The following is a 54,722-nucleotide window of genomic DNA, read 5'->3' on the forward strand; positions in this document are numbered from 1 at the left end:
AATGCTATCTTCAAACACCAATCTCAAAAAGATCGTCCGGTTTTCCCGGGGGATGATGCCAGGGAGTTTTGGGTGAGAGCCGAGGACAGGACAAGGGATACTGCGCAGCGCTATGACAGGTTGGGACTCGCCGAGTACGAAGCCATGGAAGCATTTAAACGTTATAAGTTTTAAAAAAAAGTATTGAGTGGTGAGTTTTAAGTTATGAGTTTTGGAGAGATATCTTTTTATACTTATTATGACTAATGCAGGACTTTAAGAAACTCAAGGTTTGGCAAAAATCGTTTGATCTTGTATCGGCAATATATAAGTATACGGCAACGTATCCGTCAGAAGAAAAATATGCCTTAACAAGCCAAACGAGGCGTGCGGTTGTATCTATTTCAAATAATATTGCCGAAGGTTGCGGTAGATTTACTCAAAATGACTTTTGCAAATGTCTTTTGTTCATTTTTTGCAAATGTCTTTAGGCTCTACTAACGAAGTGGAAAACTGTCTCCTCATTGCCAACTCTTTGAGATTTTTAAGTGACGAGGCGTTTGGTGAACTTAATAATCGCAATACTGAAATTAGGAGAATGATGCTTTCATTAATCGAAAAAATAAGAAAAGGAAACTAATATATGCCCAAGGACGATCGTACTCAAAACTCATCACTCAAAACTCAAAACCCGAGGCTCCTTTCGCTCGATGTTTTTAGAGGCGCGACCATCGCGGCCATGATACTGGTTAATGATCCCGGCGATTGGGGCCACATTTATGCACCGTTGGAGCATTCCAAATGGAATGGCTGTACGCCTACCGACCTGATGTTTCCGTTTTTCCTGTTTATGGTGGGGGTGTCGGTCATTTATGCCATGGAAAGCAAAAAGGTGACGTTATCGCACTCGAAACTTATCCTGAAAGCACTACAGCGAACTGCCATACTAATCGCCATTCCTTGGATAACGCAATTAATATTCCATCCCGACCGTGGGTTTGCTCATCTGAGGTTTCCGGGGGTATTGCCACGCATTGCCCTGGTTTATTTTATATGTACCGTACTATATTTAAAAACATCTCAAAAAACACGTGACTGGATCTTTGTCGGGGCACTTATTGGATATTTTATTATCATGACTTTTATTCCTGTGCCTGGCGTTGGCTATGCTAATCTGGAGCCCGAGACTAATATAGGGGCATGGATAGATCGTCTGGTATTTACCACAAATCACCTCTGGAGCGAATCGCATACCTGGGACCCCGAAGGTTTATTGGGCACTTTACCTGCGGTAGCAACCGGTTTGTTTGGCATAAGGGTTGGCACCTGGTTAAAACGTAAGGACCGCGATGACAATGTAAAAGTGAGCTGGATGTTTACCTACGGCGCAATGGCTGTAGTAGCCGGTTTGCTTTGGGATTTGTTCTTCCCCATTAATAAGGCTTTGTGGACAAGCTCTTTTGTGCTTTATACCGGCGGACTGGCTACCATTGCCCTGGCGCTTAGCTATTGGCTTATTGATGTGCAGGGTTATAAAAAGTTCACCTATCCCTTTGTTGTATTTGGGGCAAATGCCATTACGGCATATGTATTATCCGGCTTTATTCCGCATTATATGGGTATGATAAAAATAGGGGGCAGTTCAATTTATCAAACTTTTTTCGCACCACATTTTTCGCCGGTAAATGCTTCTTTGGCAAGTGCCATAGTTACAGTCATTATTTTATGGCTGGTAATGTGGATATTGTATCTTAGGAAAATATTTATCAAAATATAACACATGAAATTTAATCTAACCCTTATCGCTTTAACATCGGCATTGTTGTTTAGTGTAGCAAGCGTAAATGCACAAACCACTTCAACTACCTTCACTGCGTCGCACCTGAAATCGGCCGAGTTATTTTTGATTGCTACCGGAATAAACACTCAATTTACCGGTATTGTTGAAACTATGATTGGTACATCAAGCGCTCAAATTCCAGAAGCACAAAGGTCTACATTTATAAATGTAATGAAGCAGTTCATGGGCAAGTATTATTCCTGGGATGTTTTGAAAGATGATTTGGCAAAAATATATTCTGCAGAATTCACGGAAGACGAACTCGATCAATTAACTACTTTTTATAATTCGCCGCTTGGGAAAAAAGTTAGTTCCAAAACCCCCTTGCTACTACAAAAGGGGGTGGCGTTAGGTCAGCAAATTATAGCAAACCATCGGCCCGAGTTGGAACAAATGATGCAGGATGCATTTAAAAAAACCGAAAGTCCGGCTAAACAATAATTAGCATTCAATAATTTGTAACTAATAGTTTCGTTTAGCATCTTAGTAAAAAAATAGCCTCTAATAATATATGAATTTAAACAAACAGCTTTCTGTATTGGCTTTAGCGTTGCTAATAGCCTCAGGAAGCGCCGTTGCGCAAGTAAAAAAGAAGCCGGCCGTATCGCCCAAAAGCAAACCTGTAGCAGGTCAGCTATTGATAAAAGCCGATGTTTTGCCTGTTGATAAACAGGTGATCATTGGTAAATTACCCAACGGGCTAACCTACTATATCAGGCAAAATGTGGAGCCTAAAAACAAGGCCGAACTTTACCTGGTAAATAAAGCAGGATCGGTTTTAGAAACGGACGATCAGCAGGGCCTTGCCCACTTCACCGAACACATGGCTTTTAACGGTACCCGCGATTTTCCGAAAAACCAAATGGTTGATTACCTGCAAAAATCGGGTGTTAAATTCGGGGCCGATTTAAACGCGTACACTTCGTTTAACGAAACCGTTTACCAGTTACCTATCCCTACCGATACAGCCGCTATATTTAACAATGGCTTTAAAATATTGGCTAACTGGGCTGGCTACGTGAGTTTTGATCCTACCGAAATTGATAAAGAACGCGGTGTTGTTTTAGAGGAAGAACGCTTGCGCGGCAAAAATGCCCAGGAGCGTTTGCAGCACCAGATTTTACCTGTGTTGCTTAACAACTCGCGTTATGCTTTGCGTTTACCTATTGGTAAAGAAGATATCCTGAAAAACTTTAAGCCAGAAACCATCAAAAGTTTTTACCATGACTGGTACCGCCCGGATTTGCAGGCGGTAATTGCCGTTGGTGACTTTGACCCTAAACAGGTTGAGGCACTCATCAAACAAAACTTTTCGGGCCTTACCAACCCTGCCGGCGAAAAGCCGCGTGCAAAATACACTGTGCCGGCTACACCAGGCACCGTGGTTAAAATTGCTACCGATGCGGAGTTTCCTTATACCCTGGCCGAAATTGTTGTTAAACACCCGGGGACAATCGTGAAAAACACGGTTGATTATATGCAAAGTGTGCGGGTGCAGTTGTTTAATCAAATGCTGAATTCCCGTTTAGGCGAACTGTTGCAAAAGCCTAATCCTCCGTTTTTATTCGGCCGCGCAAGTTATGGCGGCTTTTTGGGCGAGCAGGACGCGTTTACCACCATAGTAGTTGCCAAAACGCCTGCCGAATTGGAAAGCGCCGTTAAGGCTGTTGTTGCCGAAACAGAAAGGGCGCACAAGTTTGGCTTTACCCTAACCGAGTTAGAGCGAGCCAAACAGGACGCTCTTGTACAAATGGGGAATGCCTACAAAGAAAAAGACAAGACCCTGTCGGTAAATTTTGTGCGCGAGTACCAGCAGCACTTTTTAGAAGGCGAAGCCATCCCGGGTATCGATTATGAGTACAATTTTTATGTAAATAACATCAGCAAGATAACCGTAGACCAAATGAATGCCTTAGCCGGCAAATTCATCAGCGATCAAAACAGGGTTGTAATTATTGAAGCGCCCGAAAAAGACAAAGCCACTTTGCCAACCGAAGCTACTTTATTGCAATGGATAGGCAGCGCCGGCCAGGGCATATCGGCCTATGTTGATAATGTGTCATCAGATCCATTGATCAGTAAATTACCGGAGGGCACCAAAACAGTTAGCCAGGTAGCAGATTCGCTTATCGGCACAACTACTTTAACTTTTGGTAACGGTCTTAAAGTAATATTAAAACCAACTGAGTACAGAAACAACCAGATACTGATCAATGGTTACGCGTTTGGTGGTTCATCGCTGGCAAGCGATGATGATTTTACATCGGCTAATTTAGCAGCTTCTATCATTGCCAGCAGCGGTATATCCCAGTTTAACCAGGGCATGCTGGATAAAAAACTGGCCGGTAAAAATCTTAGCATTACGCCATATATCAGCGAAACCGCGCAGGGCATCAGCGGTAATTCATCCCCTGCCGATTTTGAAACCGCCCTGCAATTGATATATCTGTACTTTACCCAGCCGCGCAAGGATAACGATATCTGGCAATCAACCATCGCCCAAACAAAATCGGTTTTGGCCAACAGGGGGCTCGACCCGCCAAGTGTGTTCCAGGATACGGTATCAGCTACTTTAAGTAACCACAACTTCAGGAGTATGGTTACCACGCCCGAAAGGTTGAGCAAAGCTACCCTTGATAAAGCCTTTGAGTTTTACAAAGCCCGTTTTGCCGATGCCAGCAACTTTACCTTTACCGTAGTTGGCAATTTTGATATAGAAACCATTAAGCCATACCTTGAACATTATTTAGGCGGCCTGCCATCAACCAATAGCAAGGAGACTTACAAAAACCTTAAAATACAACCGCCTGCAGGCGAGATCACCAAAATAGTAAACAAGGGTGTTGCCGAAAAAAGCAGTGTTCAGCTGGTATTTAGCGGCGATTATGATTATAACGACGCCAACAACATCCAAATGGATGCGCTGGAGGAAGTGTTGAACATCAAACTGATTGAGCGCCTACGTGAGCAGGAAAGTGGCGTTTACGCGCCAGGTGTAAGAGCCAGCTATCGCAAAGTTCCGGGTGGCAGGTACAGCATTACTGTATATTTTGGATGTGCTCCTGAAAATGTGGATAAGCTGATTGCGGCAACATTAGAGGAAATTGGAAAGGTCAAAACAAATGGAGCCCAGCCTACCGATATCCAGAAATTTGTTGCCGAAGAAGCCCGCACAACCCGCGAGCAGATGAAGGAAAACATTTTTTGGGCAGGTTACCTTGGTGCCAGTTCACAAAATGGCGAAAACCCCGATCAGATCTTGCAGCACGTTGGCAACCTTGAGCAGGTAACTGTACAAAGTACCAAAGACGCTGCCAATAAATACCTGAGCGGTAAAAACTTTATCAAACTAATTCTGATGCCCGAAAAGAAATAGTTTTTAACCCTTAAAACATATTTAACGCCCTGCCCGGAATTTTCCCGGCAGGGCGTTTTGTTTATATACTTTAATAACCGCATGCCTTGTTTTTTAATGTTCATAGCCCGGCTTCTCAATGGGGCAAAAAAAGGTTTTAGGATATGAGGAAAATGCACTGATATTGTGTCGCGCCAGAGAAGTAGCCGCCGGCGTACTGGAGTATCTATGGGTTCAAGAATGAGTGCGCAATTGACAGACGGTACCGCCTATGAAAGTCTATCTCCAATTCCTGAGTAGCAGATTGATTTTTTACTTTTATGATGACAATCATCATTACAGCGATAAGATGATGACAAACCAGCCTCGACATAGGCAAGCAGAAAACAGATCCATTTTTAACAATAAAAGCGGTGCATTTGCACCGCTTTTATTGTTAAAAATATGTTGTTAGTAATTATACCAATTGATCTGGAGTGATACCACCTTGTTGAAGTTCGTGGTCTTTTTTAAGAAATGGAGAACCTACAGTAAAGATGCCCATCAGGAAAAGCGCGCCGCCAAATAAAACCTGCGGGATCCAGATTTTTGAATGAAAATCATAAACCCATGGTGAGCACATCAGGAACGAGCCCATAATTACATCGTTTACATTATGCATAACCATTGGGAATACTTTTAAAAAGCCCAATTCGTTTTTTGCAAAAATAGCCATGATTAATTGCAGCCATCCTATTAATAAAGGCAAAAATAAAGCCGCGCCGCCAATATGGATGGTATCAAACGTCCATAAGGTTGAAATTAGCAAAAGAGCAATTGCATAGTTTAAAACTGCATAAACTGAGGTTGGAAGAAAGCTTTTCATTTTTGTAGCTATTGTTGTATTATACCTGTATTAATATCTGTGTATCAAAAATTATGTCAAAGTTAAGGCTTTTGATATTAAAAATTGCCTTGCACGCCTATTATTAATTAAAAGAAGTACCTTTAAATAATTGCAGCATTCATGCGCCAAAGATAGGCGTTTTAAAAATTATTGCAATTCATTTATTCCTAAAAGTCGGGCAACAACAAATCAAGCCAGGCAGCCCCTTATCATTATTAAAGAAAACAGGTTGTACATCCTGATAAATTAACATCTAAAACTATAAAACCATGAGCAAGGACAGACAAGCCGTAAAAGAAAAAAAGAAACCTGCCGCCGAAGGTGGCAAAAAAGCACCATCGGATTATCAATCGGGCAAAGCCAATGTTGTAAAACCTATTGGTGTTGATAAGAAAAAGTAGTCTTTGGGACTATTGGATTATGGGACTATAGGATTTTAAGACGAATGACAAAATTCAATAGCGAGGCTTGATGGCTTCGCTATTTTTATTTAAAAACAGTGCAATTTGCCACCAGGCTCCATCAACAAACCAAGGCAAACGCATCTAATTGGGTTAACATAACTTAACATATTTCAGATAAAATTCATTATAATTATCTAATAATCAATATTTTATATTTTAACAAGGTTAACACTAAACTGATGTATCGCGCAATTTTGGAGCATCCAAATAGTTGTGCCTGTTGTTGGCCAATACAAGTCCATTTGATACCTGGATCATTTAACCAGCACCAGGCAATAAAAACAAGGTATCGTTTGATGCTTATATCTTTCAGACGCCATAAACTTATCCCCGTTAACTATTTACATGCCTTTGCCATGATCAATAACCAAATGATATGCTGAACAACAAACTAAAAACTTAACTTTGTGCTCCCATGTATCTGCAGCAATTATCAGTCATTAATTTCAAAAATTACGAGGAAGCCGAACTGCTTTTTAGCGAGGGGGTTAACGCCTTTACGGGTAATAATGGCGCGGGTAAAACCAATTTGCTTGATGCAATTCATTACCTGGGCTTGTGCAAAAGTTATTTTAACCCTATTGATAGCCAGCAGATAAAACAGGGTACAGAATTTTTTATTGTTACCGGTGTTTTTAATAGAAATAACCAACCCGAAGCGGTAGCCTGCTCGGTGAAACGAAATCAAAAGAAGCAGTTTAAACGCAATAAAAAAGACTACCAGCGCCTGGCAGATCATATTGGTTTGTTGCCATTGGTGATGATATCGCCCTATGATACCAGTATTATTACCGAAGGAAGTGAAGAGCGCCGTAAGTTTATTGATAATGTAATATCACAAACAGATAACCATTACCTTGATGAGCTCATTACCTATAACAAGGTATTGGCTAACCGTAATGCTTTGCTAAAATTGATTGCCGATACCGGCCGTTACGATCCCAGTTTGCTTGAAGTGCTTGATGAGCAGCTGGTATTATCAGGCAGCAGGATATTTGAACGGCGTAAAGCTTTTATGGAAGGCTTTACCCACATATTCAATAAACATTACAGCTTTTTGAGCGACGATGCCGAACTGGTTGAATTGGTATATGAATCGCAATTATTGCAGGACGATTTTGCAAGCCTGCTAAAGAAAACGGTTGAGCGGGATAAGGTGTTGGAACGTACCACAGCGGGGATTCATAAAGACGATTTGCAATTTGGTATTCATGGTATGGCCATGAAAAAATTCGGATCGCAGGGGCAGCAAAAATCATTTTTAATTGCCCTTAAGCTGGCCCAGTATACCTTTCTTTATCAGCAAAAAGGGTTTAAACCATTGCTGCTGCTTGATGATATTTTTGATAAGCTTGATGATGAACGGGTAACCAAGCTCATGAAAATGGTATCGAACAATGATTTTGGACAGGTATTTATAACCGATACAAGCATTACCCGCGTTGCAAACATCTTTGATAAGATAAACGTGGCAGTTAAAATTTTTAATGTAACCAGGGGGACCATAGATGCGCAAGACTAACGATAAATCATTAAAAGAAGCCATTGAGCAAATGCTTAATGTGTACAAAATTAAACGGCGCTATGACGAAACTGCCGTAGTTGCATCCTGGCCAGATTTGGTAGGCAAATCTGTAGCCAACCGTACCAAGGAGTTGTTTATACGCGATAAGAAACTGTTTTTACGAATAGAATCGTCGGTGATTAAAAACGAGCTAATGATGATTCGCAGCCAGATCATCCAAAAAATCAATGACGAGGCCAAGAGTAATTTAGTAGAAGAGGTTGTATTCCTGTAGATGGCGCATAATAATTTATACGGGAGATAATAAAAAAGGGATAGTGATTAGCCAAGGTTATTCTTTATCCCTGAACATCCGGAGCTGACGGGAGCGTATGGCCTGCCTTACACCAAGATCATCGCTGATAATAGAATATGCCAAAATAAAGATCCCCGGTATAATAAAGGCAAGCTGCACCTCGGGATGGGCTTTATAAAGCAATAACGAAGCTGTAAACAAACATACTACGATAAGGGCGTATATAATGGTTTTTAAAAACAGTTTCATAATCAGTTACTTTATAAGGAGTGTACTTTTGATATATAGGATCCAGGTTAACAGTTAATTAAAGTTAACTGCGTTTTGTAAATATACAAAACTTAATCCCTAATTAAAAAAGTACCTCAAAAATATGGGTGTAATATTTTATGATATCACACCCATACTAATATATTATATCGGCTATTAGAATTTCTCGAAAGCAGAGAAAAAGAAGTTACCTTCAATTTGTGCATTTTCGTCAGAGTCTGAACCGTGAACAGCATTCGCGTCAATTGATTTAGCAAACAGGTTACGAATAGTTCCTTCTTCTGCTTTAGCCGGATCAGTTGCGCCAATAAGCTTACGAAAATCTTCAATAGCATTATCTTTTTCTAAGATGGCGGCTACAATTGGGCCTGATGACATAAATTCAACAAGGGCATTATAAAAAGGGCGGCCCTTGTGTACTTCATAAAATTGTCCTGCTTTTTCTGCTGATAACGAAGTGTATTTAAGAGCGATGATCTTGAAACCGCTTTTGGTTATTTTATCTACAATAGCACCAATATGGCCGTTTGCTACCGCATCGGGCTTAATCATGGTAAAAGTTCTGTTGGTTGTCATTTATTTTTAATTGTTACTTTATGAATAATTATAAGCGCGGATAGTTTGGGGAGCGCTTATGCTGTTTGATCAACTAATTTCAAATTGGCGCAAAAGTAGCGTTTTGCATCTGTAAGATAAAGCTTTTTGTATCAAAATAGATGGTTTGTATTTAATTTATTTATTTAGCTTTGCAACTCTTTTTTGAAATTGATGTTAAATTTAGCCGCGCTTACAGAACTTTTAGCAAGCCCCAAAAAGATAGTGATCACTACCCATCATAAACCTGATGGTGATGCTATGGGCTCGTCTTTAGGTTTATATAATTATTTGATACAGCAGGGCCATCATACAACAGTTATTACCCCTACCGATTATCCCGATTTTTTAGCCTGGCTACCTGGTAATGAAGATGTTATCATCTATACCGAGCAGTTAGAAAAATCGGCCGAACTTATTGCCGCTGCCGAGCTTATTTTTTGCCTTGATTTTAACGCGTTAAGCCGCATCAATGAAATGGGCGTGTTGGTTGGCGATAGCAGCGCCTATAAGATCATGATAGATCATCACCTGGAGCCAGCCGATTTTGACGATTACAGGCATTGGGATATTAATGCTTGCGCGGCTGCACAACTGGTATATGATTTTATTGTAAACCAGTTATACCATCCCGAACTGATCAATAAAGATGTAGCCACCTGCCTTTATACAGGCATCATGACAGACTCGGGATCTTTCCGCTTGCCTAACACGTCATCCACGGTGCACCGCATAGTGGCCGATTTGATTGACGCAGGCGCGGTAAACTACCGCATTCATGAACTGGTATACAATAGCGCATCAGAAAACCGTTTACGATTTTTAGGACATTGCCTGGCCAATTGCCTGGAAGTATTGCCCGAATACAATACCGCCATTATTGCCGTTAATAATACCGACCTTAAAAAGTTTGATGTTAATACCGGCGATACTGAAGGCGTGGTAAACTATGCCTTATCAATGAGCAGTATTAAACTGGCGGCATTTATAGTTGAGCGCAGCGATAGGGTAAAACTTTCGTTACGATCAAAAGGTGAGTTTCCGGCAAATGAAATTTGTAAAAAGTATTTTGATGGCGGCGGTCACCGTAATGCGGCCGGCGGTCATTCAGAAGGAACGCTTGAACATGTAGTAGAGAAATTTAAATCCATATTACCCGAATATAAAAAACTATTAAAACAATAAAATGAAAAGAAAATTAATGTTCTTGGCCATTGCTGCAACGGCGTTTGCAAGTTGCAACGGAGGCTTTAAAAAAGGCGACGCAGGTTTGCTTTACAACATCCACACATCAAAAGGCGCACCTCACATTAAAGAAGGCGACTACGTAAGCCTTAATATGGTGATTAAAACCGATGGCGATTCTGTTTTATCAAACAGCTATGATGCAGGCCATCCTATTTTAATCCCGATGCAAAAATTACAGTCAAAAGGTGATATCATGGCTGGTATTGAAATGTTGGGCGAAGGCGATAGTGCCACCTTCAAAATCTCTACCGATTCGATATTTAAAGGTGGCGTACAACGTCCGCCAAATTTGAAAGGTAAATATTTAGTATTCCAGGTAGCTGTAGCCAAAGTAATTGCCAAAGGCGCATTAACTGAGCAGGTTTTCCGTGATAGGGTTCAGGCGTACATCAAAACCTTAACCGACGGCATGAAAGCAGCGGAGCCAGCTAAGATCAAAAAATACATTGCCGATCATAACCTTAAAGTAACTACTACGCCATCTGGCCTAAATTATGTAATTACCCAGCCAGGTACGGGACCAACACTTGCCGCACATGATACTGCGGTAGTAAATTACACAGGTAGACTTCCAAGCGGTAAAATATTTGAAACCAGCGTTAAAGAGGTTGCCATTAAAGAAAAACAACCTATGGAACCAGGCCGCCAGTATGCTCCTATCCGTATCCCGGTTGGCGAAGGCCGTGTAATACCAGGATGGGACGAAGGTTTGCAGTTAATGAATAAAGGATCAAAAATAACATTGGTTATCCCTTCTGATATTGCGTATAAAGATCAGGGTGCCGGCAATTTAATTGGCCCATACACCCCAATTATTTTTGAAATGGAATTGATTGACATTGTTAAGCCAAATCCAAACGCGCCTAAACCGGCGGTTATGCCACAAATGGCACCGCCAACGGCACCAACAACAAAATAATTAAAATAGCTTTTATAGCCTTCCCAACTGCTGTTGGGAAGGCTTTTTTATTACTACTATGAAGAAAACATTCTATTTCTTAGCATCCTTACTTGGTATGCTTAATTTAGGTGCGCATGCGCAGAATGGTATGCAAACCAGGCCAAATGGCGCGCAATACCAGATTTTTACACACAACACCGGCGAAAAAGTAAAACAGAATGATGTTATTACTTTTAACTATATCCAGATGACCGACAAGGACTCTGTATTATTTAGTTCTTACGTGGCGGGCCATACTGTGCAGGCACAAATACACCCATCACAAAGCGTAGCCGATTTGATGGATATATTTCCCTTGCTTACGCTTAATGATAGTGCAAAAGTAAAAGTACCTACAGATTCTATCTTTAAAGGTCACGAGGAGGCTCGTCCACCGTTTTTCCCTAAAGGGAGCAACCTTACCTTTATTATTAAAATAACTAAGGTACAAAGCCTGCAGGAGGCCATGGACGAGCGGAATGCAGCTATTGCAAAGCAAAAGCAACAGGAGTCTGTTGATGCCAATAACTACATTACAGCAAATAAGCTAACTCCTGTAACTACAGCATCAGGTTTAAAATATATTGTTACCAAACCCTCTGCATTGCGTAAGCCATTGCCGGGCGATACCGTGCTGGTAAATTATGTGGGTAGCTTAACAAACGGAACGGTATTTGACTCCAGCATCGAAAAAGTTGCGAAAGCCGCCGGTCTTGACCAGCCCGGTCGCCCATATGAGCCCATAAGCGTGGTGTTGGGCGAAGGACGGGTTATCCCCGGCTGGGAAGAGGGTTTAGCACTTTTACATGAAGGTTCAACAGCTAAATTTATTGTTCCTTCAAGCCTTGGTTATGGCGAAAAAGGTGGTGGCGCAGTGATCCCCCCTTATGCAACTCTTGTGTTCGACCTGGAGATTGTAAAAATAAAACCAACCAAACACGCCGCGGTGGCTGCAAAACCAGGTGTTAAGCACCCGGCTAAAAAAGGCACCGCCAAAAAAACAGGTGTAAGTAAAAAGAAAAATTAACCTTAAAGCCTTCTGCCAAAAACAGGGGGCTTTTTTATTTTTGCAGCATGGTATTAACCGACACGCATACCCATCTTTATTACGAAACCGCTGCGGATAAACGCGCGGCACTTGTACAGCGCTGCCTTGATAACGATATCAGCCGTTTGTTTTTGCCCTGTGTAGATGCAGCATCGGTGCCACTGATTTACAACCTGGTAAAGGCGTATCCTCATTTATGCTATCCGATGCTTGGCTTGCATCCCTGCTCGGTAAAACCCGGCTGGGAAACCGAACTGGCAGCTATTAAAGACGCTCATCAGCAAAATAAAATTTATGCCATAGGCGAGATCGGGATAGATCTGTATTGGGATAAAACTTATCTCGATGGGCAGATAGAAGCTTTTCGCACACAAATCAACTGGGCAAAAAGCTTAAAATTACCTATAGTGATCCACTGCCGAGACGCATTTGACGAAGTGTATAGTGTATTACAACAGGAAAATGACGACGATCTTCATGGAATTTTCCATTGCTTTGGCGGCACTGTAAATCAGGCTCAAAAGGTAATAGATCTGGGTTTTTACCTGGGCATAGGCGGCGTAGTTACCTATAAAAACGCCGGGCTGGATAAAGTTGTGGCCGAAATTGACCTTAAACATATAGTTTTAGAAACAGATTCTCCGTACCTTACGCCCGTTCCGTTCAGGGGTAAACCTAATGAAAGTTCGTACTTGATTTACATTGCCCAAAAAGTGGCGGATCTGCACCAAACCAGTGTAGAGGAGGTAGCTTACATTACTACCCAAAACTCAAAACTGGTATTTGGTATATAACTAATTGTAATGAATTTACACTCCATAAACCCTAATTCATGAGTCAGATACTAATCATCTATACCGGTGGTACCATAGGTATGATGAGTGACCCTATAACCAAAGTGCTCAAGCCTATCAATTTTGAGCAGATAATGGATAACGTTCCTGAACTGGAAAAACTTAACTGTAAAATTAAGGTGCACTCTTTTGAGGAGATCATCGATTCATCAAACATGAACCCGGCTATCTGGAGCGAGTTGGCGGGGTTAATTGAAGCTAATTATCATGAGAATGATGGTTTTGTGATTCTTCACGGATCAGATACCATGGCCTATACCGCATCGGCATTGAGCTTTATGCTCGAAAACCTGGGCAAACCCATCATATTTACCGGTTCGCAATTGCCTATTAGCGCTATCCGCACCGATGCGAAGGAAAACCTGATGACGGCCATTGAAATTGCCAAAGCCAAAAAGAATGACCGTGCGCGCGTGCCCGAAGTTTGTATTTACTTTGATTACAAGCTCTTTCGTGGTAACCGAGCCTTTAAATATAATTCATCAAAATTTGAGGCTTTCCGCTCACCAAATTACCCTATCCTGGCCGAGTCGGGCGTGCATCTGCGCTTCAGCGCAAATGATATCAGGCACCCCCAGGACGGTGAAGAACTGATCATCCACAATAACCTCATCAGCGATGTTGCCGTATTGAAACTTTACCCTGGCATTGGCCAAAAAGTTGTTGAAGCTATTTTAAACTCCGATGTACGTGGTGTAGTAATGGAAACATTTGGTGCCGGTAATACCACTACCGACGATTGGTTTTTAAACTTGCTTGAAAAAGCTATTAAAGATGGTAAAGTGATTGTTGATATTTCCCAGTGTAAAGTTGGGACTGTTGAGCTTGGCCGCTATGAAACCAGCAAACAACTGAAAGACATGGGTATAGCCAGCGGTTACGACATGACTTTTGAATCGGCAGTAACCAAAATGATGTACCTCCTTGGCGAGTTTGATGACCCGGCCCTGGTAAAGCAATACATGGAGCAGGATTTGAGGGGCGAGATAACGGTGAGTTAGGCGAGGTTATATCCGATAGTTAGTCCTAACGGCCCGCCGCGCGTCATTGCGAGGAGTAAAATCCGCGGACGGTGAAGGTGGAAATGACGTTAATAATAAAAAGAGGGTCATGCTGAGCTTGTCGAAGCACGCGGGCGAAGGCCTCTACGCGCGCCCTTCGACAGGCTCAGGGTGACCGGCCCTCGCTCGCAGAAATCAAATACGTTATGGGTAGGCACGAAGCAATCGCGAACTGCGCAAATCCGCCCTTTAGAGTATGAGATTGCTTCGTGCCTTATAATGACGTCCATGTAAGTTATTGATTATCAAATATGTTTTTTTGTAGAGACGCAATATTTTGCGTCTCTAGCTATACAGAGCGGATTTGCGTGGTGCATTTGCACGCGGGAGACGCAAAATGTTGCGTCTCTACACAAGCGCGTTAACGATGTCATCACTGTTTTTTTCAGGTTACCCTGATGGATACTCGCAATGACATGGTGGACTTGCCATGGGTATGACGCAATCCCAGATAAGTAGATGCGCTTGCCCCTATATAATTCGGGATTGCTTCATCGTTCCTCCTCAATGACGGATTCATATAAAAACACCTATCAGTCAACTATTCCCGCATCCAACTCCTCAAAATAAGAGATGATCAATGATTTCATGAGCATTTCCTGTTCAAGGATGGTATAGGCGGGGATAACTTTTATACGCTTCCAATGCGGCCAGCCGTCCTGGTCAAGGCCTTCCAACTCGTAAAAGCCCATCATACTTAGTAGCTTGCAATTGGCAATATGCATCAGTTCTTCTTTTTGGCGTTTGCTGAATTTGCGTGGCCCCTGGCCCAGTTCCTGTACACCTATCAAAAACAACATCACCTTAAGGTCGGGTTTCTCGTTATCAAAATCCTCGGCAATGCGGTTTTGCAGCGCACTCCACTTTAAATTAATTTCTGCCGGCTTCATATGGGGCAAAGATAAGTTAGTTCATGGTTGATGGTTCATAGATCATGGCAAAATGTTATTTTAGTTCATGGTTGATGGTCATAGATCATTGTAAAGTGTTTTTTGGATGATTTCGATTCAGCCCCAATGTAAAGAAACTAATCGCCGCCAACCGAAGCTGCCATGATCTATGAACCATCAACTATGAACTTATCATTATTGTTACAATGTTGCATTAAAATCATCGTTTTATTGCTTACTTTTGTGATATCCTGTAAAAAAGGGTGTTGACGTGAAGAAAAATAAATTGAATATTATTTATTCGTGGCTGTTATTGGTTTGCTTTGTGGCAGGTCAGTATATGGTCTATTCGCACCAGCACCAGCTTGTAAAAAGCATTTCAAAAACGGCATCGTTAACCAATAACGACCATGCGCCACAAACAACCGTAAAGGAAAAATGCGATATGTGCGATGCCATGCATCATACGTTCGCGGTAATTGATACCCCTTTATATGCTACTCCACAGCAGGCCGTAATACAAGTTTTTAACTCTTGTAATTACGATTTTGTAAGCATGTCGCTTGTGCTGGCCGCCGGCCGCGCCCCTCCTGTAATTTCATAACAATTTCTATCCTGTTATCATTTTTTACAAACAAAGCCGTTCTACAAACGGTGTTTATTGAATTTTCAATTTATTCGTTATGAAATTAAAGCTAATTAGCTTCTTAATATTATCGTTCATAGGTATTTCTTCATTGGCTAACGCCACTACCGTTCCGGTTACTAATATTGATGCCGCCGATGCGATAGGCACCCTAACTGGTACCATTACCGATAAGGCAGATGGCAAACCTATTATAGGCGCCACTATAACTATCCCCGATTTACGTAAAGGCGCCGTTACCGATGCCAATGGTAAATACACATTCAATAATATCCCCAAAGGTATTTACCTGGTGCAGGTAAGCTACCTGGGCTACTCTACCGTTAACCAAAGGGTTGATTTTACAAAAACTACTGTGTTTAACGTGGTGATGCAAACATCATCTGTTGAGGCGGGCGAGGTTATTATTACCGGTGTAAGTAAAGCTACCGAAATAAAACGCAGTCCTGTGCCCATGCTTGCCGTAGGTAAGGCCTATTTAGAGCAGCGTGCCGCATCGGGCAATATCATTGACCAGATAGCTTCCCTGCCGGGCGTTAGCGCCGTTACAACGGGGCCAAACGTATCCAAACCGTTTATCCATGGTTTAGGCTATAACCGTGTAATTACGCTGATGGATGGCATCCGCCAGGAAGGCCAGCAATGGGGCGATGAGCATGGTATTGAGGTTGATCAAAACTCTGTGGACCGTGTGGAAGTAATTAAAGGCCCGGCCAGTTTAACCTATGGTTCTGATGCTATTGGTGGAGTTGTTAACTTAATATCGCCGTCACCCGTTCCCGAAGGTAAAATATTAGGATCGGTACAAGGTATTTATGGCACCAACCAGGACCTTTTAAATGGCTCTTTCAGGTTACAGGGTAACCAAAATGGCCTGGTATGGGGAACGGTAGTATCTGCCAAAGAAGGTAAAGACTATAAAAATGAGCACGACGGCCGTGTATACGGTACCAACTATAAAGAAAAGGATGCCCGTGTAATGGTTGGCTTAAACAAATCATGGGGTACATCTTACCTGCACGCGTCATTATTTGATGACGAGCAGTCGATCCCAGATGGCAGCCGCGATTCTGTTACCCGTAAATTTACCCAGCAAATTACCGAGGACGACGCCTACAGGCCTATTGTCCCCAATTCGGTATTAAACTCATATACTATCCCAACGCTGCACCAGCACGTACAGCTTTATCGTATTTACAACAATAGTAACTTCAGATTGGGCGATGGTAATCTTATTGTGAACTTAGGTTATCAGTACAGCCACAGGCGCGAGTACACCCACCCAGAATATGGCGATATTGCCGGATTAAACCTGCACTTAACAACCTATACTTATGATGTTAAGTACAACTTTAACATCGGTAACGAATATGAAACCACCTTTGGGGTTAACGGTCAGTATCAAAACAATACCATTGGTGATGCTACTGATTTCCCTATCCCGGCATATCACCAGTTTGATATAGGTCCCTTTTTTGTTGTCAAAAAAAGCTATGGCAAGTTAGATCTTTCCCTGGGTGCACGTTATGATACCCGCTCATTTAACAACAGTGCCGCTTATGTAGATACCATTGGCGGTCCGCATGGTTTTCCTCAATTGTATACTGGCAGCAACCCAACCACTACAGCAAACGTCATCAATCAATTTGAAGCCTTCAGCAAAAGATTCAGTGGTTATTCTGGCAGCTTTGGTGCAACTTATAACATTTCAGATGCTTTCCTGATAAAGGGTAACATTTCAAGAGGTTTCCGCGCGCCGAGTATTGCAGAGATCTCGGCCAATGGTCCAGATCCAGGCTCACAGATCTATCACGTTGGCGACAAGAGTTTTAAACCAGAGTTTAGCTTACAGGAAGATTTGGGTGCTTTTTTAACCCTGCCTAATATATCGGCAAGTGTGGAGGCTTTTAACAACAACCTATCAAACTACATTTACCAACAACAAGAACTACACGATGACGGCAGCCCGGTAATTACCCAGGGCTACAACACGTTTACCTATGTACAAAGCAAAGCCCGCATTTATGGCGGCGAAGTTAATGTTGATTTGCACCCCATACCATGGTTGCACTTTGAAAACGCGCTGAGCCTCACTTATGGTGAAAATAAAGGTAATGGTGGTCCGGTTGCCGATAGTTTAAAGCACCTGCCGTTCATCCCGCCATTGCATACGCATACAGAACTGCGCGGCACCTTTAATGGTGGCTTTGGCAGCTTTAAAAGCCTTTATGCCTTTGTTGGCTTTGACCATTACAGTGCGCAGGATCGCTTCTTTGCGGCTTACGGAACCGAGACCTATACCGCAGGCTATAACCTGTTGAGCGCCGGTTTTGGCGGTAACATTGTAAACAAAGCAGGCGAGCCCGTTTTAAAGATCTTTGTAGAAGGTACCAACCTGGCCAATGTTAACTATCAATCAAACATGAGCCGCTTAAAATACTTTGATAACGCGGTAACCGCACCAGGTGTACAGCGCGGTATTTTTAACATGGGCCGCAACATCAGCTTTAAAGTGGTGGTTCCTTTCGGGTTTAATACCGGCAAAAAATCGTAAACGCAAACACAACTAAATTGAAACGCCATTGCCTCAAAAAGCAATGGCGTTTTTGTTGCAAAATCTATTCTTCACCTTGCGCCCTTAACCTTTTCAGGAAAATCGCTTTTAACATTTTATTTTCTTACAAGCTGAGAGATTTGAGTAAACACGAATTTAACTGCCCGGAGGATAGATTACAGCGAATTTCACGAATTTTTTGACTTCATATTTTAATTTGTGCAATCAATCAATTCCAAATTCGTGAAATTCGATTAAATTGTAACCGAGGCGGCTGGCATTCGTGTCTTAACCTTTTTACCTTTCGCCTAAAATTTCCGCTCAAAGTATTATCTTTGCAGCTCATTTAACACTGTTTGCAGCAGTATCAATGGATTATGGCAATATATAATACACTACTGTACTATTGTTATTCAACAATAGAAGATGCGGAGCAATTTGCTGCCGATCATTTAAAATTTTGCAAAAGCTTAGGGCTTACCGGTCGCATTATTGTGGCCCATGAGGGATTAAACGGTACTGTATCCGGCACCGTAGAGGCTTGTAAAACTTATATGGACACCGTACACGCCGACGCGCGTTTTGCTGGTATCGATTTTAAGGTTGACGAAGTGCCCGAGCCATCATTTGTAAAAATGCATGTGCGCCACAAGGCCGAGATCGTATACTCGGGCCTGCGCGATCCGGAAATGATCGACCCAAAGCAAAAAACAGGCAAACACCTGGAGCCAAAAGAGTTTATGGCGATGAAGGACCGCGATGATGTGGTGGTGCTGGATGTACGCTCAAACTACGAGCATTCCTTAGGTAAATTCAAAAACGCGGTTACTTTAGATATCGAAAATTTTCGCGATTTCCCGGCCATGATCAACGAGTTGGCCAAATACAAGGACAAAAAGATCCTTACCTACTGTACCGGTGGCATCAAATGCGAAAAAGCATCAGCCCTGTTACTGCACGAGGGTTTCCCCGAAGTATACCAGTTGCATGGCGGCATTATTAAATATGGCAAAGAAGCAGGTGGCGAAGATTTTGAAGGTAAATGTTATGTATTTGATAACCGCCTTTCGGTTGATGTAAACAGCGTAAACCCGGTGGTGATCTCTACCTGCCGTAACTGCGGTAAAACCACACCTAAGATGATCAATTGTGCCAATCCCGAGTGTAATGAGCATTTTACCCAATGCGATGAATGTGGTACCAAAATGGAAGGCTGCTGCAGCGATGCCTGCCAAAGTCACCCGCGCAAAAGGGTATATGATGGCACCGGCTACTATGTAAAAGTACCACAGCCGGTAAATATCAACAAAAGAGAAAAAATACAACTGGCATAACCCAAACACAGGGCTGATTTTATCGTTATATTGCGGTAAGCATTCAGGATGAAATCAGCTGCCTTGTGTATCTTCATTATAATTACCTTAAATGCATCGGCGCAAACCAATTGCGATCCCCGGGCATTTAAAAAGCTGATTTCCTTTTCAAAAAAACATTCCCTTTCTGATAAACAATTTACAAGCGCTTTACTCATTGTAAAAAAGCTGGAGCTTGGCAACTGTTCATACTATGAGGTAAAAACTAAGGGCATCAATTACCAGCTTGCCAGCCTCACCGAGCTTTTAGGCAATATCTGTATTAAAACCAACACCCCCACAGCAGTTAACGAGTATGTGCTTTATATGAAAAGGCACAGCACATCGGCCGAAGAACAGATGGCTTTTTCTTTTGAGCAGATTTTTGTAAAACAGCCTGCTTACGTATTAGCTGCTGTTGGGCAAAACACGGCCCTGTTAGATCAGCTGGAATGGGGCGTTGTGAACAATCAGCCTAATATCAAACTCAATAATTATAAAACCGCCTTTTACAGCGCCTACCCCGCATTGAAACAGCTTTACCCTAAATACAAAAAGCAGGTTGATTATTTGCTTAACGCGATAGCTGCCGAGCTTAAAGGGTAGGTTAAAACTAACCAAGGTACGACTCACCCCGACGAGGCTACGCCCGTCTTCCCCTCTCTCCGACTGCGTCGCATAGAGGGGCGGGAAGTTTTTATTTGTTTTTGACCCTCTTTGCGGCCTGCCGGAGAGAGGGCAGGTCCAGCGAAGCGTAGACCGGGTGAGTCGTAGCCGCTTTGCAGAGCCAGTTGCAAAGGCAACAACATCGCCATATCCCTCTATACAACAACCAAATTCCAATCATTTCCCACCTTTTTCCAAAAAAAATTAAAATAATTTTCACTGCGCAAATACACTGCGCAGTGGCTATGAACCTTTGTATCATCAAAACAAATAAATAATAAAAGGAGGTCACAATGAAATTTAACCTGTTAAGCAAAGCACAAAGTCAGTTAACCAATCATGAGGGTGCAAAAGCGTTTGCGCTATCACCAGAGATGGAACTGTATACCCTGGTAGTTACCTGGAGCTTAAGTGATTCCTTTTACGAAAAAAATGACGACCGTATAGAACGCCTGCGTACCATTATCAATAAATGCAAGCCCGAGTTTGTGGGCAGGCTGGCGGTTTACGCCCGTACCAAAATGTACATGCGTTCGGTGCCATTAATATTGGTTACCGAATTGGCAAAGCTGCACTCGGGCGACGATCTGATTGCCCGGGTTACAGCCGGGGTTGTTAACCGTGCCGATGAGATCACAGAGCTGTTAGCCTGCTACGAAATGCTGAACAAGCGCACCGGTACTAAAAAGCTGAACCGCCTGTCAAAGCAAATGCAAAAAGGCTTACAAACCGCGTTTAACCGCTTTGACGAGTACCAGTTTGCCAAGTACAACCGCGATACCGCTATAAAAATGCGCGATGCCTTGTTCCTGGTTCACCCTAAAGCAAAAGACGATTTGCAACAAGCCCTGTTCAACAAAATAGTAAACGGCAATTTGCAAACCCCATACACCTGGGAAACTGAGCTATCGGCATTGGGTCAGCTGAATTTTGATAGCGCGGAAGCAAAAGCATTAGCCTTCCGTGATAAATGGGAAGAGCTGATATATAGCGGTAAACTGGGTTACATGGCCTTGCTGCGAAACCTGCGTAACATACAGGAAGTGGGTGTAAGCTATGTGCATTTCCAAAAGGTATGCGCAACCCTTGCCGATGGCGAACAAGTAGTAAAGGCCAAACAGTTCCCATTCCGTTACCTGGCGGCTTACCGCGAGTTGTTAAATGCGGGTACGGTTGTCGCGCCATTAAAGGGTTTAACCCAAAAGGTAAGCGCTGCGCTGTTTGGCAACAAAGGTTACACCGGCGAATTGCTTGATGCTTTGGAAAAGGCGGTACAGGCAAGCGCGGCGAACATCAAAGGTTTTGATGAAAACACCCGTGTGTTGCTGGCCTGCGACGTATCTGGCTCCATGCAGACACCTGTATCGGCAAAATCAAAAATCTTGCTGTATGATGTGGGTTTGATGCTGGCCATGTTGCTGCAATCGCGTTGTAAAAATGTGGAGGTGGGTATGTTTGGTAATTTTTGGAAAACCATCATGGTGCCACGCCATAACATATTGAGCAACGTGCAGGAGTTTTACAAGCGCGAAGGCGAGGTTGGTTATGCAACCAATGGCTACCTGGTGATCAAAGATCTGTTGGACCGCAAGGTGCAAAAAGATAAGGTAATGCTTTTTACCGATTGCCAGTTATACAACAGCAACCCATCGGTTAATGGCGAACACATCCATAAATTATGGATCCGTTACAAGGCCACAGTAGCGCCAAAAGCAAAGCTGTACCTGTTTGATTTAAAGGGTTATGGTAATGTACCATTGCAGGTAATGCAAAACGGCGTTTACTTGGTATCCGGCTGGAGCGATAAGGTTTTTGAAGTGCTCGACGCACTAGAAAATGGCCAGACAGCTTTAAGCCATATCAATAGTATAGCCCCCTAACCCCCTAAAGGGGGAATGTAAAAAACTTTCGGCTCCCCCTTTAGGGGGCTGGGGGGCATAAGAATGTCGTTAGATAAGAGTTACTTCGCTCAATTAAGGGGAGGGCATTGTGGCGAAAGTCATGATGGAGGTTCGAGTCCTCACCAGCGGGTCCCCGGACTTTTATCGCGTGTTGCTTCTTATAAAATATAAAGAAGGTGTCGTAAATGAGTGTTACTTCGATTCAAGCCTGGAACGCCGGTTCAATTCCGGCCCCTGTAAAGGGTAGTTGAGTTGGTAAAACACAGGGTAAGCTCACACTTGTTATCTGTTACCCTTCTTTTAAAGAAAATTAAAGATCAAGCTCTTTCGGGTAAACCCGGGGGCTAAAAAGATGTCGTAAATAAGTCTTACTTCGTTTGAGGACGTCAGGGTTGCCGGTTCAAGTCCGGTCTTTGGAGCAATTCAAAGTAGCTCAATTGGTTAGAGCATGATAGACTAATTGCCCGTTACTCTTTTTGGTTCCCCGGTCCGGAGAGCGATTAAAAGGAAATCCTCTGCAAGGGAGGAAAAAGATAAAGAGGATGCCGTTTGCCTGCGTTACATCGCCTGTCACGCAATAACTAACCGCAGGAGGCTTGTTGCTCTTCTTTTAAAGATGCCGTTGCTTAGCGATACTTCACCATATGAACATTAACCGCTAAGCGTTTGTAGCTCTTTTTTAAAATCTTAAAAGGTGCCGTAAATTGGTGATCCATCGGTTAGAGCATCCGCCGCGGGCCTACCGTGTACCCACATCTTGTTAAACCTACTCTTCTAATAAAAACGTTGTCATTTCGACGAACAAGGGGTGGGATTGCGCGCCGTAGGTGAGGAGAAATCTTGTAAAAGCAGGCATTCGGCCATGCAAGGCGTACAAGATTTCTCTTTCGCACCCCGCTCATTCCCCTCCTTCGCTCTATCGAAATGACATTTTCCTTAACAAACAAGATGTGGGTACACGGTAGGCCGTTGGCGGAAGGTCGCAGGTTCAAATCCTGCCTTGGTAGCTCAGTTAATTCACTAATTGTTTATTGCCCTTTTATTGAGAAATTTATACCTAAACCTTTCCCTAAAGGGGAAAAAGCTATCTGATCCCCCTTTAGGGGGCTTGGGGGCTAAAGATGCCGTAGGCGGGTGTTACTTCGTCTGGTTGAAAACATGTAGCGATACATGAATACAGGTTCGAATCCTGGCTACACCTGCCGGTTGTCGCTCTTTAATTTTTTTATCTTTAACCAAACTATTATGCTGCAAACTATCCATCAAAAACTGCTCGAACTGGAGCAGACAGAAAATATAAAAATCCTGTATGCCTGCGAGTCGGGTAGCCGGGCCTGGGGCTTTGCCTCGCCCGATAGTGATTTTGATGTGCGCTTTATATACGTAAAGCCATTAAACTACTATCTGCAGATAACCGATCAAACAGATGTTGCCGGGCTGCCGGTGAATGAGGTTTTGGATATAGGCGGATGGGATTTGCGTAAGGCGTTAAAACTGTTCCTTACCTCAAATAGTACTTTGTATGAGTGGCTGCAATCCCCCATAGTTTATACGGAACAACCTGGCTTTGCCAATGAGCTTCGTGCGCTGATGCCCAGGTATTTTTCGCTCAAGGCTGGTGCGCATCATTATATGTCTATGGCGCATAATACACTCACCCAGGATTTGCAAGCAGATGAAGTAAAACTGAAACGCTATTTTTATGCTTTACGACCGGCATTAGCCTGCCTGTGGATAGTTGAAAAATATTCGGTGCCGCCTATGGAGTTTGAAAAACTAAGGGTATTGATAACCGACGAAAAGATACAGCAGGCCATAAATGATTTGATGGAGCAGAAAAAACTATCGGACGAGAAAACTATGATAGCCCCGGTTTTACCGCTCAACAACTGGTTAACGGATATATTGAATTATTGCAGAAGCCAAACCGCCGCTCTTGAAAGTCACCGGCATTTACCGGATGAGCTAAATGCTGTTTTCAGAAAATATATACCATCATGACCTACCAGCAGCTACATCAACAAAAACAATATCTGCTGCTTGATTGCATTAGCGGCAGCACGGCGTATAACCTTAATGTACCGGGTTCTGATATCGACAAAAAGGGCATTTTTATATTGCCCCAAAAAGAGCTGTACGGGTTTGATTTTACAGACCAGGTTGCCAATGAAAGTAACGACGAGATATATTTTGAGATCAAACGCTTTCTTGAACTGCTTACCAAAAACAATCCTAATATCCTGGAACTTTTAAGTACGCCATCAGAGTTTGTATTGTATAGGCACCCGCTAATGGATTTGATAAGGCCCGAAGATTTTTTATCAAAACTTTGTTTAGACACTTTTGCCGGTTACGCGCAAACGCAAATAAAAAAAGCGAAAGGGCTCAATAAAAAGATCAACAAACCGCCTGATACCGAACCTAAAACCGTTCTCGATTTTTGTTACGTGGCTAATAACAGCGGCACTGTATTGTTAAATGACTGGCTTAAAACCAACAACCTGTTACAACAAGATTGTGGCCTTGTAAAGCTGGACCATTTCCGAGATGCTTACCTGCTTTATCATCAAAGCGGCAGGACTCGTTTTCGGGGAATAGTTTCGGGGCCGGATGCCGATGACGTGCAGGTAAGCCAGGTTCCCAAGGAAATGGAAAACATAGCTGTTATGCACTTTAACAAGGATGCGTACTCGGTTTATTGCCGTGAGTACCGGGAATATAAAGAGTGGGAAGAAAAGCGAAACGAGGCCCGTTTTCAAAGTACGTTATCGCACGGCAAAAACTACGATGCCAAAAACATGATGCATACCTTTCGCCTGCTCAATATGGCAGAAGAGATAGCCCTACATCAAAAAGTAATGGTTTACCGGCACGACAGGGAGTTTTTATTGAAAATCAGGAATGGCAAATTTGAGTTTGAGGAATTGATGCAAATGGTTGAAAGTAAAATGGATCAAATAAAGCAGCTGTATGATACGTCTACCTTACCTGACAAGCCCGACGAACAAATGGCCGGGCAATTACTGATCAGGATACGGGAAGAGTTTTACAAGTGTTGACCGGCCGTGGAGCGTTTATTATGCCATGATCTTTGCAACTACCTGCTCATGTGGATAAATTGGCTGTATATTTATAAACCAATATTAATACTCCATGAAAAGACGTTCATTTGTAAAACAAACCATCATAGGCGGCGCGGTTGCCACCGCGTTACCAACTATAAGCAAAGCTATAACCATGAATACGGCGGCAGCAATGAATGATTTTTATGAGTTACGGGTTTACACCCTCAAAAATGAAACCCAGCAAAAACTGGTAGAGGATTACTTGCAAAAGGCCTATATCCCCGCGGTTAAAAGTCATGGTATTGACCATGTTGGTGTATTTACCGAGCTTAAACCCGATGGGCAAACCAAAATATTTGTGCTTACACAATACAGCACGCTTGATAAAATAGACAGCCTGCAAACCGTGCTTGACGGCGACAAGACATACCAGAACCTTGGTGCAGCCTATTTGAACGCGCCTGCCAGCGCCCCCGCTTATGAGCGTATTGAAAGTTCATTAATGAAGGCCTTTAAAAATATGCCTCACCTGGTGGCGCCTGCAAAAACGAGTCGTATTTTTGAGCTTAGGCAATACCAAAGCGCAAGTGAAGCGGCCGGTAAAAAGAAAATTGAAATGTTTAACGACCAGGGCGAAATAGACATTTTTAAACGCTTGGGCTTTAAGCCTGTTTTTTGGGGCGAAACTGTGATTGGGCCGCTTAGGCCTAATCTTACCTACATGATCACCTTTGACGACCTGGCGGCGAAGGATGCCCACTGGAAAGCATTTGTTGCCGACCCTCAGTGGAAAAAAATCAGCAGCGTGCCCGAATATGCTGATGCCTTGCTGGTGAGTAAAATTACATCAACCCTACTGGTACCTACAGCGTATTCGCAGGTGTAGTTGTTTTAGACGCTGTTTAAAAATGGAAAAACAAGTCGTTAATTGCGAGTTTTAGAATCTGTGGACTGTGAAGGGGAAAATGACGTAGCAAACGGCCCTATCCACCTGTCATTCTGATTAATAAAATTTCGCGAAATTCTGAAAGTGGAATGACGATATAAAGCTATGTCATTGCGAGTTGTAAAATTTCGCGAAAATCTGAAGGTGGAATGACAACATAAAGCTATGTCATTGCGAGGAACGAAGCAATCGCGAACTATGCAGATCCGCCCTGTAGAGCATGCGATTGCTTCGTGCCTCGCAATGACATGGTGGACTTGTCATGGATAGGAACGAAGCAATCGCGAATTGTGCAAATCCGCCCTGTATAGCATGCGATTGCTTCGTGCCTCGCAATGACATGGTGTAGATCCCAGACTTACGAAGTTTTTAAAACTTCGTAAGTCTGGCGTTTGTTTACGCGTTGGTCACGTGTTTCTTTAATTCCACTTCCAGATTCTGCAATTCGGTATTCAACGTTTTGCGGTTAGCGGTACCTTCATCATGAATGCGTTTAACCTCGGTAAGCGTTTCAATTAACGATGCGGTGGTACGTTTAAGCGTATCTAATGATACAACGGTCTTTTCATTCTCACGGGCTACGTCAATACTGTTTTGTTTAAGCAACTCGGCGTTCTTTTGCAGAATGGTGTTGGTAGTATCCGAGATCTTTTTCTGCATCTCCACGTTTTCCTTCTGGCGGTTTAGGGCCACAGCTATGGTCAACTGGTTTTTCCAAACCGGGATGGTAGTTGATACTATCGACTGTGCTTTCTCGGCAATGGTGGTATTATTGCTTTGCACTACGCGGATCTGCGCAAGCGACTGCATCATAATGAACCGTACCACTTTCAAATCGGCCAGGCGTTTATCCAGGCGGTTTACAAAATCGCGCAGATCGGCAATTTCATAATCATTATAGGCTGATGGATTTGCATCCATTTGGGCTAACTGCTCGCTCAGCTCGTTGTATTTTAACTGGCCAGAAATGATTAACTCTTCCATTTGGTGGATGTAAGTCACATTGCTATCAAACATGGTTTGCAATGAGCTATTATCTTTTAAGGAATTAACCCTGCCTGCTTTAATCTTATTGGTGATTTTGTCAATGTTGTTAATCACCGTATCATACTTTTGGAAAAGTTTTTTGGCATCAAATACCAGCTTTTTAACAAAAGGGATATGCGATATAAAAGAGGTGAACGCGTTTTGGTTCAACTCATCTACATCGATGTAATTAAGTTCGGTAAGCAGATCATTGATCAGCAGGCCAACCTCCCCCGAGTTGTAGGTGCGTACCGATGTTAAAAAGTTATTGCTATACTTTTCCATGGATGCCTGCACATCGGTACCATAGTTAAGGATGGAATTGACATCCTTAGGGTCGAGCGCTTTGGCTACCTCGCCGTATTTTTGTACATCGGTTGGGGTAATGTTGGTTAAATCAACGTTGCCTTCCTTATCCAGTAATTTTACCGGGGTGGTAGTACCTGGTGCCGGGGTAATATCCAGGTTGATTGGAGTTATATTTATCGGGTTGTTATTAGGTGAACCTTCCATTTTTTTGAGTTTTAAGTGGTGAGTTATGAGTGGTGAGTTTAAGAACCACTTAACATCAGCTGTTAAACATTAAACTTACTATTGAATAGTGACACGATTTTTGAAGTTAACACGAAACAAACACTCAAAACTCATCACTCACTACTCAAAACTTATTATAAATAATTCTGTCCTACGGTACGTACGGTTTCTTCCAGTTTACGGTCGCGGGTTGGTTCGCCAATGGCGTTAAACTTCCACTCGCCGTTCTTTTTGTAAAACACGCCCAACACCATTGATACATGGCCCGCAAACTCCTTGCTGTGTGCAATATCATAGCTTGCAAAAACCTCGTTAACACGTATTGGCGTACCTTCATAAATACGGATAGACGCAAAAGGGATGGACCCAAAATCCTGCCCGCGAAAACTGTTCAGCATAAAAGCAACGTAGCTTACAGCCGGACTTATGGCTGAAAGATCAACCGTGATCACTTCGTTATCCAGGCCGTCGTTACCATCCATATCGCCGGTAAGGTCATCGCCGCTATGGCGTACCGAACCATCTTTTGCACGCAGGTTGCCAAAATAGACTACATCTATCAGGCGTTTGCTTTCGTCAAACAAAGCACAGCTGGCGTCAAGATCAACCGCTTCTTTGGTGGTACCAAAGCCAAACAGGCCTTTCTTTTCAATGGCGCCCCAGTTAATGCCTACACAAACACTTTGTAATTTGCTGCCGTTACTTTTTTCGAGGCTGATGCGCTGCCCCTTTTGAAGATTAATTGCCATAGTTTTATTGGTATTTGTTTAAATAATCCTGCAAGCCGCCTTTCATGCCTACGCCTACAGCTTCAAATTTCCAGTTATTATCTTTTTTGTAGATCCGGCCAAACTCCACGGCTGTCTCTATAGAAAAATCTTCTTCCAGCTCGTATTTCAGGATGTCGGCACCTGTTTCGGCATCAAAAACGCGGATGAAGGAGTTGCGAACCTGGCCAAAATTCTGCCTGCGTGCCTCGGCTTCATGAATGGTTACCACAATGCAGATCTCGGAAACCTTTGAATCAACTTTAGATAGATCAACCTTTACCTGCTCGTCATCACCATCGCCATCACCGGTAAGGTTATCGCCTGTATGCTCAACCGCGCTATCCGGCGATTTTAGGTTATTATAGAAAACAAAATATTCATCGGCTACCAGTCTTTTATTATCACCCAAAATAAAAACAGAAGCATCCAAATCGAACGCGCTGCCTGTTGATGAGCTATTGGTATCCCAGCCCAGCCCAATGGTAAATTTAGGGGCATGGATGCTTTCGCGCTGGCCTTTTTGCAAATTAATTGCCATGTTTAATTAAAGTTTTATTGTTTATAAATAGGTTGTCGGTAATAAAGGTAAGGTTTTGGGCATATGCCTCAATAGTATGGTAGCCGTTGCCTAAAGCCATATCATATAGCAAGTTTACAAAATCTGTTGATTGGTTTTGTATAAAAATACCGAAACATTCGGGATTGTAATTCAATATGTATTTTACTATCCGGGTGTTAATGGTAAAACTGCCGCTTTGAATAATAGGCTCCAGGTCGAAAATAGTTTTCACCTGGTGGTAATTCAAAAAATTCTCAATATTGGGGTGGATGTTTTTATTTACCAGTTCGGCAAAGTAAAGCATATAAATATCGTTATGCAATCCATATTCGTCCACCATTTTCATGATCATCCGCTCATGGCTGCCGGTGATCTTAATATCATCTAAAAAGATCAGTGTCTTATTTGCCAAAAAATCTTTATCAATATGAAACGAATCGTTACCAATCAGGCTCATTCGCTGCTCGGCATTTAGTTCGCCATAATCTTCTTTGTAGGTAATGGTACGGTGTACTTTGGTTTCCTGTACCACGGGGTAGCCATGCTGTGCCAGCCAGCGGTTAAGCCGGTACACAAACCAGGTTTTCATGGCAAAGGTAGCGGTAGGAATAAACGAGTACGGACTTGAAATTACCACAATTTGCTGCGCGATGGGTTGTTTTGATAAAACCTGTTCAATAAAACCCTTGGCAAGGGTGTTGCCAAATTCACGGGCTATGGTTTCATCGCCAAACTTAAACCTGCTGTAGCTATCCGGGCAAAAGCCAAAACCGCTTGCGTTATCAATATGATGTAATGAAAAGGTAGTGTTCATTAGCTTACTAAGCTTAAAATCGATTGGTTGTTTGAGTTAATAAGCAAACTTTTTATACCTGCCGCATTAGCGCCTTCTACATCGGCCCGCGGGTTATCGCCTACATGGATGATATTACTTAAGTCTATATTTCTATTTGTATTGATCTGTTGTAGCATTAAAGCAAACAAAGCCGGGTTTGGTTTTGACATCCCCACTTCGTCTGAGTATAGCTGAAAATCAAAGTATTCACTTAGCTGTAATTCAACCAGCACCTTTCTTAATGTTGCGCCTTTTATAAAGCCAGTGTTACTTAATAAACTAAAGGTAACACCTTCTTTTTGTTTTAGATGCCTCAATGTAGCAATTGTTACAGAGGAGTATACCACCGGCAGGTAGTAGAACAGCAGTTTCTCCATATCCTGGTAAAGCTTACCGGTATCAATATCGGCAAGTGGTAGTTGGTTATCATTGATCAGGCTAATCACCATCAGGTACATTTCATCGGCGTCAATATTTTTGCCGGTGTTTTCATTTACAGCATTGCACATCAAATCAACCTGCCTGAAGGCTTTGGCTACCTCATCTATACTCTTGCCTCCCGGATTAAAATCCCGGTGAAAGATCTTGGTGCGCTCAATTTTAAAATAAGGGTTTGATTTAATTAGCGTAAGCCAAAGATCAAAGGAATAATGGTGGTACATGCAGGGTTTTGATAGAGTCAAGAACCAAGAGTCAAGAATCAAGACAGCTGCACTTTAACGCGGCTTGTGTCTCTGATTCTTCTCTAAGAGCAAAATCAAGAATCAAGGCCTTAAAATCCCTCCGGATAAGCGCAGCTCTCTTGATTCTTGACTCTTAACTCTTGATTCTAAATCTTTAATATTGCTTAAGTAATTCTAAAAAGTTATCAGTAGCAAACGGTTCACCAATAGCGCGGAATTTCCAGGTGCCGTCTTTGCGGTAAACTTCGGCAAATTTCATAGAGCACATGCCGTTGTAAGTTGAATCGCCAGACAGGCTGAATTTAGCTATCTCTTTACCGTGGTTATCAACCGCGCGGATAAAAGCATTCTCCACCATACCAAAGTGCTGGTTGTTGCGCTGCCCCTGGTATATCGCTACGATGAACAGGATACGGTCGAACTTAGGGTCGAGCGAATCCAGCTTTACAATAATCTGCTCATCATCGCCATCGCCGGCACCTGTGCGGTTATCGCCTGTAAGCCAGATGTTGTTTGATGGGTGTTTCATAGAGTTAAAGTAAACCACATCGCCCTCAAATAAGCTTACTTTATTGCCATTGGGTTTAATGGCTGTGCGACCTCTATCGGCCACGCGACCATTTTTATCTAACAGGAAAGCTATCGCATCCAGGTCATATTCTTTTTCTTCGGCCGCGCCGCCAAACAGCTTGCCTAAAAAGCCACCGCTGTGTGTTTGTCTTACATCCCATCCCAGGCCAATGGTTACCGAAGAAAGGTCGAAGCTTTCGCCTTTATCATTTTTACGCAGGTCGATAGTTTGACCTTTTACCAGATTAATTGCCATAGCCGTGCTTATTTAATGATCTGTCCTTTAAAATATTTGCTTAAAAAGAAGGCCAGGTCTTCTTTATAACCCACGCCCGATGCCTCAAATTTCCAGGCACCACCGCGGCGGTAAAGCCTGCCAAACTCAATAGCGGTCTCTATCGAAAAATCTTCGCCTAATTCATACTTACAAACTTCCGATCCGGTAAGTTCATCCACAATGCGGATGTATGAATCGCGCACCTGGCCAAAATTTTGATGGCGGGGCTGTGCTTCGTGAATGGTAACTACAAATAAAATTTCCTGGATCTTGCCGTCAACTTTAGTCAGATCAACATTGATAGATTCATCATCGCCGCCATCGCTGTTGCCGCCTGATGGGTCATCACCGGTATGGTGAACAGCAGAATCGGGCGAATCCACATTATTATAAAACACAAAGAACTCATCCTGTGGTACAAATCGGTTAGCGTCAATCATGATGGCCGATACATCGAGGTCGAAATCATAACCTGTGCCTTCATTTGGGTTCCAGCCCAAACCAACTGTCATCCTTGATAAACCGATATCTATTTTTTGTCCTTTTTGAAGATTAATTGCCATTGTAGTAAATGTTTATTTATAGACATGCAAGCCCCTGTAATGTTACGAAAATGCATGTGATTTTTGCTTGTAATAGGTTTAAACTAACATACCAAGGTATATGTTTTTTTAATATGAAAGATGAAAATAAAATGAAGGACGCAACCGATGGTATGCTTAGTAACTTCGTGTAAAACTGTTGCGTTGCGCAACAAGTGAAACACTCCGCAACACTTCCGGCTATCAGGTGCAACACAGAAAAGTCCATCAAAGTGCATTTTGACTTTGATTATCAGTGGTGGTGGTATTCTGTCACCAGTGTAGGCGGGGGTTTGAAGTAGAAGCAACGTAAAACACCGGATATGCAAATCAAACAAGTGGTGGCCTTGGTCAGGAAATGATATTACTTCGTTTTTGCCTTTTTTTCCCGTTTAACAGGCGACGTCATTTTAAGAATGGTTTTGCCGTGCACAATATCTTTTGGGCTTTTAACTTTTTGTAAGGCGTTATGCCAGGCCTGTTCTATTAACCCGGTTACATACTCCAGCGGGAAATCATCCCGGTTTTCAAAAAAAAGGTATCGGTACTGGTTTCCGTTACCCAACAAAAGTTTTCGCGGATCTTCAAGTTCAGAACCCCAGTAAAAGCCAAAATGAATGCCCTGGCTACTGCGGTATACTGCTATAGAACAAAATGTTTGCCCAAGCTTTTCTGTTACCGACCAGCCCAGGGCCAGCGCATTATAATTATCATAAATGAGCTCGTTGGCTTGCGGGTATAAATCCCACACAAACTCGCGCAGCCAGATCACTTTTTCACGTACATCGGGTTTAAACTCATACAAAAACCTGAGCAGGCTGGCTACTTCTTCTTTAGGCATGACTACCGTTTTAGTTTTTTATAAAACCTTTCCCTTATTGCAATCAATAACTCACAAGCTTTTTATAGATTGTCATTATATGATAAATATACTTTTTTTATTGATCCGTTTTATTTATGATTATCCCCATTAACACCGGCCTGTTGGGAATAAAAAACGGAGAAAAGCCCGCAACAAAACCCCTTAGATTATCTCTAAGAGGCTTTTGTTAATGTGGAAGTTACTGTCCCTGAACCCTATAATATTTAAAATTGCTTGCGCTTAAAGTGTTTAAAACAAATTGTTACTTTGTTGGGACGAGATTGATTGTTAATAAAACAAATTAATTGACTTTCAAATAACTAATATTATAAAACTCTCCATTTTTGAGCATTGTTTTTAATAATTTACGATAAAATTGTAAATATCAATATTCATTCAACATACTTATATATATCAATAAGTTACAAGTTGGTAAGCGCGATTGAGTTTTAATATTTCAAATGGATACATATACTTTCCATATCAATACCTACGACCTGGCTCTTTTGGGTACGATCTTTATCGCGCTCACGTTTATCCTGCTTTTATGGTTCACCAAAAGGACAAACCTGGCTGCAAACCGGCTTTTGGCCCTGGCGATGGTTACGATTGTTTTGTGGATAGTCCGGATATTGGGCATTGACGTCGGCCTGTCAACTTACATTACTAACTGGAGCCTGCTGCCACTGCAATTTTCGCTTGCTTTTGGCCCTCTTATTTTCTTTTACGTGCTTAAAATAACTCGGCCTGATTATAAATTCCAGTCTAAGGATCTGCTGCATTTTAGTCCGTTGCTGCTGGAATTTGGCGGCCAGGCATTGGAAGTGAGGGATAGTATAAATAGCGGTGCAGCTACTTATAAAACGCCGGCCTTTCAGCAACTGAATCCGGTATTGCAATTGCTGGCGTTTGTTTCGGTCACAATTTACCTTTACCTGGCTCACAGGCAGATAGGACACTTTTATCAGCGTTTAAAATTTCATGAGGGCGACCGTTACCGCAACGAGTTACTATGGCTGGATCGTTTCCTTACCGCATTCGGTATGCTATGGTTACTATGGATACCGTTTACAGCGGTTGACTATTTTTATTACCACGATAAATCAGGAGCACAGTATTATTTCCCTTTGTGCCTTCTTTTCATATCCCTGATCATTTGGATTGCTGCAAAGAGCCATTTAAAAGCAGAAACTCCTGAGAAGGCGGATACTACCGTAAAGCTATTATTACCGGCAGATCTGAAGCAAAAAGGATCCTGGTTAAAAATGGAAGTAAAGGAAAAAGGGCACTACCGGGATGCGGAATTAAGCCTGAGCTCTCTTGCTGAAAAACTTGGATTGCATACTCATGAAGTATCCCGAATTATTAATACAGTTTTCAAAAAAAGCTTCAACGATTTTATCAATGAATACCGTGTTCGCGAGGTTGCACTCAAAATGCAGGACCCGTCGCATGATCATATCACACTGCTTGGTCTTGCCTATGAGTCAGGCTTTAATTCGCAAAGCAGCTTTCATCGTATTTTTAAGCAATTTACAGGCAAAACCCCTTTAGAATATAAAAACCACCTTCAAAAAGTTATCCCATCTTATAACTTGAGAGGTTTTACCCAAACTATGCCGCTAATATTGAGCCATGTAAACCCTCCGGGGTGGAGACATGAAAAATTAATCGGCAGTCGTATGTTTAAAACTTATTTTAAAATAGCATTCCGCGGATTTTGGAGGCATAAGCTGTTTACACTGATAAATATTATTGGTTTATCCATCGGCTTAAGCGCTTTCCTGGCTATTTACTTTATTGTACTCCACGATTTTACGTTTGATAAATTTCACAAAGACAGCGACCGGATTTACCGCGTTGTTATGAACATATCATTTCAGGGGCATAAAAACTATTTGAGTGGCGGACCTGGCCCACTGGCGGAGGCGATTAAAAGCCAGGCTACAGGAATAGAGGAAATTACGCCGGTATATTCACTGTCGCCTCATTTTGTCTATATCGACAAAGATAAAAATGCACAAAAACGGTTCAAAGACCCGGACAGGATAACACTTGTTGATCAGCAATATTTCAAAATTTTTAATTATACATGGCTTGCCGGCTCATCGCAACACGTGCTTGATGAGCCCGGCCAGGTAGTGTTAACATCCCAACAAGCCAGGCTTTACTTCCCGGGGGTATCATATCATGAAATGATTGGTAAAGTAGTTATATATGATAGCCTTAAGACAACAGTCAGTGGCATAGTTGAAACGTTTACCGAAAATAGCGACTTTACCTTTCACGATTTTATCTCCTTTAGTACCGCCACAGCTAATAAGCATTTAGCTGATGATCTGTATATAAGGAATTGGGAAAGAATCTCTTCGGCATCACAGGTTTTTGTAAAGTTGGCGCCGGGTACTCAGGCCCCCGGGGTGGTAAAACAGATCAATACCATTTTCAAGAAAAGTAATCCACCGCGTGCCGAACAAAAAATGCCTGCACCCATCGTGGATCTGGCCTTGCAGCCACTGGATGATATTCACTTCAATCCCGACTACAATATTTTTAATTTCTCATGGCCAGCCAGCAAAACAACACTTTACGGATTATTGGCCAGCGCTATCTTTTTGTTGTTGCTGGCATGTATCAATTATGTGAATTTAACTACGGCCCAGGCCGCCCAAAGAGCAAAAGAAATCGGGATACTCAAAACTTTGGGCAGTAGCCGGATACAATTAGTAGCTCAGTTTTTAGGAGAAACATTTTTTATAACATCCTTTGCGGTTTGCATATCGGTATTGCTTGCGCCGGTTATTTTAAAAATGTTTGCCGACGTTATATCCCCCGATATTCATGCAAATATTCTGCAGCCGAATATCATACTCTTCCTGCTGATTTTGATCATTGTGATAACTATTTTGTCGGGTTTTTATCCCGCAATGGTATTATCAGGTTACAAGCCGGTAACGGTGCTAAAAAACCAGGTGCAGGGCAATACCAATAAAACACGAAATGCGTGGCTCCGCAAGTCGCTTACGGTTTCGCAGTTTATTGTAGCCCAATTTTTTATAATGGCTACCATTTTGGTAAGCCAACAAATTTATTACGCCTTACATAAAAACCTCGGGTTTAAAAAAGATGCTATCTTGCTTATTAATACGCCCTGGCAAACCAGTAAGGTCAGCACAAACGAGGTACTGCTGAACGAATTCCGGTTGATGCCGCAGGTTGCCCTTGTGGGTTTAGGTAACGACCCGCCTTCGGCTGATGCATTTAACAGGACGCGCATGACTTATGACGACGGAAAAAAGCAAATTACAACAGAAGAAATAATAGTTAAGTCTGCTGATGAAAACTACATCAAAATATACCAGATAAAATTGCTTGCCGGCAGAAACATAACCCAAGCCGACACTGGGAAAGCCATCATCATTAATAATACTTACGCTAAAATATTAGGCTTTACTATCCCCCGTGAAGCTATCGGAAAGCAATTGAATTGGTTTGATGGCCGAAAAGTTAGTATTATTGGCGTAGTTGCCGATTTTAATCAGCGGTCGCTGCATTCCACCATTTATCCTTCAATCATAACATCGGGTAGTCCAATCCCCCGACCAATGATGACGTTACATGTTAGTTTGAAACCTGAAACCGCAGGCGGTAAGGAGTGGAAAACGGCCATTACAAATATGGGTAAGGCCTGGAAGAAGGCTTATCCCGACGATGATTTTGATTGCCATTTTTACGACGAAACGATAGCGCGGTTTTACGACGAAGAACAACACACCTCAACCCTGCTCGCCTGGGCAACAGGTTTCTCCATATTGATTAGCTGTCTTGGGCTGTTAGGTCTTGCCATTTACACTACCAACCAGCGAACAAAGGAAATTGGCATACGCAAAGTATTTGGTGCCAGTGTTGCGCAAATAGTAATCCTTCTATCAACTGAACTGATATCGCTTATTTTAATTGCTTTTATCATAGTAACGCCAATTGCGTGGTACGTAGTAAATAAATGGATGGAAAACTTTGCTGACCATGTAGCTATTAGCTGGTGGGTATTCGTTATCAGCGGCGCAGGGATGCTGCTTGCAGGATTATTTACCTTAAGTTTCCGAACCATTAGGGCTGGTATGGCCAATCCGGTAAAGAGTTTGCGAAATGAATAAATTGGTAAGATGAGGGTAATCATGCTTACATGTTTTTTTTGAGGATATAATATTTCAAGTCCTAAAGATCAAAACTACCAGATACATACAATTCCTCAAAACCATCCATTATGGTACCGGATTCTCTATAGATCAAAAAACAATATTATTATCTTATTTAAAACACTGTTCATGAAGCAAAATGTAATAACCTTCGTGTTAACGCTATTATTGGTCTATGCCACTATAATTATTGGCTGCAGCAATAATAATCCTAATATTGTTAAGCATAATGGCGAGAAGGATTTGATCTCTTTTAAATCAATAGAAGGAATTAGTTACACTGAGATAAATCGGCGTCTAAAAAATGGCCTCTCATTTAGTGAGTATGGTTACCAGTTAGAACCTCAGTGGAAAGTAAATTTCGTTTCAGATGATTCGGTAAGTATATATAGCCCCAGTAAAAAACGTTTTTTTAATTTTCCGCTCTCACGGGGTTATGACTCTGTTTTTAACACAGCCAGAACCTGGCTAAAAGTACGAAAGATGAGTAAAGACAGCCTCGTGCTGGAAATGCTTAAAGCCCAGGGTGACAGTGTCGACATTAGAGGCGTTGGGATTTATATGACCTTTTACGCTGATAATTATGTAAAAAATGTACTCCGAAGTGATACAACTATACTTAAACGTGCCAGTCGAAAAGATAGTTTGTTTATAAAATCATTGGTAATCAAAGCTAACACCGACATAAAAAAGGCTTTTGCAGCAAGACAACCGGTTGCGTTAATAAGCAAAAGTCCATCAGTAAAAGTAAAAAAATGGAAAGCGGAAGGAGATCTTTTTAATAATTTCGACACTTCTGATGATTACTTTGATCCAACGTTTAATATTACTATCAATAAAGCATACACAAATTTTTATTATTCATTTTCTATATATGTTGATGAGAAGGGACAAATGCACTATGGGGAACCCTTAATTGCTTTTTTTGGTGAATCATTCAGGGAACAGTATGTTCATGAATCACAGGCTGTTATGAATAGTTATCTTAAGTATTATTTGAAGGTAACTCCAGGAAAAACATTAAATATGCCTCACACAAGCCTTATAAATATTCACGTTGAGGGAATTGCTTATCCTTAAATAAAGACTTATTGAAACTCAAATTATCAGCTAATTCAGGCATAAACGAGTTGAATATCGAATTGCAAAAACGGAGCTTGTAAGCCAACCCACCCTAAACTCCACAAAAAAAGCCCCTTAGATTATCTCTAAGAGACTTTTGTTATGTGGGAGTTACTGGGTTCGAACCAGTGGCCCTCCCGATGTAAAATCGGGATGCTCTGAACCGGCTAAGCTAACCTCCAATAATAAATTTTCTATCATCTTACGGCTTTTCCAACCTTTAATTTGCCGTTCCCGTTTGCCAGCCCCCTCCTTAGTTATAAATGATTCCGACCATTTCAAAACCCAATCCCCAGTTTTACCTGTAAATCCTGAATGATTGGTGTTGTGTTTTCGGATGCGTTCGCCAATATCGGCAGTTGATCCGACGTAATACTTGTCTTTTGATGATGAGTAAAGGATGCAGGCGAAAAACATAGTTTCAAAATAAAAAAGCCCCACATTTCTGTGGGGCTTTAAGTGGGAGTTACTGGGTTCGAACCAGTGACCCTCTGCTTGTAAGCATTAAGTCACATCTTCGTTCCTACCACGATAAAGCCTATTTTTAACTATGTATGTACACTTGTGCAAGCTATGTGCAAACAAGGCAACCTTGTAAATAAATTGATGAACTGTTAAGCGAAACTAAGCTATTTCTTATTAGTAGACAATGAGTCTCAGGTCGAGTTTTCCATATAGTTTTTGATTAAGTGATTGGAATGAATTACGGAACCCTCCACGCTTAGAGCAACCAAGTGCAAGAGGCAAAGGAATAAATGGGTGGTGCTGTGGCTTGTGGGTTTATGCCGGAAGCTCTTGCACGCTACAGCAGCGAGAAGCGTAACTTTGCAGAGTAATTCATTCCTTCACCCCATCTACGCCTGTAACCAATAGGGAAGCTTAACAACGATACTATCAATGCGCTCTGAACCAGCTGAGCTATTTAACCATACCTTTGAGATATGACAGTACATACAGAGTACGAAAAGCTACTTAAAGACGAATCATTTTGCTTGGCCGAGATAACGGAAGTTAAAAAGTTGCTGCGTCAGTTGCAATATGATCTTAAAAAGGCAAGGACAGCCTTAGTAAAGTATGAGACGCTCTCTGTTGCTTATATTAGTGACACCTTGGTGGTAACTGATAATTAACGCACTTAGCTTCCCTTCTTAAGCCCATCCAACAAAACAGCAAAAATCCTTATATAAGGGGTAAGTTATTTTCTTGGATTCTAGCCTTGAACGGCAATGAGTTCGTGCTATTCCTATTGTCTTATAAGCTAAAAGTCGCTTGATGAATTAAAAAGAGGTGTCATAATGATTGAGTATAATTTGCAGGAATCCCGTTAGATAATATTTACCAGCGAGCAACTAATGTTGATTAGGAAACAATAGTTACGTTATCGATGTCTTCCTCTCCACCGTATTGGTAAAGCTCCCTATGATTGACAAAGCGTTCAAAAAGATTTACATCAAGTTCTTTAACAAGTCCGAAAAAGTCCTCATAGCTTATGTCGGTTAGAACACTGTTTACTTTTCGCTTACCATTGGGCAAAGGTTGTCTATCAGCTAGCATTAGGTTGAGGTAAAAGCTCTCCTGGTGAAACCCCAAGCTTAAACCAATGGCCTCATACCTTGAGGTGTCAATATTACATTTCTTGGCGACGGTTTCTAAGCCCATGCTTTCGTCTATATCCCAAGATAGTTGAGCCTTACCCTCAAGATCATTGTAGCTGGCGTTTGGGTTAAGCATATTGTCGATATCGTTTTCCATGTTTAATAATTTTAAGTTAGTATGTATCGGGTTCCCTTTCTAAAATGTCTTCGCCACTGAGTGTAGCTTGCGCTGACAGCATATTAAGCACAATTTCAATAAGCATTTCATGCTCTTCGTCCATATCGACATCTTTACAGCCACTATAAACGTGCTTTATGTACTCAACACTGAACTCTCCAAATCCATCCGTATCGATATCTAATGAGCCTTCATCGATTTTAAACGATATTGAAGCTCCACTATGGTACTGTGCTAACATTTTTTCTATAGCTATATGACCATCTAATTCTTCGTATAGGATGTCTAACATATTAACGTCGCCGTCGCGGATTGCCTCTACACAGGCACTGGATAAGGTAATTGTAGCGTTATACTCCATGATTAAAGATAAGAAAAATAGCTAAACGTAAATAGACACAGCTTTACTGCCAAACATTTATTTTACCTCCGAAAGGAAATTCAGCACTCCTTGATACATTATCTTGACTTCAGCCAAAGTATACTCGCCATAATGACCATGTGCTGCACTATTTCTGGTACCAAACCAAGCAGTAACCTGCTTTACTTGTATTGGGCCATATGCTCCGGCCTTTTTTAGATCTTCATTAATAGTAGAGGCCTTTTTAGGAACATTGTCTGTCCCTTTTATAACATGTGTATCAACCCCATAAGTTGCACAAAGCTGCCGAAGGTGTTCTTCTAGCACAGAGCCTATCATCACAGCAGCCGCATCTTTGTAACCCTCATCAAGTAGATGCTCTGCCATTTCCAAGAAGTTAGAAAACACTTCGGCTGTGACCAGTTGCTTAACAGTAGTGAGCCAACCGTTATCGATTTCATGTTTTATTGCAGCGAGAACCTTCATTCCACTTTCTATATTACTAACGTAAGTATTATTTACAGCGCCCATGAATAGTCTGTAATAAGAGTGTTCGGTACCATAAAGGGAATCTATAAAAGAAAGAGCAGCCGCTTTAAACGCGATATAATCGGGTTGGCTGACATAATCTGTCTCTCTAACACTTCCGCCAATGCGATTTGCTATTGCGACTTTTGCTATGTCATATAGATATTCTATCCTATCAGTAAGTTGAGAATCCTTCATATCGTAAATATAGCATTTATCTAAAGTCTGCGAGCCGCTGCGAATAGAGGAGAGGATCTTTGTGGAGACAGCACGAAGTGCGACCACAAAGAATGCTTCACACAAAAAACTGGCGTTGCGTTTGACTTCTTAGGGCTGTAGCTTGGGCTTTTCAAACGCCATGACAGTTGTGAAGTCCTCGACGAGGCGCAGGTGAGCCTAACGATATGAGCGGCTGGCTTTATAAATATTGAGCGTTGCAAGCGTCACCTGGTCGGCAGACCAAGTGTAAGCGCAGCATAAACGAAAGGTATATAAAGACAGAGACAGCGAATGTGATGAACGACTTTGCTACTACAACAGGCATGACAGGCTGCTTTGTGTTGGGTTAAAGGCGTAGTTGGCTATTGGTGTTGGGGCTGTGGTGAAGTGGGCATGAATAGCCAATGTAAGCCTTTAAGAAGTAGGGCAAAAGCAATCGAGCGCGATGTGTGCGTAGCACTTATTAAGCGAGATGAAGCCTGGCAAGTTTGTTGTTTCAGCTTAGGAGAGAAGAACACCTTTCTTCCGAGTGTGTGAGAGGCCTCTGCGACCAGCCATCAAGCATAGCTATCCTTTCCCTCTTAAACAACTTCTTAGGGAAAAGGATAGCTATGCTTGTGGTCATTGTAGTTCTGTTAGCCTTTTGTGGTTAACTTCCTAACCCATTTATAAATGCCGACTACGATGTAGTAGGGTAGCATAATTAGCTCTCGTAAAAGAACAAGTACTATCAACAAATTGAACAGCCATTTCTTACCCTTCGGCTCGGTAGCTTGTTCCCGTTCGATAAATTCATTTACTGTAAAAGTTTCTGTGTGCTCAACGCCTTCAGGCAAAGTTTTGCCGGTCAAGTTGTAATTATTATTAGATGCCATGTGTACGATGTTAGGTTGGATTATTGTGGGTGCCTATATTGTATTATAGCAAAAGGTTTAATCGTACTTGATGATTATTTTAATCTGTTCAGTTCGGCTTGTATATATGATTTCCTTAGCACCGCTTTCTAGATCCGGTCTACGGTACATCGTTTTGGTCGCTTCTAGCACGCCATTTTCATATAGTTTAAAGGTGTGTAACCCACCACCATCATAATGAACAGTGATAATCTCGTTCGGGTTATCGACAAGGGTTAAGGTCAACGTTTTAGTATCTACATCGGTCGACGCTTTATAACCACCAGTCTTATCTGTGTTTCTTAGTGTGTTGATCAGCCTGACACTACATAACTGATAAGGTCTGTTTTCTGCTTGTGTATTTGACTGTGGTTGAACGTCCTTAGTTGGTGACGCGATATTAGATGGTGGTGAATAAGTACTTATCGGCTGTGCTTTTGCATCAGGTGTGCTTACCAATTTGGCGAGACTTGATAACCCCATTACGATCATTATTAAAATAATCCCAGCTAAAGGAACAGCGAAAATCCAAATAGCGACTACCTCCAATGGGTCTTTCTTTTTAACGTTTAACTTTTCAGTCCTTAAATTAGACGGTTGGTGACTATAGGCCGTTGGGGGTTTGTACTGACTTGTGACGGTTTTCCTTTTAACATTGTATTGGATGGGTGCATTGCAATCGAAGCAAAGAAAGTTTGTAAATGCTTCCTCATATATGCCATATTTCTTATTACAAACTGGACAATGGATAATCTTGTGTGTAGGCATTTTTTTATAGATAAGGCACCGAGCAGTCCTCAATCGGTAGGTTTGTAATGCACGAAAGCGCCTGGACTTAACTACGTCTGCACTTTAGAGGTTCGGGAAAACCCAGTAGCAACAAACAAGTCATCGCCCAGACGCTTTCGCGCCGGACGTTGAACTCATTTGTTCTGCTACAATTATGAATTTTCCCGATTCCTAAAGTAGAACAAACAAAGCTTAACGCTTATATTTTACATGTTAATATGTCTTCGTTGTGGTATGCTGTCGGTTTCCTCCTTTGTTTGCCACGAAGTTAGTAAACAGCTTTTAACTATGCCACTGCCTTAAGCTGTTTTCTTTTTCCTGTTGGCTTATAGGCTATCAGTGAGAAGCTATGCTGCTTGTTATTGCTATCGTCAATGGCTTCGTACAATGCTGAGCAATCAGTGTTAACATACTCAGTGTCGATGCATTCTTCAATGTCAAGTGTGGTATGTTCAATAGAAGTAAGCTTGTAAAGCAAGCGTACGAACTTTGCAGTAATAGCGGTGTACTCCGACTCATTGTTAAAGCATTCAAACCCGTAGCTGATAGTTAGGTTGTCTACGCTCCATTCTAAGGATAGGTAAAGTAGTGGTGATATCAGTTCGTTTACTGTAGTGATAAAGCCCTTGTTGTCCTTGGTTTTGCGCAAGTAAGTGCAACGCAGTTCATGACGTTCGATAGTTGCCAGCAGCTGTTTGGTTTGCTTTAGCACTTTAAAGTAGGCAGCCTTAACCTCCATGTTATAGGCTGATAGTTGGACTTTGTGGGTGTGGGTGTGTTGTTTGTTCATGATATTAGTGGGTTGGTGTGTTACAATGTGAATAATTGATGTAAGTGCTAAGCATGGCGGTAAGCATTACAGCCTTTAAGAGAATAGGCAAGTGCAGATAGGGAATACCGTTAGGCAGGTTTGTTAGATGAGACTGTATGTGGGTTCAGAAAATTAGAGGCGGATTCCTTTTTCGATTACTGGGTGCCTGATGCTGTGATCGCGCCATATATTATACGTCTGTCTCACGAGCATCAGGCGGGGTTATATCATAATGTACCGGTGGGGGCGTGAACTATACAGAAATTTCGGATTGAAATAGACTTGTCAGTACAGCTATTTCAAGAATAAGGGAGCTAATAAAAAAGGTTTCTTAACCTGGCTGTTTTATAATAGGGTGTCAGATTTAAATATCAGATATAGCGTGAGTTATCTCCCTGTCTTAACATGTTTAATAAGTATACCTCTCATTTAAGTACTTTTACTGTATGACAACGATAACCCACTGTTTACTCTCAGGATATAAATTTCCAGAACCTCGTTCTGCTGATGGCTTAAGCTTTAGCTACACATCACTTGTTGCAGGTAATGTAAACATATCTTTACCACTGGCGATAGAGTATATCAATAAAGGTGACTACAATCACTATTTATTAGCAGGTATCTGTAAGAACTTAACAATACGAAATGAAATGCCTATCTTTCTTAGTACGACATTCATTAACCATGGACTCTCCACTTACAAATACCCTAAAAGTTTTCATGAGAAAGCAAACCACCTACTAAAACTTCTCTACGACCTTGGAGCAAACGAATACAAATCAAGAACATTATTTCCACTACATGATTATCCATTATGTTTTTGTGAAACACCTGAGGAATTCGAACGAGTAGTAACGTATTTAGGCAAAGAAGGTCTCTTGGAATGGCCAAATCGAACGAATGTAAATGGTTCATACACTAAAGTGCTGCTTACTCAGGACGGAATCAAAGAAGTAGAAAAAGGTCTTCCCAAGGTACCAATGATTGGGCTTGTTACTCAAGAAATCACTACCAGTGACGCAGCTATCGATGAGAAGATTAATCACGCTAAAAAGCTATTCTTTGACGAGCCTCAGACTATGGAGCATATGCGTTCCGCGTGTGTGACGCTGGCGGCAGTTCTTGAGCCACTAAGAAGCGATCTCACATCTGTGATAGCGAGGCCGGATGTTGAAGCGTTCTTTCAGTTAGTCAACAACTTTGACATAAGGCACAACCATAACAAGGTTATGACACTGGAACATCCTGAACAACTCGAATGGGTATTTTACAGCCTACTCAACACCATCAATGTGTACTACAAGCTTAAGATAAAACTTGCTTAATGAACTGGACAAAAGTAAACATAGTCGCCTTTAAGATAGTAGCTGGAACGGTATTCCTGTACTTAGTTTTGGGAGGCGTGGCAATGTGCCTTCACACACTTTACCTTAAGGGATTGATTGGTATTGTTGCCGGAAGTATCGTGGGAGTTTTGTTTGTACGTAAGCCCTCAGTATTTAACTGGGTTCAAGTGTTTACCTTGCTCTTCGTTGCAATGTATATCGTCGGATTTGTCAAATAGCCATGAAGCAAACACTTATCTATAGCCTAAAGATATGGCTAACAAGCGTACTTGTTGGACCTGCGCTTTATGGAGTGTACGATGCTCTTACTAGACCTAATTTCTTTCACAACCTCACAGCTGTTGGCGGATTCTACCTTTATTCACTACCGTATGGGTTGGTGTTATCAATACCAAGTTGGGTGCTGTTTTGGCTTTCACTACATAGTCTGACTATGCTTAAATGGAATTGGGTGACAACAAGGATCCTGATAAGTATTGTAGCTATAATATTAACATTCGTGCCCTTCCTTCTGTTGTTTGGTTTTGATGACCCAGCCAGTAATGCAACGTTTCTTGCATGGCCGATGGCTTATTGCTTTGTACTGGTAGCAGGTGTTTGGTATTACGAACTACGTGTTGTTGCGTCATCAACTTAACAAGCTATATCCTTAGAGGCTTAGATTTACAAAGTGGCACAGCCCGGAGGTTGTAAAGTAGTTGTATATATCAGCTAATCAGCTTACCTTGTATGAAACTTAAATCAAACCCATCATGACAAGTCAAAAGTACCTCAATGGCGTTCTAACTGTGATCGCCTTCTGTTTAGTTATTCTTACGCTATCTGTAGTAGGTGTGTTTCCAAAGGCTAATGCTGCGGTAACACCGTCAAAGTTTGTAACTGTACCACTTAACCCTGACGGCTCCTTAAACGTCAAGGTGTTGGGCGAACAGGAGATAAATATCGTTCGAGTGGCTGGGATTAATATTGCTGCCGATGATGCCAAAGGTGGTAAGCTTCCCGTTAGTGTCAAATAGTAGGCATCTCCGACTTCTTATAGGCTTAGAATAGTAATTGCATTGTTTAAGCGTAAACCCTGCATATTGAAGCTTTTAAGGCATAAAACAGGTAATTGCACCCCATTAAACAAGGCAGCCACCCTAAGGCGGCTGCTGTTAAAATCAGTCTATCAATCCAAAGAATTTATCAGCCCGTAACATAAGGAAAAACTTGAAAAAGATGGATTGATAGATTGGTTGTTACCAAAGCTTACTAAGTAGTTTGTAGACGTGTTCGCCATCTTTAGTGCTTCTAGTTGTGTTATAAAACTTTGATATATGAGCGGCTTTAGCTTCCTCTATAACCCCATTGTCTTTATAAACCTTCGTTAGTTTAGCGGCCATGTCTTTAGAATTAGATACTTGACCATCGAAGACATTGTATACAAATGGAGCCAGGCGTTTGTAAAGTGCGTTACTCTCCGCTACTTTTATAGCAGCCTTTATACTACCTATAGAGTAATCTGTTTGCTCCAGACCTTCAAGCCCTACCAAGTCGTATAACGTTGCAACTAATGGATATGCACTTCTAATAGAGTCGCGTAAGCCTTCAGGCTCAATGACATAATTCCCATGTCTAGGCGTGAACTTATCAATTTGATGTGCGATCACTTTACGCTTCTCGCTCTCTGGCATTTTCGTTCCTCTGCATAACCTTTCATAGTCTCCTAACGCATATTTCTCGGTTTTAAATGTGGGCTTATAATGATTTCGGAGCATCTCGTACGGTTCTTTCAGATAGGATTCAGAACGGTAGTAGCCTCTTACCCTTTCTTCTGAAATGTAGTTGTCTACCATGAAAGGGTTTACCTCATCATCATCAAAGAAATTATGTACTGGTGATGTTGATATTGCAGTGCTAAACATGTCTTTGCTGCCCGGATGTGTTTCATGGTTATAGCTTTTTAGAAAACCCTTGTAGGTATCAAAGCATCCATCAAGGTAATGTCTTGACTCTTGTTCCGATTTAGAAGATAGCTTGGGGTTAAAATTACTTATATGAGTAAGGCTTGCAATGCCGTTGCGGTATCGTCCCGATATTTGTACTACCTCGGTAAATGGGTCGAGTATAGAGTGTTTTGCAAAATAAACGTCTGTTAGCATGATGATATCAGGTGTGTGGTTTACTTTAATATCAACTGCCGAGAAAAACCTGCTGGTATAAAAAGTATATTTCTTTATCCGATCTGTTGCAAGAATATGAGATGCATTCATGAAGGCATCACCTGCAAGCTTTTTAACACTGTCTTGGGCACAAAACACCATGCTTTCACTTCGAATGCCCATACCTTCTATTAGCGCAAGAATGATATCAGTAGAATTTAGAAAGATTGCATACTGCTCACTATTTAAATCATTAGTATGCCGTCTAAATGATTCAAGTACGTTATTGGTTTGTACTACTTTAATAACCTTACTGTAATCATAGTTCGGTTCTATAACGATATGTTTAAAGTCATTCAATCGCTTGTCGGAAAACGGAAGGGTTGTCGCTGAGACTAATGCCTTTTGCTTGAACATAAAAAAGTACTTCATTGGTGCGGTGATTGCGTCCCTGTAGCTTACGTCTGTTATTATTCTTTCACATTCATCATAGAGCAAAAAGTAATCTTCCAGTAAGCTTTTCTTATTACCATCGAAGGCTTTAATAACCTTATTTACAAAACCCTCAGGTGTAGTGAGTATTTTCTTGTAAACATTATCCGACTTTAGATATTTCTGTATGTGTTCAATTTCGATACCTTTATGCACTCCTAATAAGTAATGTCCCTTGTTTTTTGGTTTGTTTTGCTCACTTACTTTTCCCTCTATCACAGGTACGTTTGGTAGAATGATTATGCTATGCCGTTTAGTATGTAATGCTTCGAGGGTAGTGATACCGCAACCGGGAACAGTCTTGTTTATGATATGATCTGTTGGTATGCATGAAGATTTAAATGGTTCTATTTCGCTAAGGAACTGTCCTTGGTTAAGCTTAACAGCTGTATATGTAGTTGTCATAGTGTATAGTTATCTAATGCGGCTCATTGAGCCGTTCTTTGTTTTAAATAAATGAGTGGTTTAATAAACCAGTGGAGCGGTTGCCCCACTGGTATTTAGCACTGAGTTAGTGCTTCTTGGCTTCCTCAATCAGTTGCGATAAAGTGAAACGAACTGTTACTTTACCATCAAGGTATGCGTTAAAAAGTTCCTCCATACCTCCTTCAAGTATGAGTTTGCAACTAACATAACCTCGCGCTTTTACAAAATCAATAAATATGTAACGACGGCCACCCTTGTCTAACATCTCATTTGAGAAACGACCTACTCTCAAACCTGCGTTCATGCACTTTATACCTGTATCCAGATGCTTAACATCTGCATCCCTAAGGCTCTTGCCATGAACTAAAAAATCGTGAGCATTATTAATTATTAAAGGGCCAGGTTCTAGGCCAAGCGCCTGTTGGGCATTTAAAGAATTTTTATTGGGGTCATGCTCTGCCCCCTCAGCTACATCATGGAACTTATTAAGTATGTCCATTTTATTTAATCTTATACCCGGCAACATTGCCTGGTTTTACAAGATTACGTTACCAAGTCTGTGACAGACCGATATTTGACACACTAAAAACAATCCTATTTATCGCTTTTGCTTCTCTTTTTAAAATAGTTTGTAAAAAGACTCCGAATATAATCTGCCTCATCTATAACCATGTGGTTTTGGGGAAGCCACTCAAATAGTTTTGCTAAGTCATACAGGAACAGCATTACTTTAGTAGGATATTTGACCTTCTTTTTATGTTTTATCACGTTCTCCTCGCGTAAGTAGTCAAAAATAAACCAAAGAAATTCCGTAAAGATTCTATGATGTTCTTCGGCGGTATTCGTAAGTGACAAACTTGAAGCTGTAGCCAATTGAAGTTCCCGATTTGTAGTTCCAGGCAATAAGTATGGCATATAATTAACAAGTTCATCCGTCGGAAAATCTGCAAGAGCTATGGCATTCCTTATCAATTTATTGAGCCAGTTGTTTAACTCTTTTGAATTTATTCTGACTGTGCTACCGGTTGTTCCTTCAAAGGTTATTCTAGTTTTGTAGTCAATTGGATGTTGATCATAATATAGAATCAATTGAGCCAAATCCTTTGTCTTGCGTCTTAGGGAACGTGGTTCGTCATCCAATCTTATATCTTGCATGTGCATTACTCTCAATCTGGCATTGTGATTTTGGGACAGTACATAATAAAGAAAGTCATCATCTGGGTCGGCTAGATGCGTCTCTAACAAGTTGTTGAAACCTTGACGGACTTCTGCCCCTTTACTTTCGGTCATTACCTCACCTTCCTTAAAAAAGTCATACTCGAAGGTTACGGGTAATTTTTCTTTTAGGTTAATTGCATCAACGAGTTGTTGCTGACCGTAACGTCCCCCATGATTATACTTTAATAGAATTTCCGGACTGACGGTTAGCTTAATAATGTATGCCATTTACGATTATAAAAAAAAAGCAGGACACTTGCATGCCCTGCTAATCAAATTTACATTTTGCAATTATAGAATTGCTGCTGGTTGTAACTTAAGCTTTTGTCCTTTAAACGATGATGGGTCAAACATAGCCTTTAATCCATACCTGTATTGATGTTTAATTTCCCGGTGACAAGACTTTAGATTTAGCAGTACAACCGAGTTCACGTTATCGATCATGCTTTGGTCGAATGTATCAAGGTAGATATTAGTAATCTTATTACCATACTCATGGCCCAAACATTCAGCAATTAATTCGTTGGAGAACCCAAGTTTTTTGGCCGACGTCGCCCAAGTATGTCTTGATACATAAGTCGTAATCTCATCATCTATTCCAAGCTTAATTCCGATCCGATCAAGATATTTGTTGGTAGTTTTAATCCACTGAGCTATAATTTTCTTTGCCTCTCTGCTACCTTCAACTACATCGTAAGGCAAAATAGGAAGCAGATATTTAGAATTGCTGCCGGCGTAATACGATAGTAGCTTGGTTAGTTCTGAGATGACCTTAATCTTTAATTCTGTACCCGTCTTACGCCTCTTATAAGCTAACAGATGTTTGTCGATGTTAGTTGGCTTTAAGTAAGCAAGGTCTGTAAAGGAAGCACCACGTAAGGCAAAACTTAATAAGAAATAATTACGAGCATGCCATTCCTGAGACTTTAGTTTATAAGGTTCGTAAAGTATACGCCTTAAATCCTCTAATGTAATTGCACGTTTGGCGGTCTTCTCAGTTTTAACGGTGACATCTAAGAAAGGATAATGTGACCGGTCAACTAACTTAGCCTTGACAGCCTTGTTATAAATTGCCCTTAAAGTTCTGAAGTAATTACTTATAGAGTTGGGTTTAATCTCCTGTTTTGTAAGGTGTCGCTTAAAGCTTTCAAGAAAAGTGTAATTGATTTCGACAAACCTTAGCTTGGGGTTGTCTGCAAAGACCAGCAGTCTGTTAGTTGCAGTCCTATAAACTGTAGCGTTACCTGTCTCGTTTGCTTCGAACATGCTTGTTATAAGCTGATCTGCAAACTCTTTAAAGCACTGGTTGGCCTTTGCCTTCGTTGTACTATAATCCTCGCTTAATCGCTCCTTTAGTATGTCAAGATCAAAGCTTTCTTGACCCTCAAGTTCCAGTACAGCCTTCTGTACTTTTAAATAAAACTCGGTTGTTTTTTTATTTAGCAGGGCTGCATTAGGATGCGTGTTTAATACCTTAGCCTGGTTGTTATCCCAAAATACCTCCTTAATAAACACTCCTGTGTTCACTGTACTGCTTTTACGATTGTAAGTGATCCTGATTTGCACTGAATATGTGCCGTCTGATTTTGCCCGCCTTGTATCAAGCAGGACTTTGTAAGTAACCATGTGATTGAGATTATGGTTACCCTGTTTGTGCAAACAGTGTGCAAACAAACTATCGGTCGATAGGGCTTGTTTAGCCAAACCACCCTAAACTCCACAAAAAAAGCCCCTTAGATTATCTCTAAGAGGCTTTTGTTATGTGGGAGTTACTGGGTTCGAACCAGTGACCCTCTGCTTGTAAGGCAGATGCTCTGAACCAGCTGAGCTAAACTCCCTTGCGTTTTGTTATTCTCTTTCGATTATAACTCCCTTGCGTTTGGGACTGCAAATATAGAAGCTTAAATCTATTCTTCAAAAAAAAAATTCAAATTTATTTTAAGGTGCTATTTTTGAGCATTTTAATTTTTCGGGAAGTCTTTTTAGCTGTAAAACACAGCTTCACATAGCTATATTTTCCCCAGGCCGTGGGTCTTCGGGCAATATTTCCATATCAGGCTCATCCATGTAATCGGCATACCACTGAATGGCGCTTACCACATCAAGAGCGTCGTCGGCCGCAATATTGATGGTTTCAAAGGCATATAGCTTTCCATTCACGTAACCAAAAAGCTGAATTTCATTAGGATCTGCACTAAATCTTTCTTCAGCAAGGCAAAAAACCCTCACCTTTAGCCTGGTATCCCTGGAGTGAATGATATCTCTGCAAGGGTTTTTAGGATCGGTCGCCAGTAAGTAAACATTGTGGTCCATAAAGGTATTAACAATGTTTGGTGGGTATGGTTTCTACTAATGTTCATTTATACCTGTAAATTTTAAGGGATGTTTATTGGGGAAAAATTATTTAAAATCCTGGTATTGTGTAAAATAAACCCGTGTTCGCGTAGAAGTTTTTCCACATCTACATATTGCCTAAAAGTAAAAACCGCGTTTATTGTGTTATTTACACACATTAAGCATTTGGCATTACAATTGACTAATGGTTAATACCCTTCTCAAAGGGTTGTTTTTCATAGGTAGATGTAGGGCCGTAAAACTGCGAGAGTTTTCCGGCCTTTTTTATTGAAAAAATTCCTTTCGGACTCAAAAACACTCACCCTTCATGTAGAAAGTTTCTAACGTAATTGCTTTTAAGGAAAGCCGTTATTTCCCCGCCATTATTTAATCAATATTTAAAACGTGTTGAAATAAAGGGTGTCTTTCTTTTTTTGATTACTGCGCTAATGTGAATCGCCGTTGTTTTATTACCTCCCTTTTTAATTTCATGATGCCGTATGAAGATGTGAAATGGATTCGTGTTATCCTTTGACTATTTCGTCAATTTTAAACTTTCACGAAAAAGCTTAACCCATTTGGCAATTACTCTAATTCAGAGTATACTAATTATCAACATTTTACAATCCACCGGGTTTCTATCAGCGTATGTCCATTTACAAACGGAAACGAAACTAATTGAACCATTAAAAATTTTACTTTATGAAAACAGAATCACAAGAAAGCATATCAGGAGCAAATATGGCCCGGAGGTCATTCCTGCGTTATGCAGGAGTGGGTGTGGCCTCGGTAGGGCTTTTAGCTGCCGCATCCTGCACCAAAGATCATCCCGTTATTGTTAACCCTACCAAGGGTATCGATATCGGCGCAACCGGCGATCTGGCTATCCTTAACTATGCTTACGCATTAGAGCAACTGGAAGCAGCCTTTTATACCCAGGTAGTTTTAACTCCTTACTCTGGCATTACCGATAACGAAAAAGCATTGTTGACCAGCATCCGTGATCACGAAATTTTGCATCGCGAGTTTTTTAAAGCTGCATTAGGCGCAAACGCTATCCCTGCATTAACGGTTGATTTTACCTCAATTAACTTTACCAACAGGGCTGCCACATTAGGTGCTGCCAAAGCATTTGAAGATACCGGCGTTAAAGCTTATGATGGCGCGGGCTATTTAATTGGTGGTGGTGCTTACCTTACACTTGCCGGCAAAATTGTTTCTGTTGAAGCAAGGCACGCCGCGCTGATCAGCAATTTAATTACGCCGGGCTCATTTGCAGCCAGCGATCAGGTTGATGCTAATGGCTTGAATCTTTCGGCATCTATAGCAGATGTATTGAAAATTGCCAACACATACCTGAAAACTAAAGTAAGTGCATCAAATTATAGTTACGTAGCAGCTTAATCAAAAAAACGCCATGAATTTATTCAACATCATAGAAGAAATAGAAAAAATAGATCCGGATTTTTCCGATAAGGTAAACCCTCGTCGTGCCGCGATCAAAAACATTACCAGCTTTGGTTCAAAAGTAGCAATGGCTGCTGTACCCTTTGCTTTGGGTACAATGATCAAAAGAGCAGTTGCTCAAACATCAACTCCATCAGTTGTTGATATTTTGAACTATGCGCTTACTTTAGAGTTTCTTGAAGCCAAGTTTTATGCAAACGCGGTTGATAAAGCCGGATTTATCCCAGCTGCTATCCACCCTTATTATCAAACCATCGCTGATGACGAAAGTAAACACGTAGAATTTTTGATAGCAGTTATCAAAAGCGTAGGCGGTACGCCGGTAACCAGCCCAACATTCGATTTTTCGGCTGGTGGCGGTACAGGAAAAGGTCCTTTAGGTAATTCTGTTTATACAGATTTGGCTACTTTCCAAAAAGTTGCCGTTGCATTTGAAGATACAGGTGTACGCGCTTATAAAGGCCAGGCCGAAAACATATTGGCTAACAAAACCGCGGCAGGTGCCGATTTGTATAAAACGGTATTAACCGCCGCTTTATCTATTCATGCTGTTGAGGCGCGTCACGCATCAGCAACCCGTCAGCTTATTGGTGTAACCCCATGGATCATTAGCACAACTGCAAAAGGAAACGATACGGGAGTTAGCTTAGTAGATGGCAATTACGACGGCGAACAAAACGTTATCCAGGGCGGCGTTGATGTAACTACATTAAAAAATGCATCAGGTGGTAGTACTTCTGTTTCAGTTGCTACAGCTTCATTTGATGAGCCGCTAAGCATGGATGCCGTACTTAAATTACTGGTTGGTAGCTTTATTGTAAAATAGCAGCAATTAACTTATATATAAAGCCGGGTAGTGTTCGTCGCCCGGCTTTTTTGTGCTTTATTATTTGTTAAGGCCTTTTACACCAAATTTAATCAGGTCATCAGCTTTAATATAACCTACAGTGCCATAAACAGGTTTTCCCTTGGGATCAAAAATGATCATGGTTGGATAGGCCTGTAAACCCCATTTCGCGGCCAGTTGTGGCCCATCGCCTTTTTCCATATCCATAGCCACATTTATAAAATTGCTATTATAAAACCTGGCCACTTTACCATCTTTAAAGGTAGTTGCCTTAAGTAATTTACAGGGACCACACCAACTTGCATAGGCATCAACAAAAATATATTTGTTTTTAGCAGCTGCCTGCTTCAATGCCTCGCCCCAGGAGTTTTCAATGAAATTTATTTGGGCGGATGATTTTACATCCTGCGCATTGCTTGTTAAGGTGCAACAAACCGTAAGAATAGTGAATGTAATTATAAACTGTAGCCTGAAAAGGTATCTCATATCTGTTTTAAGATTAGCAGCAATAAAAATAGCACATATAAACCTATTAATGGTAGTTTATATGTGCTATAAGTTAAAGCTTAAAGCCTCTTTTAAGTATTAAGGGCGGTGGTCCTGCTGCTGCTTTTCCTGCTGCTGCTTTTGCTGTTGTTGACGTTGTGCTTGCTGCTGTTGCTGTCTTTGTGCCTGCTGCT

The 54,722-nt window shown here is 41.5% G+C and carries 55 protein-coding genes, 1 tRNA gene and 1 pseudogene; 31 read left to right on the forward strand and 26 right to left on the reverse strand.

Annotated elements, in window-relative coordinates; translation table 11 throughout:
- The 6 genes and pseudogenes from FHS10_RS23480 to FHS10_RS23495 all read left to right on the forward strand — a co-directional run.
- Positions 1-174 (forward strand): annotated as a pseudogene (locus FHS10_RS23480) (PIG-L family deacetylase); the annotation flags it as partial.
- Positions 175-245: 71 nt separating this feature from the next.
- Entirely contained in the window at positions 246-470 is a 225-nt protein-coding gene (locus tag FHS10_RS29310) for a four helix bundle protein (RefSeq protein ID WP_374759833.1), read from the forward strand.
- Positions 461-619 (forward strand): four helix bundle protein, encoded by a 159-nt coding sequence (locus FHS10_RS29315; protein WP_374759834.1) that lies wholly within the window; start codon positions 461-463, stop codon positions 617-619. Before FHS10_RS29310 ends, FHS10_RS29315 begins: the two co-directional genes overlap by 10 nt.
- 3 nt (positions 620-622) lie before the next feature.
- Positions 623-1,756, forward strand: coding sequence for an acyltransferase family protein (locus FHS10_RS23485; protein ID WP_259095794.1), 1,134 nt, complete (start codon positions 623-625; stop codon positions 1,754-1,756).
- 3 nt (positions 1,757-1,759) lie between these two features.
- The gene (locus tag FHS10_RS23490; protein ID WP_259095795.1) at positions 1,760-2,260 is read left to right on the forward strand and encodes a DUF2059 domain-containing protein; all 501 of its coding nucleotides are present in this window, start codon (positions 1,760-1,762) and stop codon (positions 2,258-2,260) included.
- A gap of 70 nt (positions 2,261-2,330) precedes the next feature.
- Positions 2,331-5,195, forward strand: coding sequence for a M16 family metallopeptidase (locus FHS10_RS23495; RefSeq protein ID WP_259095797.1), 2,865 nt, complete (start codon positions 2,331-2,333; stop codon positions 5,193-5,195).
- 436 nt (positions 5,196-5,631) lie between these two features.
- Here FHS10_RS23495 and FHS10_RS23500 read toward each other — a convergent pair whose 3' ends face one another.
- Positions 5,632-6,039, reverse strand: coding sequence for an SPW repeat domain-containing protein (locus FHS10_RS23500; RefSeq protein ID WP_259095799.1), 408 nt, complete (start codon positions 6,037-6,039; stop codon positions 5,632-5,634).
- Between the two features lie 290 nt (positions 6,040-6,329).
- Between FHS10_RS23500 and FHS10_RS23505 the strand changes: the two genes are divergently transcribed.
- From FHS10_RS23505 to FHS10_RS23515, 3 genes are all read left to right on the forward strand, one after another.
- Complete coding sequence (locus FHS10_RS23505; protein ID WP_259095801.1) at positions 6,330-6,461, forward strand: hypothetical protein; 132 nt, start codon at positions 6,330-6,332, stop codon at positions 6,459-6,461.
- Between the two features lie 478 nt (positions 6,462-6,939).
- Positions 6,940-8,046 carry a DNA replication/repair protein RecF gene (gene recF, locus FHS10_RS23510; protein WP_259095803.1) on the forward strand — a complete coding sequence of 369 codons (1,107 nt, stop codon included), beginning with the start codon at positions 6,940-6,942 and terminating at the stop codon, positions 8,044-8,046.
- Positions 8,033-8,323 carry a DciA family protein gene (locus FHS10_RS23515; RefSeq protein ID WP_259095805.1) on the forward strand — a complete coding sequence of 97 codons (291 nt, stop codon included), beginning with the start codon at positions 8,033-8,035 and terminating at the stop codon, positions 8,321-8,323. The genes recF and FHS10_RS23515 overlap by 14 nt, the downstream gene beginning before the upstream one ends.
- A 57-nt stretch (positions 8,324-8,380) precedes the next feature.
- On the opposite strand, the gene FHS10_RS23520 is transcribed toward FHS10_RS23515, so the two are convergent.
- The gene (locus FHS10_RS23520; protein ID WP_259095806.1) at positions 8,381-8,593 is read right to left on the reverse strand and encodes a hypothetical protein; all 213 of its coding nucleotides are present in this window, start codon (positions 8,591-8,593) and stop codon (positions 8,381-8,383) included.
- Positions 8,594-8,770: 177 nt separating this feature from the next.
- Positions 8,771-9,190, reverse strand: a complete 420-nt coding sequence (locus FHS10_RS23525) for a nucleoside-diphosphate kinase (RefSeq protein ID WP_259095808.1) — start codon at positions 9,188-9,190, stop codon at positions 8,771-8,773.
- Between the two features lie 192 nt (positions 9,191-9,382).
- Here FHS10_RS23525 and FHS10_RS23530 point away from each other — a divergent pair, with 192 nt between their 5' ends.
- Genes FHS10_RS23530 through FHS10_RS23550 form a run of 5 tightly spaced genes read left to right on the forward strand, consistent with a single transcriptional unit; the run spans position 9,383 to position 14,299 of the window.
- Positions 9,383-10,393, forward strand: coding sequence for a DHH family phosphoesterase (locus tag FHS10_RS23530; RefSeq protein WP_259095811.1), 1,011 nt, complete (start codon positions 9,383-9,385; stop codon positions 10,391-10,393).
- Position 10,394: 1 nt separating this feature from the next.
- On the forward strand, positions 10,395-11,375 hold the full coding sequence (locus FHS10_RS23535; protein WP_259095812.1) for an FKBP-type peptidyl-prolyl cis-trans isomerase: 981 nt from the start codon (positions 10,395-10,397) through the stop codon (positions 11,373-11,375).
- A 58-nt stretch (positions 11,376-11,433) separates the two neighbouring features.
- Entirely contained in the window at positions 11,434-12,423 is a 990-nt protein-coding gene (locus tag FHS10_RS23540; RefSeq protein WP_259095814.1) for an FKBP-type peptidyl-prolyl cis-trans isomerase, read from the forward strand.
- Between the two features lie 47 nt (positions 12,424-12,470).
- Complete coding sequence (locus tag FHS10_RS23545) at positions 12,471-13,238, forward strand: TatD family hydrolase (RefSeq protein ID WP_259095816.1); 768 nt, start codon at positions 12,471-12,473, stop codon at positions 13,236-13,238.
- A gap of 38 nt (positions 13,239-13,276) precedes the next feature.
- Positions 13,277-14,299 carry an asparaginase gene (locus FHS10_RS23550; RefSeq protein WP_259095818.1) on the forward strand — a complete coding sequence of 341 codons (1,023 nt, stop codon included), beginning with the start codon at positions 13,277-13,279 and terminating at the stop codon, positions 14,297-14,299.
- Positions 14,300-14,892: 593 nt separating this feature from the next.
- On the opposite strand, the gene FHS10_RS23555 is transcribed toward FHS10_RS23550, so the two are convergent.
- The gene (locus FHS10_RS23555; RefSeq protein ID WP_259095820.1) at positions 14,893-15,249 is read right to left on the reverse strand and encodes a hypothetical protein; all 357 of its coding nucleotides are present in this window, start codon (positions 15,247-15,249) and stop codon (positions 14,893-14,895) included.
- Positions 15,250-15,520: 271 nt separating this feature from the next.
- Between FHS10_RS23555 and FHS10_RS23560 the strand changes: the two genes are divergently transcribed.
- The 8 genes from FHS10_RS23560 (at position 15,521) to FHS10_RS23595 (ending at position 26,319) form a co-directional block, all read left to right on the forward strand.
- Positions 15,521-15,853, forward strand: coding sequence for a hypothetical protein (locus FHS10_RS23560; RefSeq protein ID WP_259095822.1), 333 nt, complete (start codon positions 15,521-15,523; stop codon positions 15,851-15,853).
- Positions 15,854-15,932: 79 nt separating this feature from the next.
- Positions 15,933-18,449 (forward strand): TonB-dependent receptor, encoded by a 2,517-nt coding sequence (locus tag FHS10_RS23565; protein ID WP_259095824.1) that lies wholly within the window; start codon positions 15,933-15,935, stop codon positions 18,447-18,449.
- A gap of 377 nt (positions 18,450-18,826) precedes the next feature.
- Entirely contained in the window at positions 18,827-19,783 is a 957-nt protein-coding gene (gene trhO / locus FHS10_RS23570; protein ID WP_259095826.1) for an oxygen-dependent tRNA uridine(34) hydroxylase TrhO, read from the forward strand.
- Positions 19,784-19,831: 48 nt separating this feature from the next.
- Complete coding sequence (locus tag FHS10_RS23575) at positions 19,832-20,407, forward strand: hypothetical protein (protein WP_259095828.1); 576 nt, start codon at positions 19,832-19,834, stop codon at positions 20,405-20,407.
- Positions 20,408-20,760: 353 nt separating this feature from the next.
- Positions 20,761-22,347, forward strand: coding sequence for a TROVE domain-containing protein (locus FHS10_RS23580; protein ID WP_259095830.1), 1,587 nt, complete (start codon positions 20,761-20,763; stop codon positions 22,345-22,347).
- 1,266 nt (positions 22,348-23,613) lie between these two features.
- Complete coding sequence (locus FHS10_RS23585) at positions 23,614-24,369, forward strand: nucleotidyltransferase domain-containing protein (RefSeq protein WP_259095832.1); 756 nt, start codon at positions 23,614-23,616, stop codon at positions 24,367-24,369.
- Complete coding sequence (locus tag FHS10_RS23590) at positions 24,366-25,427, forward strand: DNA polymerase beta superfamily protein (RefSeq protein WP_259095834.1); 1,062 nt, start codon at positions 24,366-24,368, stop codon at positions 25,425-25,427. Before FHS10_RS23585 ends, FHS10_RS23590 begins: the two co-directional genes overlap by 4 nt.
- 94 nt (positions 25,428-25,521) lie before the next feature.
- Positions 25,522-26,319 carry an NIPSNAP family protein gene (locus FHS10_RS23595; RefSeq protein ID WP_259095836.1) on the forward strand — a complete coding sequence of 266 codons (798 nt, stop codon included), beginning with the start codon at positions 25,522-25,524 and terminating at the stop codon, positions 26,317-26,319.
- Positions 26,320-26,775: 456 nt separating this feature from the next.
- Here FHS10_RS23595 and FHS10_RS23600 read toward each other — a convergent pair whose 3' ends face one another.
- From FHS10_RS23600 to FHS10_RS23635, 8 genes are all read right to left on the reverse strand, one after another.
- Complete coding sequence (locus FHS10_RS23600) at positions 26,776-27,918, reverse strand: toxic anion resistance protein (protein WP_259095837.1); 1,143 nt, start codon at positions 27,916-27,918, stop codon at positions 26,776-26,778.
- A gap of 155 nt (positions 27,919-28,073) precedes the next feature.
- Positions 28,074-28,688, reverse strand: coding sequence for a TerD family protein (locus FHS10_RS23605; protein WP_259095838.1), 615 nt, complete (start codon positions 28,686-28,688; stop codon positions 28,074-28,076).
- A gap of 4 nt (positions 28,689-28,692) precedes the next feature.
- Positions 28,693-29,247, reverse strand: a complete 555-nt coding sequence (locus FHS10_RS23610; RefSeq protein WP_259095840.1) for a TerD family protein — start codon at positions 29,245-29,247, stop codon at positions 28,693-28,695.
- Positions 29,237-30,082 carry a phosphoribosyltransferase family protein gene (locus tag FHS10_RS23615; RefSeq protein ID WP_259095842.1) on the reverse strand — a complete coding sequence of 282 codons (846 nt, stop codon included), beginning with the start codon at positions 30,080-30,082 and terminating at the stop codon, positions 29,237-29,239. The genes FHS10_RS23610 and FHS10_RS23615 overlap by 11 nt, the downstream gene beginning before the upstream one ends.
- The gene (locus FHS10_RS23620; RefSeq protein ID WP_259095844.1) at positions 30,082-30,765 is read right to left on the reverse strand and encodes an HAD family hydrolase; all 684 of its coding nucleotides are present in this window, start codon (positions 30,763-30,765) and stop codon (positions 30,082-30,084) included. The genes FHS10_RS23615 and FHS10_RS23620 overlap by 1 nt, the downstream gene beginning before the upstream one ends.
- A 175-nt stretch (positions 30,766-30,940) precedes the next feature.
- Positions 30,941-31,612, reverse strand: coding sequence for a TerD family protein (locus tag FHS10_RS23625; RefSeq protein WP_259095846.1), 672 nt, complete (start codon positions 31,610-31,612; stop codon positions 30,941-30,943).
- A gap of 8 nt (positions 31,613-31,620) precedes the next feature.
- A complete protein-coding gene (locus FHS10_RS23630) occupies positions 31,621-32,196 on the reverse strand; it encodes a TerD family protein (RefSeq protein ID WP_259095848.1) in 576 nt (191 codons plus the stop codon).
- A 382-nt stretch (positions 32,197-32,578) separates the two neighbouring features.
- Positions 32,579-33,055 carry a DUF1801 domain-containing protein gene (locus FHS10_RS23635; protein WP_259095850.1) on the reverse strand — a complete coding sequence of 159 codons (477 nt, stop codon included), beginning with the start codon at positions 33,053-33,055 and terminating at the stop codon, positions 32,579-32,581.
- A gap of 482 nt (positions 33,056-33,537) precedes the next feature.
- Here FHS10_RS23635 and FHS10_RS23640 point away from each other — a divergent pair, with 482 nt between their 5' ends.
- Both FHS10_RS23640 and FHS10_RS23645 read left to right on the forward strand, forming a co-directional pair.
- A complete protein-coding gene (locus FHS10_RS23640; protein ID WP_259095852.1) occupies positions 33,538-37,233 on the forward strand; it encodes an ABC transporter permease in 3,696 nt (1,231 codons plus the stop codon).
- Between the two features lie 171 nt (positions 37,234-37,404).
- Positions 37,405-38,355: a hypothetical protein gene (locus FHS10_RS23645; protein WP_259095854.1), complete on the forward strand. Its 951-nt coding sequence runs from the start codon at positions 37,405-37,407 to the stop codon at positions 38,353-38,355.
- Positions 38,356-38,508: 153 nt separating this feature from the next.
- Here FHS10_RS23645 and FHS10_RS23650 read toward each other — a convergent pair whose 3' ends face one another.
- Positions 38,509-38,814, reverse strand: a complete 306-nt coding sequence (locus tag FHS10_RS23650; RefSeq protein WP_259095856.1) for a GIY-YIG nuclease family protein — start codon at positions 38,812-38,814, stop codon at positions 38,509-38,511.
- A gap of 524 nt (positions 38,815-39,338) precedes the next feature.
- Here FHS10_RS23650 and FHS10_RS23655 point away from each other — a divergent pair.
- A complete protein-coding gene (locus FHS10_RS23655) occupies positions 39,339-39,527 on the forward strand; it encodes a hypothetical protein (protein ID WP_259095859.1) in 189 nt (62 codons plus the stop codon).
- A 229-nt stretch (positions 39,528-39,756) separates the two neighbouring features.
- On the opposite strand, the gene FHS10_RS23660 is transcribed toward FHS10_RS23655, so the two are convergent.
- From FHS10_RS23660 to FHS10_RS23685, 6 genes are all read right to left on the reverse strand, one after another.
- Positions 39,757-40,149 (reverse strand): hypothetical protein, encoded by a 393-nt coding sequence (locus tag FHS10_RS23660; RefSeq protein WP_259095861.1) that lies wholly within the window; start codon positions 40,147-40,149, stop codon positions 39,757-39,759.
- 16 nt (positions 40,150-40,165) lie between these two features.
- On the reverse strand, positions 40,166-40,531 hold the full coding sequence (locus tag FHS10_RS23665) for a hypothetical protein (RefSeq protein WP_259095862.1): 366 nt from the start codon (positions 40,529-40,531) through the stop codon (positions 40,166-40,168).
- Between the two features lie 57 nt (positions 40,532-40,588).
- Positions 40,589-41,257 (reverse strand): hypothetical protein, encoded by a 669-nt coding sequence (locus FHS10_RS23670; protein ID WP_259095864.1) that lies wholly within the window; start codon positions 41,255-41,257, stop codon positions 40,589-40,591.
- 656 nt (positions 41,258-41,913) lie between these two features.
- Positions 41,914-42,153 carry a hypothetical protein gene (locus FHS10_RS23675; protein ID WP_259095866.1) on the reverse strand — a complete coding sequence of 80 codons (240 nt, stop codon included), beginning with the start codon at positions 42,151-42,153 and terminating at the stop codon, positions 41,914-41,916.
- A 57-nt stretch (positions 42,154-42,210) separates the two neighbouring features.
- Positions 42,211-42,939: a hypothetical protein gene (locus tag FHS10_RS23680; protein WP_259095868.1), complete on the reverse strand. Its 729-nt coding sequence runs from the start codon at positions 42,937-42,939 to the stop codon at positions 42,211-42,213.
- 307 nt (positions 42,940-43,246) lie between these two features.
- Complete coding sequence (locus tag FHS10_RS23685) at positions 43,247-43,750, reverse strand: hypothetical protein (protein ID WP_259095870.1); 504 nt, start codon at positions 43,748-43,750, stop codon at positions 43,247-43,249.
- Positions 43,751-44,217: 467 nt separating this feature from the next.
- Here FHS10_RS23685 and FHS10_RS23690 point away from each other — a divergent pair, with 467 nt between their 5' ends.
- From FHS10_RS23690 to FHS10_RS23705, 4 genes are all read left to right on the forward strand, one after another.
- Positions 44,218-45,096 (forward strand): hypothetical protein, encoded by an 879-nt coding sequence (locus tag FHS10_RS23690; RefSeq protein ID WP_259095872.1) that lies wholly within the window; start codon positions 44,218-44,220, stop codon positions 45,094-45,096.
- Positions 45,096-45,335, forward strand: coding sequence for a hypothetical protein (locus tag FHS10_RS23695; RefSeq protein WP_259095874.1), 240 nt, complete (start codon positions 45,096-45,098; stop codon positions 45,333-45,335). The genes FHS10_RS23690 and FHS10_RS23695 overlap by 1 nt, the downstream gene beginning before the upstream one ends.
- Positions 45,336-45,616: 281 nt before the next feature.
- A complete protein-coding gene (locus FHS10_RS23700) occupies positions 45,617-45,754 on the forward strand; it encodes a hypothetical protein (RefSeq protein WP_259095876.1) in 138 nt (45 codons plus the stop codon).
- Between the two features lie 115 nt (positions 45,755-45,869).
- Positions 45,870-46,133, forward strand: coding sequence for a hypothetical protein (locus FHS10_RS23705; protein ID WP_259095878.1), 264 nt, complete (start codon positions 45,870-45,872; stop codon positions 46,131-46,133).
- A gap of 222 nt (positions 46,134-46,355) precedes the next feature.
- Here FHS10_RS23705 and FHS10_RS23710 read toward each other — a convergent pair whose 3' ends face one another.
- From FHS10_RS23710 to FHS10_RS23735, 6 genes are all read right to left on the reverse strand, one after another.
- Positions 46,356-48,155 carry a hypothetical protein gene (locus tag FHS10_RS23710; RefSeq protein ID WP_259095880.1) on the reverse strand — a complete coding sequence of 600 codons (1,800 nt, stop codon included), beginning with the start codon at positions 48,153-48,155 and terminating at the stop codon, positions 46,356-46,358.
- Between the two features lie 106 nt (positions 48,156-48,261).
- The gene (locus FHS10_RS23715) at positions 48,262-48,675 is read right to left on the reverse strand and encodes a hypothetical protein (RefSeq protein ID WP_259095882.1); all 414 of its coding nucleotides are present in this window, start codon (positions 48,673-48,675) and stop codon (positions 48,262-48,264) included.
- Positions 48,676-48,770: 95 nt separating this feature from the next.
- The gene (locus tag FHS10_RS23720; RefSeq protein WP_259095884.1) at positions 48,771-49,622 is read right to left on the reverse strand and encodes a hypothetical protein; all 852 of its coding nucleotides are present in this window, start codon (positions 49,620-49,622) and stop codon (positions 48,771-48,773) included.
- A 63-nt stretch (positions 49,623-49,685) separates the two neighbouring features.
- On the reverse strand, positions 49,686-51,020 hold the full coding sequence (locus FHS10_RS23725) for a site-specific integrase (protein WP_259095886.1): 1,335 nt from the start codon (positions 51,018-51,020) through the stop codon (positions 49,686-49,688).
- 137 nt (positions 51,021-51,157) lie between these two features.
- Positions 51,158-51,232 (reverse strand) — tRNA-Val (locus FHS10_RS23730).
- A 163-nt stretch (positions 51,233-51,395) separates the two neighbouring features.
- On the reverse strand, positions 51,396-51,707 hold the full coding sequence (locus FHS10_RS23735; protein WP_259095888.1) for a hypothetical protein: 312 nt from the start codon (positions 51,705-51,707) through the stop codon (positions 51,396-51,398).
- Positions 51,708-52,430: 723 nt separating this feature from the next.
- On the opposite strand from FHS10_RS23735, the gene FHS10_RS23740 reads away from it, so the two are divergent.
- A complete protein-coding gene (locus FHS10_RS23740) occupies positions 52,431-53,132 on the forward strand; it encodes a ferritin-like domain-containing protein (RefSeq protein ID WP_259095889.1) in 702 nt (233 codons plus the stop codon).
- A gap of 13 nt (positions 53,133-53,145) precedes the next feature.
- The gene (locus tag FHS10_RS23745) at positions 53,146-54,021 is read left to right on the forward strand and encodes a ferritin-like domain-containing protein (RefSeq protein WP_259095891.1); all 876 of its coding nucleotides are present in this window, start codon (positions 53,146-53,148) and stop codon (positions 54,019-54,021) included.
- Positions 54,022-54,081: 60 nt separating this feature from the next.
- On the opposite strand, the gene FHS10_RS23750 is transcribed toward FHS10_RS23745, so the two are convergent.
- Positions 54,082-54,528 carry a thioredoxin family protein gene (locus FHS10_RS23750; RefSeq protein WP_259095893.1) on the reverse strand — a complete coding sequence of 149 codons (447 nt, stop codon included), beginning with the start codon at positions 54,526-54,528 and terminating at the stop codon, positions 54,082-54,084.
- Positions 54,529-54,722 lie beyond the last annotated feature (194 nt).

Origin of the sequence: Mucilaginibacter dorajii, assembly GCF_024808255.1 — a bacterium.
Lineage (GTDB): Bacteria > Bacteroidota > Bacteroidia > Sphingobacteriales > Sphingobacteriaceae > Mucilaginibacter > Mucilaginibacter dorajii.

Coding starts and splice junctions, on each gene's coding strand:
- FHS10_RS23645 (WP_259095854.1), top strand. CDS start 37,405: ATGAAGCAAAATGTAATAACCTTCGTGTTAACGCTATTATTGGTCTAT.
- FHS10_RS23625 (WP_259095846.1), bottom strand. CDS start 31,612: ATGGCAATTAATCTGGTAAAAGGTCAAACTATCGACCTGCGTAAAAAT.
- FHS10_RS23725 (WP_259095886.1), bottom strand. CDS start 51,020: ATGGTTACTTACAAAGTCCTGCTTGATACAAGGCGGGCAAAATCAGAC.
- FHS10_RS23490 (WP_259095795.1), top strand. CDS start 1,760: ATGAAATTTAATCTAACCCTTATCGCTTTAACATCGGCATTGTTGTTT.
- FHS10_RS23630 (WP_259095848.1), bottom strand. CDS start 32,196: ATGGCAATTAATCTTCAAAAAGGACAAAAAATAGATATCGGTTTATCA.
- FHS10_RS23535 (WP_259095812.1), top strand. CDS start 10,395: ATGAAAAGAAAATTAATGTTCTTGGCCATTGCTGCAACGGCGTTTGCA.
- FHS10_RS23675 (WP_259095866.1), bottom strand. CDS start 42,153: ATGGCATCTAATAATAATTACAACTTGACCGGCAAAACTTTGCCTGAA.
- FHS10_RS23495 (WP_259095797.1), top strand. CDS start 2,331: ATGAATTTAAACAAACAGCTTTCTGTATTGGCTTTAGCGTTGCTAATA.
- FHS10_RS23720 (WP_259095884.1), bottom strand. CDS start 49,622: ATGGCATACATTATTAAGCTAACCGTCAGTCCGGAAATTCTATTAAAG.
- FHS10_RS23580 (WP_259095830.1), top strand. CDS start 20,761: ATGAAATTTAACCTGTTAAGCAAAGCACAAAGTCAGTTAACCAATCAT.
- FHS10_RS23735 (WP_259095888.1), bottom strand. CDS start 51,707: ATGGACCACAATGTTTACTTACTGGCGACCGATCCTAAAAACCCTTGC.
- FHS10_RS23585 (WP_259095832.1), top strand. CDS start 23,614: ATGCTGCAAACTATCCATCAAAAACTGCTCGAACTGGAGCAGACAGAA.
- FHS10_RS23565 (WP_259095824.1), top strand. CDS start 15,933: ATGAAATTAAAGCTAATTAGCTTCTTAATATTATCGTTCATAGGTATT.
- FHS10_RS23690 (WP_259095872.1), top strand. CDS start 44,218: ATGACAACGATAACCCACTGTTTACTCTCAGGATATAAATTTCCAGAA.
- FHS10_RS23550 (WP_259095818.1), top strand. CDS start 13,277: ATGAGTCAGATACTAATCATCTATACCGGTGGTACCATAGGTATGATG.
- FHS10_RS23660 (WP_259095861.1), bottom strand. CDS start 40,149: ATGGAAAACGATATCGACAATATGCTTAACCCAAACGCCAGCTACAAT.
- FHS10_RS23575 (WP_259095828.1), top strand. CDS start 19,832: ATGAAATCAGCTGCCTTGTGTATCTTCATTATAATTACCTTAAATGCA.
- FHS10_RS23685 (WP_259095870.1), bottom strand. CDS start 43,750: ATGAACAAACAACACACCCACACCCACAAAGTCCAACTATCAGCCTAT.
- FHS10_RS23635 (WP_259095850.1), bottom strand. CDS start 33,055: ATGCCTAAAGAAGAAGTAGCCAGCCTGCTCAGGTTTTTGTATGAGTTT.
- FHS10_RS23640 (WP_259095852.1), top strand. CDS start 33,538: ATGGATACATATACTTTCCATATCAATACCTACGACCTGGCTCTTTTG.
- FHS10_RS23665 (WP_259095862.1), bottom strand. CDS start 40,531: ATGGAGTATAACGCTACAATTACCTTATCCAGTGCCTGTGTAGAGGCA.
- FHS10_RS23695 (WP_259095874.1), top strand. CDS start 45,096: ATGAACTGGACAAAAGTAAACATAGTCGCCTTTAAGATAGTAGCTGGA.
- FHS10_RS23745 (WP_259095891.1), top strand. CDS start 53,146: ATGAATTTATTCAACATCATAGAAGAAATAGAAAAAATAGATCCGGAT.
- FHS10_RS23600 (WP_259095837.1), bottom strand. CDS start 27,918: ATGGAAGGTTCACCTAATAACAACCCGATAAATATAACTCCAATCAAC.
- FHS10_RS23655 (WP_259095859.1), top strand. CDS start 39,339: ATGACAGTACATACAGAGTACGAAAAGCTACTTAAAGACGAATCATTT.
- FHS10_RS23545 (WP_259095816.1), top strand. CDS start 12,471: ATGGTATTAACCGACACGCATACCCATCTTTATTACGAAACCGCTGCG.
- FHS10_RS29315 (WP_374759834.1), top strand. CDS start 461: ATGTCTTTAGGCTCTACTAACGAAGTGGAAAACTGTCTCCTCATTGCC.
- FHS10_RS29310 (WP_374759833.1), top strand. CDS start 246: ATGCAGGACTTTAAGAAACTCAAGGTTTGGCAAAAATCGTTTGATCTT.
- FHS10_RS23555 (WP_259095820.1), bottom strand. CDS start 15,249: ATGAAGCCGGCAGAAATTAATTTAAAGTGGAGTGCGCTGCAAAACCGC.
- FHS10_RS23750 (WP_259095893.1), bottom strand. CDS start 54,528: ATGAGATACCTTTTCAGGCTACAGTTTATAATTACATTCACTATTCTT.
- trhO (WP_259095826.1), top strand. CDS start 18,827: ATGGCAATATATAATACACTACTGTACTATTGTTATTCAACAATAGAA.
- FHS10_RS23540 (WP_259095814.1), top strand. CDS start 11,434: ATGAAGAAAACATTCTATTTCTTAGCATCCTTACTTGGTATGCTTAAT.
- FHS10_RS23500 (WP_259095799.1), bottom strand. CDS start 6,039: ATGAAAAGCTTTCTTCCAACCTCAGTTTATGCAGTTTTAAACTATGCA.
- FHS10_RS23710 (WP_259095880.1), bottom strand. CDS start 48,155: ATGACAACTACATATACAGCTGTTAAGCTTAACCAAGGACAGTTCCTT.
- FHS10_RS23485 (WP_259095794.1), top strand. CDS start 623: ATGCCCAAGGACGATCGTACTCAAAACTCATCACTCAAAACTCAAAAC.
- FHS10_RS23610 (WP_259095840.1), bottom strand. CDS start 29,247: ATGGCAATTAATTTGCAAAAAGGCCAGCGCGAAAGCATCCATGCCCCT.
- FHS10_RS23740 (WP_259095889.1), top strand. CDS start 52,431: ATGAAAACAGAATCACAAGAAAGCATATCAGGAGCAAATATGGCCCGG.
- FHS10_RS23650 (WP_259095856.1), bottom strand. CDS start 38,814: ATGTTTTTCGCCTGCATCCTTTACTCATCATCAAAAGACAAGTATTAC.
- FHS10_RS23680 (WP_259095868.1), bottom strand. CDS start 42,939: ATGCCTACACACAAGATTATCCATTGTCCAGTTTGTAATAAGAAATAT.
- FHS10_RS23715 (WP_259095882.1), bottom strand. CDS start 48,675: ATGGACATACTTAATAAGTTCCATGATGTAGCTGAGGGGGCAGAGCAT.
- FHS10_RS23525 (WP_259095808.1), bottom strand. CDS start 9,190: ATGACAACCAACAGAACTTTTACCATGATTAAGCCCGATGCGGTAGCA.
- recF (WP_259095803.1), top strand. CDS start 6,940: ATGTATCTGCAGCAATTATCAGTCATTAATTTCAAAAATTACGAGGAA.
- FHS10_RS23520 (WP_259095806.1), bottom strand. CDS start 8,593: ATGAAACTGTTTTTAAAAACCATTATATACGCCCTTATCGTAGTATGT.
- FHS10_RS23530 (WP_259095811.1), top strand. CDS start 9,383: ATGTTAAATTTAGCCGCGCTTACAGAACTTTTAGCAAGCCCCAAAAAG.
- FHS10_RS23705 (WP_259095878.1), top strand. CDS start 45,870: ATGACAAGTCAAAAGTACCTCAATGGCGTTCTAACTGTGATCGCCTTC.
- FHS10_RS23515 (WP_259095805.1), top strand. CDS start 8,033: ATGCGCAAGACTAACGATAAATCATTAAAAGAAGCCATTGAGCAAATG.
- FHS10_RS23615 (WP_259095842.1), bottom strand. CDS start 30,082: ATGAACACTACCTTTTCATTACATCATATTGATAACGCAAGCGGTTTT.
- FHS10_RS23590 (WP_259095834.1), top strand. CDS start 24,366: ATGACCTACCAGCAGCTACATCAACAAAAACAATATCTGCTGCTTGAT.
- FHS10_RS23620 (WP_259095844.1), bottom strand. CDS start 30,765: ATGTACCACCATTATTCCTTTGATCTTTGGCTTACGCTAATTAAATCA.
- FHS10_RS23670 (WP_259095864.1), bottom strand. CDS start 41,257: ATGAAGGATTCTCAACTTACTGATAGGATAGAATATCTATATGACATA.
- FHS10_RS23595 (WP_259095836.1), top strand. CDS start 25,522: ATGAAAAGACGTTCATTTGTAAAACAAACCATCATAGGCGGCGCGGTT.
- FHS10_RS23505 (WP_259095801.1), top strand. CDS start 6,330: ATGAGCAAGGACAGACAAGCCGTAAAAGAAAAAAAGAAACCTGCCGCC.
- FHS10_RS23605 (WP_259095838.1), bottom strand. CDS start 28,688: ATGGCAATTAATCTTCAAAAGGGGCAGCGCATCAGCCTCGAAAAAAGT.